This is a genomic window from Sphingobium sp. ba1, assembly GCF_000743655.1.
Taxonomy (GTDB): domain Bacteria; phylum Pseudomonadota; class Alphaproteobacteria; order Sphingomonadales; family Sphingomonadaceae; genus Sphingobium.
In genome coordinates this window covers 744609-789001 of sequence record NZ_JPPQ01000069.1, presented here as the reverse complement: position 1 = coordinate 789001, position 44393 = coordinate 744609, and the positions used below count along the sequence as shown (strand labels likewise).

Annotated in this window: 42 protein-coding genes and 1 pseudogene; 27 read left to right on the top strand and 16 right to left on the bottom strand. The window is 63.4% G+C overall.

What is annotated here, in order from left to right; all coding sequences use genetic code 11:
• Nucleotides 1-762: pseudogene (locus tag IL54_RS06775) on the top strand (chromosome partitioning protein ParB); the annotation flags it as partial.
• A gap of 107 nt (nt 763-869) precedes the next feature.
• Nucleotides 870-1235, top strand: coding sequence for a hypothetical protein (locus IL54_RS06770; protein ID WP_237748805.1), 366 nt, complete (start codon nt 870-872; stop codon nt 1233-1235).
• Between the two features lie 31 nt (nt 1236-1266).
• Here the strand turns inward: IL54_RS06770 and IL54_RS24595 are convergent, their stop codons facing one another.
• Nucleotides 1267-1554 (bottom strand): hypothetical protein, encoded by a 288-nt coding sequence (locus IL54_RS24595; RefSeq protein WP_162182197.1) that lies wholly within the window; start codon nt 1552-1554, stop codon nt 1267-1269.
• 712 nt (nt 1555-2266) lie between these two features.
• Here IL54_RS24595 and IL54_RS06760 point away from each other — a divergent pair.
• The 6 genes from IL54_RS06760 to rlxS all read left to right on the top strand — a co-directional run bounded on the left by IL54_RS06760 (nt 2267) and on the right by rlxS (nt 7205).
• The gene (locus tag IL54_RS06760; RefSeq protein ID WP_037474232.1) at nt 2267-2587 is read left to right on the top strand and encodes a DUF736 domain-containing protein; all 321 of its coding nucleotides are present in this window, start codon (nt 2267-2269) and stop codon (nt 2585-2587) included.
• Nucleotides 2588-2767: 180 nt separating this feature from the next.
• Nucleotides 2768-2992, top strand: a complete 225-nt coding sequence (locus IL54_RS06755) for a helix-turn-helix transcriptional regulator (protein WP_037474231.1) — start codon at nt 2768-2770, stop codon at nt 2990-2992.
• Nucleotides 2985-3569, top strand: coding sequence for a S26 family signal peptidase (locus IL54_RS06750; protein WP_037474230.1), 585 nt, complete (start codon nt 2985-2987; stop codon nt 3567-3569). Before IL54_RS06755 ends, IL54_RS06750 begins: the two co-directional genes overlap by 8 nt.
• A complete protein-coding gene (locus tag IL54_RS06745; RefSeq protein WP_037474229.1) occupies nt 3557-4171 on the top strand; it encodes a lytic transglycosylase domain-containing protein in 615 nt (204 codons plus the stop codon). Before IL54_RS06750 ends, IL54_RS06745 begins: the two co-directional genes overlap by 13 nt.
• A 320-nt stretch (nt 4172-4491) precedes the next feature.
• Nucleotides 4492-4851, top strand: a complete 360-nt coding sequence (locus IL54_RS06740) for a hypothetical protein (protein WP_037474228.1) — start codon at nt 4492-4494, stop codon at nt 4849-4851.
• Nucleotides 4852-5192: 341 nt separating this feature from the next.
• Nucleotides 5193-7205 (top strand): relaxase/mobilization nuclease RlxS, encoded by a 2013-nt coding sequence (gene rlxS, locus IL54_RS06735; protein WP_037474226.1) that lies wholly within the window; start codon nt 5193-5195, stop codon nt 7203-7205.
• A 291-nt stretch (nt 7206-7496) separates the two neighbouring features.
• Here rlxS and IL54_RS06730 read toward each other — a convergent pair whose 3' ends face one another.
• The 4 genes from IL54_RS06730 to IL54_RS24015 form a co-directional block, all read right to left on the bottom strand.
• Nucleotides 7497-8834, bottom strand: a complete 1338-nt coding sequence (locus IL54_RS06730) for a hypothetical protein (RefSeq protein WP_037474225.1) — start codon at nt 8832-8834, stop codon at nt 7497-7499.
• Nucleotides 8835-9011: 177 nt separating this feature from the next.
• On the bottom strand, nt 9012-10469 hold the full coding sequence (locus IL54_RS06725) for an argonaute/piwi family protein (protein WP_037474223.1): 1458 nt from the start codon (nt 10467-10469) through the stop codon (nt 9012-9014).
• Entirely contained in the window at nt 10459-11790 is a 1332-nt protein-coding gene (locus IL54_RS06720; RefSeq protein WP_037477996.1) for a DUF4365 domain-containing protein, read from the bottom strand. Before IL54_RS06720 ends, IL54_RS06725 begins: the two co-directional genes overlap by 11 nt.
• A 437-nt stretch (nt 11791-12227) precedes the next feature.
• Entirely contained in the window at nt 12228-12671 is a 444-nt protein-coding gene (locus IL54_RS24015; RefSeq protein ID WP_156106151.1) for a hypothetical protein, read from the bottom strand.
• Between the two features lie 108 nt (nt 12672-12779).
• On the opposite strand from IL54_RS24015, the gene IL54_RS06715 reads away from it, so the two are divergent.
• Nucleotides 12780-14132: an IS1380 family transposase gene (locus IL54_RS06715; protein ID WP_037472266.1), complete on the top strand. Its 1353-nt coding sequence runs from the start codon at nt 12780-12782 to the stop codon at nt 14130-14132.
• Nucleotides 14133-14298: 166 nt separating this feature from the next.
• On the opposite strand, the gene IL54_RS23645 is transcribed toward IL54_RS06715, so the two are convergent.
• A protein-coding gene (locus IL54_RS23645; protein ID WP_197716492.1) for an IS3 family transposase occupies nt 14299-15530 on the bottom strand; the annotation gives its coding sequence in 2 pieces (ribosomal slippage) (nt 14299-15194 and nt 15194-15530; 1233 coding nt in all).
• Nucleotides 15531-16140: 610 nt separating this feature from the next.
• On the opposite strand from IL54_RS23645, the gene IL54_RS06700 reads away from it, so the two are divergent.
• The 5 genes from IL54_RS06700 to IL54_RS06680 are packed head-to-tail and all read left to right on the top strand — an operon-like array spanning nt 16141 to nt 22442.
• Nucleotides 16141-19515 (top strand): response regulator, encoded by a 3375-nt coding sequence (locus tag IL54_RS06700; RefSeq protein WP_037474222.1) that lies wholly within the window; start codon nt 16141-16143, stop codon nt 19513-19515.
• Complete coding sequence (locus tag IL54_RS06695; RefSeq protein WP_037474220.1) at nt 19500-20339, top strand: CheR family methyltransferase; 840 nt, start codon at nt 19500-19502, stop codon at nt 20337-20339. Before IL54_RS06700 ends, IL54_RS06695 begins: the two co-directional genes overlap by 16 nt.
• The gene (locus IL54_RS06690) at nt 20336-20896 is read left to right on the top strand and encodes a chemotaxis protein CheB (protein WP_037474218.1); all 561 of its coding nucleotides are present in this window, start codon (nt 20336-20338) and stop codon (nt 20894-20896) included. Before IL54_RS06695 ends, IL54_RS06690 begins: the two co-directional genes overlap by 4 nt.
• Nucleotides 20896-22035, top strand: coding sequence for a hybrid sensor histidine kinase/response regulator (locus IL54_RS06685; protein WP_037474216.1), 1140 nt, complete (start codon nt 20896-20898; stop codon nt 22033-22035). The genes IL54_RS06690 and IL54_RS06685 overlap by 1 nt, the downstream gene beginning before the upstream one ends.
• Nucleotides 22032-22442, top strand: a complete 411-nt coding sequence (locus tag IL54_RS06680) for a hypothetical protein (RefSeq protein ID WP_037474214.1) — start codon at nt 22032-22034, stop codon at nt 22440-22442. The genes IL54_RS06685 and IL54_RS06680 overlap by 4 nt, the downstream gene beginning before the upstream one ends.
• Before the next feature lie 220 nt (nt 22443-22662).
• On the opposite strand, the gene IL54_RS25310 is transcribed toward IL54_RS06680, so the two are convergent.
• Together IL54_RS25310 and IL54_RS24005 are read right to left on the bottom strand one after the other, a co-directional pair.
• Nucleotides 22663-23208, bottom strand: coding sequence for a hypothetical protein (locus IL54_RS25310; protein WP_237748804.1), 546 nt, complete (start codon nt 23206-23208; stop codon nt 22663-22665).
• Complete coding sequence (locus IL54_RS24005; RefSeq protein WP_156106149.1) at nt 23208-23399, bottom strand: hypothetical protein; 192 nt, start codon at nt 23397-23399, stop codon at nt 23208-23210. Before IL54_RS24005 ends, IL54_RS25310 begins: the two co-directional genes overlap by 1 nt.
• Before the next feature lie 157 nt (nt 23400-23556).
• Between IL54_RS24005 and IL54_RS06670 the strand changes: the two genes are divergently transcribed.
• The 6 genes from IL54_RS06670 (at nt 23557) to IL54_RS22180 (ending at nt 28737) form a co-directional block, all read left to right on the top strand.
• A complete protein-coding gene (locus IL54_RS06670; RefSeq protein WP_081912813.1) occupies nt 23557-24615 on the top strand; it encodes a sensor histidine kinase in 1059 nt (352 codons plus the stop codon).
• Nucleotides 24608-25312 carry a LytR/AlgR family response regulator transcription factor gene (locus tag IL54_RS06665; RefSeq protein ID WP_037474206.1) on the top strand — a complete coding sequence of 235 codons (705 nt, stop codon included), beginning with the start codon at nt 24608-24610 and terminating at the stop codon, nt 25310-25312. Before IL54_RS06670 ends, IL54_RS06665 begins: the two co-directional genes overlap by 8 nt.
• A 93-nt stretch (nt 25313-25405) precedes the next feature.
• On the top strand, nt 25406-26695 hold the full coding sequence (locus IL54_RS06660; protein WP_156106147.1) for an amidohydrolase family protein: 1290 nt from the start codon (nt 25406-25408) through the stop codon (nt 26693-26695).
• 167 nt (nt 26696-26862) lie between these two features.
• Nucleotides 26863-27231: a PadR family transcriptional regulator gene (locus IL54_RS06655; RefSeq protein WP_037474200.1), complete on the top strand. Its 369-nt coding sequence runs from the start codon at nt 26863-26865 to the stop codon at nt 27229-27231.
• Entirely contained in the window at nt 27228-27824 is a 597-nt protein-coding gene (locus IL54_RS06650) for a hypothetical protein (RefSeq protein WP_037474197.1), read from the top strand. Before IL54_RS06655 ends, IL54_RS06650 begins: the two co-directional genes overlap by 4 nt.
• A 43-nt stretch (nt 27825-27867) precedes the next feature.
• Nucleotides 27868-28737, top strand: a complete 870-nt coding sequence (locus tag IL54_RS22180; RefSeq protein WP_162182208.1) for a CPBP family intramembrane glutamic endopeptidase — start codon at nt 27868-27870, stop codon at nt 28735-28737.
• A 330-nt stretch (nt 28738-29067) separates the two neighbouring features.
• On the opposite strand, the gene IL54_RS06640 is transcribed toward IL54_RS22180, so the two are convergent.
• Nucleotides 29068-29424, bottom strand: a complete 357-nt coding sequence (locus tag IL54_RS06640; RefSeq protein WP_037474194.1) for a hypothetical protein — start codon at nt 29422-29424, stop codon at nt 29068-29070.
• 126 nt (nt 29425-29550) lie between these two features.
• On the opposite strand from IL54_RS06640, the gene IL54_RS06635 reads away from it, so the two are divergent.
• The 4 genes from IL54_RS06635 (at nt 29551) to IL54_RS06620 (ending at nt 35912) form a co-directional block, all read left to right on the top strand.
• Nucleotides 29551-30102 (top strand): RNA polymerase sigma factor, encoded by a 552-nt coding sequence (locus IL54_RS06635; protein WP_237748803.1) that lies wholly within the window; start codon nt 29551-29553, stop codon nt 30100-30102.
• Nucleotides 30095-31108 carry a FecR family protein gene (locus IL54_RS06630; protein ID WP_037474189.1) on the top strand — a complete coding sequence of 338 codons (1014 nt, stop codon included), beginning with the start codon at nt 30095-30097 and terminating at the stop codon, nt 31106-31108. The genes IL54_RS06635 and IL54_RS06630 overlap by 8 nt, the downstream gene beginning before the upstream one ends.
• Nucleotides 31109-31182: 74 nt before the next feature.
• Nucleotides 31183-33744, top strand: a complete 2562-nt coding sequence (locus tag IL54_RS06625) for a TonB-dependent receptor (RefSeq protein ID WP_037474187.1) — start codon at nt 31183-31185, stop codon at nt 33742-33744.
• 41 nt (nt 33745-33785) lie between these two features.
• Complete coding sequence (locus IL54_RS06620) at nt 33786-35912, top strand: Atxe2 family lasso peptide isopeptidase (protein ID WP_237748801.1); 2127 nt, start codon at nt 33786-33788, stop codon at nt 35910-35912.
• On the opposite strand, the gene IL54_RS06615 is transcribed toward IL54_RS06620, so the two are convergent.
• The 7 genes from IL54_RS06615 to IL54_RS06590 form a co-directional block, all read right to left on the bottom strand.
• Nucleotides 35858-37603, bottom strand: coding sequence for an asparagine synthase-related protein (locus IL54_RS06615; RefSeq protein WP_037474181.1), 1746 nt, complete (start codon nt 37601-37603; stop codon nt 35858-35860). The genes IL54_RS06620 and IL54_RS06615 overlap by 55 nt on opposite strands.
• Nucleotides 37603-38265, bottom strand: a complete 663-nt coding sequence (locus IL54_RS22175) for a lasso peptide biosynthesis B2 protein (protein ID WP_052027583.1) — start codon at nt 38263-38265, stop codon at nt 37603-37605. Before IL54_RS22175 ends, IL54_RS06615 begins: the two co-directional genes overlap by 1 nt.
• 49 nt (nt 38266-38314) lie before the next feature.
• The gene (locus IL54_RS24000; RefSeq protein ID WP_017181796.1) at nt 38315-38434 is read right to left on the bottom strand and encodes a benenodin family lasso peptide; all 120 of its coding nucleotides are present in this window, start codon (nt 38432-38434) and stop codon (nt 38315-38317) included.
• 122 nt (nt 38435-38556) lie between these two features.
• On the bottom strand, nt 38557-39165 hold the full coding sequence (locus IL54_RS06605; RefSeq protein ID WP_037474179.1) for a GntR family transcriptional regulator: 609 nt from the start codon (nt 39163-39165) through the stop codon (nt 38557-38559).
• Entirely contained in the window at nt 39162-40043 is an 882-nt protein-coding gene (locus IL54_RS06600; protein WP_037474177.1) for a phytanoyl-CoA dioxygenase family protein, read from the bottom strand. Before IL54_RS06600 ends, IL54_RS06605 begins: the two co-directional genes overlap by 4 nt.
• A 13-nt stretch (nt 40044-40056) precedes the next feature.
• Complete coding sequence (locus tag IL54_RS06595) at nt 40057-40671, bottom strand: acyl-homoserine-lactone synthase (protein ID WP_037474175.1); 615 nt, start codon at nt 40669-40671, stop codon at nt 40057-40059.
• Nucleotides 40672-40727: 56 nt separating this feature from the next.
• Nucleotides 40728-41489, bottom strand: coding sequence for a LuxR family transcriptional regulator (locus IL54_RS06590; protein WP_052027582.1), 762 nt, complete (start codon nt 41487-41489; stop codon nt 40728-40730).
• A gap of 272 nt (nt 41490-41761) precedes the next feature.
• On the opposite strand from IL54_RS06590, the gene IL54_RS24590 reads away from it, so the two are divergent.
• The 3 genes from IL54_RS24590 to IL54_RS06575 all read left to right on the top strand — a co-directional run bounded on the left by IL54_RS24590 (nt 41762) and on the right by IL54_RS06575 (nt 44192).
• The gene (locus IL54_RS24590; protein WP_162182207.1) at nt 41762-42055 is read left to right on the top strand and encodes a transcriptional regulator domain-containing protein; all 294 of its coding nucleotides are present in this window, start codon (nt 41762-41764) and stop codon (nt 42053-42055) included.
• Nucleotides 42030-42551, top strand: coding sequence for a DNA -binding domain-containing protein (locus tag IL54_RS22170; RefSeq protein WP_052027581.1), 522 nt, complete (start codon nt 42030-42032; stop codon nt 42549-42551). The genes IL54_RS24590 and IL54_RS22170 overlap by 26 nt, the downstream gene beginning before the upstream one ends.
• Nucleotides 42552-43229: 678 nt before the next feature.
• Complete coding sequence (locus IL54_RS06575; RefSeq protein ID WP_237748800.1) at nt 43230-44192, top strand: AAA family ATPase; 963 nt, start codon at nt 43230-43232, stop codon at nt 44190-44192.
• The last annotated feature ends 201 nt before the right edge of the window (nt 44193-44393 follow it).

Genomic DNA, 44393 nt, shown 5'->3' with positions numbered 1-44393 from the left:
TGGCGCGTCACGCCCGAGCCGCAATTCACCCGCAACGACGAGGTGCGCGACAGCCTCGACAACAGCCAAGCCGAGGCGGATTTCGACGAGCGCCGCCGCGCCGTGCTGGCGGTTCTCGGCTTCTCGCCTGAGGAACCGACTGTGACCGGCGGCAGCATAGAAACAGGGGGCGACGCTGCTTGGGAGGCGCGCGACTCCCAGCAGGGTGTCGTCGGCATCCTCCAGCGGCTGCTCGACCTTCCCGATGCGGTCGTCATGGAGGTGATCGCCATTGTCATGGGCGAAACGCTGGCGTCCGGCAGTGCCGCCGTCGAGGCGGTGGGCATGGAGATCGGCGTCGATATGGCCCGCTGTTGGCAGGCCGACGACGCCTTTTTCTCGCTTGTCCGCGACCGGGAAGTGCTGACCCGGATCGTCGCCGAAGTGGCGGGCGAAACCGTAGCCAGCGCCAACCGGCAAGAAAAGACCAAGACCCTGAAACGCATCGTCCGCGATCATCTGGACGGCACCAATGGGCGCGACCGGCGCGAAAGCTGGGTGCCGCGCTGGATGGCGTTCCCGCCCGCCGCCTATACGGCGCGTGGCGGCGTCGGCACCGTTGCGGCCCATGCCAAAGCGCAAGCCGCGCGCGAGATCAAGCGGCGGTTGCCGGGCGACGACGAGCCTGATCCGGCCGCGCCCGGTGCGATAATGGCCGTGCCGGTCGAAGGGAGTCCCGTGCCTCCCTTCAACGAAGGCGAGGCCGACCGCCTCGCCGCCTGATCCCCTGCGGGCGGCGGGAAACCGCCGCCCGCATCCTTTTCATTCACGAAAATTTGGCCGCGCGCCCTCGCCCTGATGGGCTCGGGCGCGCGGGAAAGGAGACCATCATGGCCGACCGCACATCCGCGAGCATCACCATCGGCGGCACCCTGCCGCGATCCCTGCTGCCCGACCTTGCCACTCTCGTTCAAGCAGAGGGACTGTCCGCCGAATGGGACGGCGAACCCTTCACGCTCTCGATGTTTCGCGAGGGCGTGCCGCTTGAACTCACGGCGCATGAAGTGGCCTGGGGCCGGTTCGAGTACCTCGAAAGCTGGTGTGTCGAGCATGGCCTGCCATTCACACGCTGGTCGGGCGTTGAAGGGAGGCGCGCGACTCCCTTCAATCCGGTCAATGGGGCGCCGAGCGCGTCGTGTTCACCGGCGCGGGCGAGGTACAGTCCTATGCTGCCGACGAGGATGATTATATACTGATCGGCCGTTGCACCGTCGAGCGTCTCGGCAGCTACGAGGCGATCCTCGCCCACTTCGCGGCGGGGGATTTCGCGGTTCCGCCGCTGCGGCTGATGCCCTGAATATCGGCCGCGCCCCGGCCTGCTAGCGCTGGCCGGGGCGCGGCTATTCCCTTGTCCTCATCAGCGTGCGCGCGCCAGTCAGGCTTATGCTGCCAGCGCGCGACGCCGGTCACCACCCGTTCGGACCCGACATCGCGACCGGCCAGCGTCATCCGCGCAACCGTGCGGTTGTAGCAGCGCCCGACTCGCATGATGACAGTCCGGCCGTCGAACAGCATCCTGGCGCGCGCCTTCGCGGATCGTGCGAGAGCGATTTCAGACCTGCATCTGGTCTGTCCCGCGTGGGTTTTCGGCGGCGTCGATCCCGGTGATGCGAGCGCCAGGCCGCTCTCCCGCCGGAGGGTATCGCCATCTTGTGCCTGGCCGACGCGCCTCTGGCCCGGCGGCGCGGCGGCAATCCGTAGCAGCGTGGCGCGGCCTGTCGGAAGGCGGGGGATGGTCATCGACATGTCGCTCGCTTCTATCGCCTTTTACCCCGGAGCCGAAGCTCTGACCGGCTGTCATCGGCCACACCAACGGTGATGGCGGGAGCGTCGCCGTGCGTGCGTTTGGACGGTCGAACCGATAGCGCGGTGGTGCGTCCGTGCAGTCCAAGACCGATCCATCGCGAGGGATGAACCGGCGGCATTGTCGTCGTTACCACTGCCGTGTCCCGCACCGTTTCCGGCTCCTCGGGCGCATGACCTGGGACGGCCGCAGTCCCGCGAAACCATCGCCGCGCGGCTTATTTCCCCGCCCGCGCCCACCCCACGCGGCATGCCGCGTGGGGTGGGCGCGGGCTCCTTGCGGTCGCTGCGCTCTCAAATAAGCCTTCTGCTCCGGTCCTCCGCTGCCGCTCCGGCCTGCCGGTTCGCGGGCCTGCTGTGACCGTCCCTCCGGTCCGCCCATCGCCCGAAAACGGTTCGGGGCGACTTTTCAAGGAGACGAACAATGCCAGCCATCGGTTATGTCACCCGCGATGGAAACGGCTTCAAGGGCCAGCTCAAGACGCTCTCGATCCGCACCGACATCGAGATCATTCCCAACACCCGCAAGTCCGGCGACACCCAGCCCGACTATCGCGTGTCGGCAGCAGGCGTCGAGGTTGGAGCGGGATGGATCCGGCGCGGCGAAATGAGCGGCAAGGACTATGTGTCGCTGTCGCTCGCCGCCCCCGAATTCGGTCCGCGCCGACTCTACGCCAATCTCGGCCGCGCTGCGGGCCAAGACGATGACGACGCCTTCGCGATCATCTGGAACCCGGCCGACTGAGCGAACCGCCCCGCGCCCGAAATGGGCGCGGGGCATCGCCGCCAGCCCGAAACCCCGGTCCCAAAACAGGGAGGTCGCAATCGCATGGGTCGATTTGCGACCCTGCCGAAGGCGGCCGGATCGATCCAGTCTGCACCTCTCAGCCGACGCAGGGTGCATCGGCGCAGATGGACCTTCATCATGGACGATACCGCGACACGTGCGCAGGCCGCGCGCGAAACCTGCCCCTTCCTCACCGCCAAGCAGGCGGCCTTTCATCTTGGCCTTGCCTACTCGACGCTCAAGCGCCTGCGCCAGACAGGCAAGGGGCCGACATGCCGCCTGCACGGGCGCACCTGGCGCTATCATATCGACGATATCGAGACGTGGTCGGCAGCCCGCGCGCGCGGAGGCGACCATGGTTGAGCGCCGGATTCGTGATCGCCCGCTGCCACTGTTCGCATGGTTGGAGGTCCGGCGCGCCGCCCATGTCCGCCGCCTGCGGCTGCGCCGCCGCGCTGCGCTGATCGGTGTCGGCATCGCCTCTCTCGGCCTCACGATCGCGCTGCCGCCGCTGCCCCGGCTCGTCTGGAACGCCAGCGCCAGCGCGCCCGTCGGACTCTATGCCGTGTCGCCCGGTGCAGCGCTCCAGCGTGGTGACATGGTGATTGCCTGGCTGCCGACCCAAGCGCGGCAATTGGCTGCACGCCGCCGCTATCTGCCATCCAACGTGCCGCTGGTGAAGCGCGTCGTCGGCATGGCCGGGGATAGAATCTGCGCGGTGGATCGCGTTGTGACGCTGAACGGAAGGCCGGTAGCCATCCGCCGCGCCGCCGATGCGGAAGGCCGCGATTTGGCCGCGTGGCAGGGGTGCATCCGGCTGCGGCCGGGAATGGTCTTCCTGCTCATGACCGGGACCCCGAACTCGTTCGACGGGCGTTATTTCGGGGCAACGCTGGCGCAGGATATCATTGGCAAGGCGACCCCGCTGTGGTTGCGCTGAGGACACTCGCGCTCGCAGTCGCGCTGTTCGTCGCGACCCCTGCCGCTGCCGATCCACTCGATCGCTGGCGAGTAGAGATCGCCGAGGCGTCCGCGCGGTTCGGCGTGCCGGTCGCGTGGATCGAACGGGTGATGCGCGCCGAAAGCGGTGGCCAGACCATGCTTGGCGGGCGACCGATCACTTCCCACGCGGGCGCGATGGGTCTTATGCAGCTGATGCCAGCGACGTGGACGGCGATGCGCGCGGCGCACGGCCTGGGGGGCAATCCCCATGATCCACGCGACAATATTCTCGCAGGCACGGCCTATCTGCGCGCGATGCATGACCGCTTCGGCTATCCTGGATTGTTTGCCGCCTACAATGCCGGTCCCGGCCGCTATGCCGCGCATCTTGCATCAGGCCGTGCGTTGCCGACCGAGACGCGCGCCTATCTCGCACAAGTGTCGGGTACGCCATCGGGTCCATCGCAATCCCGCTCGCAGCAACCGCCACCAGCATTGTTCATCGCCCTTCGCGCCAGCCACGAACCCATCACTCCATCACCAGCACGCGCGCCAGACAAGCCGTCCGATACGCTGTTCGCGATCCGCGCACCCCGTTGAGCCAGCATAGGCCGCAGCGTCGAAGGGTGTGGGCTGCGAGGGCATCGCGCGATCTCGGACGTTGGAGGGGTTCGTCTCGGCAAGGCCCAGCATGACGGGCGGCGAAGCGGCTGTGCAAGGCCGGCGGCCCCTCCAATTTTGCCGCGAGCCGGAGGCTGCTGCGCAGCCGAGTCTGTTTGTTCCTGTGCAACAAAATCGGTTCCTCCGCCGCCGCTGCGCGGCGCTTTCGGCTGCGCCTCCAGCGGCCCTGACAGCCGCTCCGCCACCCGTCTTCGGAGGTCTGTCCTCGATGAGGAGGATTTCAAGCGAAGGAGGCGATCATGACCATGTTTCAACCCATTGGTGCGGCGTCGGACCGCGTGGTGGCGACGCTCGTGGCAGGACTCGAAATCGAGTTCGGACGGGGCGCAGGTGAGGCGCTGGCACAGCGGTTCCTAGAGGCCGAGGAGAGCGATTTCCTGTGGGATGCGAGGTTGTCGGAGCGCTGGCTCGGTGCGTATCAAGCACAGGATGAGGAGGGTTTCGAACTCGATCGGGTGGCGATTATCGGGCGGTTGGATGGCCGCTGGTTCGTCGCGGTGAGCATCGTCGATGGCGATGGCAACGCGCAGGGATTGATGGGGCGGCGCAGCTTCGGGAGCGAACTCCGGGCACGCGAAGCATTCGCTGCCACGCATTGATCAGGGCATCGGAAACGCCGGGACAGGGTGCTGGACAGGCATCGTGTCCCGGCTCTTTTTTGCCTCGGCTCGGGCGACATGGGCGGGCAGCGGGATAGCGGAAATAGGCGACAGGAGCGGTTCAAGCGGAAGGGCGGCGTAAGGCAAGATAAAGCTATGGCACTTGTGCGCCATAAGCCCTTGTCTGCACATCATTTTTTGGAGCCGGCACCGACACTGTACTCTCGGCACCAGTGCCGTTCCACGCCGGAAGGTCGGCATTCCGCCATGTTCGTCGGCACCGGTTTTCATAACATCGGTTGCGCGGCATGCTCGCCGTTCCACACCCCGGAATCAGGACAATGGCCGACGACGACAGCTTTGAGCCGCGCCTTGGGCGCCAGCGCCAGCAAGGTGGCAAGCGCGCCCGGCGCTATCTCGGCCGCGTCCTCGCCGCCGCCAATCTCGCGCGCAGCGGTAGCGCTGCGCCAGGCCTCGCACGAGGGTCGTTCTTAGGCACCCGGATAGGGCGCGGCGCGGGTGTCGGGCGGATGCTTGCCAGCCGCGGTGGCCCTGCGGCCTCGAACGGTCGTCGGGTCATCGTCAAGGCGAGCATCGTCAAGCTCGCCGGCAAGGGCGTATCGGTCGCCGCCGCGCACCTGCGCTATCTCCAGCGCGACGGCACCACGCGCGAGGGCGAACGCGGCGCGCTATACGGGCGCGATGCCGACGCCATCGACGGCAAGGCGTTCGGCGAGCGGGGCTCAGGCGATCGCCACCAGTTCCGCTTCATCGTCTCGCCCGAGAACGGCGACCAATATGAGGATCTCAAACCCCTGACCCGCCGGCTGATGAACCGGATGGAAGAGGATCTCGGGACGAAGCTCGACTGGGTTGCTGTCGACCATTTCAACACCGGCCATCCGCACACCCATATCGTGGTGCGCGGTAGGGATGATTGCGGAGCCGATCTCGTCATCGCCCGCGACTATATGACGACGGGCATCCGCGAGCGCGCCGCCGAGCTGGTCGATCTCGATCTTGGCCCGCGCACGGACCGTGAGATCGCGCAGGCGCTGCGTGGCGAAGTCGAGCAGGAGCGCCTGACCTCGATCGACCGGGCCTTGCTCAAGGGAGCGGACGCTACGCGGGTTGTGGCAACCAACGGTCGCGATGCGTTCGACCAGACACTGCGCGTCGGCCGACTGGCGAAGCTGTCGCGCCTGGGCCTGGCCGAGCCCCTCGGTGCCGGGCGCTTCCGGCTCGCGCCCGACCTTGCCGACACGCTGCGCGCATTGGGCGAACGGGGCGACATCATCCGCACGATGCAGCGCGAATTTTCGCGCGCCGCGATTGCCCGAGCACCGGCCGATCAGGCGATCTACGATCCGACCGCGCCCGATGCCCGCCCGCTGGTCGGCCGCGTGCTGGCGCGCGGGCTCGCCGATGAGCACGCCGATCGCCATTATCTGATCGTCGACGGCGTGGATGGGCGCAGCCATTATGTGGCAATCGGCAAGCCTGTTCTGAGCTTCGCTGAAGGGGGCACGGAAACCGACGTCAGCTTGCCGCCTGATGCGATCGTGCGGATCGATCCGGTCAGCCCGACATTGCGGGAGGCGGATAGGACCATCGCCGCGGTCGCCGCCGCCAATGATGGACGATACGATGTGGATGCCCATCTTCGCCATGATCCGACCGCCACCCAAGCCTTCGCTGAAACCCATGTCCGGCGGCTCGAGGCGATGCGACGGCTATCGGGCATCGTCGAGCGCGAGCCGTCCGGGCGCTGGATCATCGCACCCGACCATCTCGATCGTGTAGCCGTGTATGAGACGGATCGTCTGCGGGACCGTCCGGTTACAATCACCATGTTGTCGGCGCAGCCGCTCGACCGACTGGTCGATGCCGATGCTGCGACCTGGATCGACCGGGAGCTTGTTTCGGGCGCACCCGTATCCATCCGCGATGCCGGGTTCGGCCACGATCTGCGCGATGCCCAGGCGCGTCGTCGGCAGTGGCTGGTGGCGCAGGGATTCGCGGAAGAAACTGCGGGCAGCCCGACGTTCTCGAGCGGTATGATCGCGGCGCTCCAGCGGCGCGAACTGCTGCGGGTGGCAGGCCAGTTCGCCGCCGAGGTGAATATGCAATTCCGGGAGGCTGCCGAGGGCGCCCGGATTGAGGGCGTCTATCGCCGTTCGGTCGATCTCGTCAGCGGGCGGTTCGCCGTCATCGAGCGCGCCCGGGATTTCACGCTGGTGCCGTGGCGTCCCGCGCTGGAACGGCAGGTCGGAAAAACCGTGTCCGGTCTGGTACGGGGTGATGGAATCACCTGGTCGATCGGGCGCGGTCGGAGTGGGCCAAGCATTTCGTAATTGATCGGCATCAGACAGGATCGACCCCTTGTTGCCGTTCAGCTGCCGAATTCCGCTCCCCAGGTGCAGACCTTTCGCTTTCCCGGCAGGTCGAGACCAACTCAAGCCCTTCACCCGCCGGCTAGGGAACTGCAGGTTGTGCCGTAACCTGCCGTCCGTCCAACAGCGGCCCGCCAGGCTGCAACATGGTTCTGTCGCGGTCGCTCATCGATCGATACGGTAGTACAAGAGACGGCCATTCGCTCACGCATCAAGCGGACTTGCGCCTCGTTGATGCTGGCATGCGCCTCCTCAGCGAGGAAAATGATGCCCCGGCGTTCCCTCGTCATCGAGAAACAGCATGTGGTTCGGAAGGGGCTGAGGGTTCTGATGACCTTTGATTGGGTAAATCGCGGTGGTTTCGGTCAAGGCTGCGGATTCCATTCTGGCCGTGACATGCTCGGGCAGCATGTAGTTGCCATAGACCCATTCGAGCGTGCTTCCGCGCGGCTCGAACGTCTCCATCTGCTCCAAATTGAACTGGTGGCGAAGACCTTCGACGGCATTGCCGCCGGTTGTCTCGTAGCCGACATGAAGAACGCCCGGCCGGTCGTTAAGTTGGCCCGATTTGTCAGCCACCAGCGCTCGAAAGTGCGTTGCCTTGCGCCGTGCGGCTTCCTCAGATGCGCTTACCCAGCCCACCACGCTCGCGCGCGCCACGGCGGTGGCGTGGAAGGGGCGTCCGGGCGCCGGGGTCCATGCCCCTGCCATCCGGTAATCGACCGCATGTATGTATTGGCCCATCAGCAATTCGATCATCCGGCTAGCGCCAAATATGATGTCGTCGTGACGAAGGACGGCGCGTAAAGACCGCAAGTCCGCGCGCTTGATCCAGCCATATCCCGATTCATCACGCCATTCCCCAGTGCCACCCTCCAGAAAGGTTGCGACACGGTCGGCCAGATATCTCTCAGGCAAGTTTGCCAGCTCAGCTTCGAAGATCACCTCGACCGAGATCGAAGTCACCCTACATTCAGTTTCCTCCAGCGCTAGCTGCGCTAGCCGATCGCCGGCCGCGCGCTCCTGCGCCATATAGTCGGACCGCCCTGTGCGCGTGCATTCGACTGCCCACTCAATCCCCTCATGGCTCACATGCAGGTCTGGCGTTCGCCGAGTTGAATCCTCGGGAACGAACTTGACGCTGCTCCAGCCGCGCGAGGCATAGGCGCCTGCGACCAGCAACTCGTACAGCGCGTCATCGGGCACTGTCCGGTTATCGATCATCATCCGCCTGACGCGATTCTCGACGCCGATCACGAGCTTCAGGGAAGGAAGCAGCTGGCCGAGCCGTCGAAAGACCGGGGCGATGCGATACGCTTCTTGCTCTACCAGATTGGCGCGATCTGACGCGTAGGCATTGGCTTGGAAGACATACCAAGCGATGAGGTCACCGGGATCGTAGAGCGGCGGCCTGGCACCGGACGGCCACTGGTCGCGGGCTGGCGCAAACATGGCTCGGACGCGGCCCATTCGGGCTTCCCAGTCGGCAGCCGACACCATGGAGGTTAGCCAGTCAATGGCGGCGAGCACGTCCTCGTCGAGCCAGTCCTGACCTTCTCTGGTCGCGATCCACATAGGGCTTTGGGACATTCCACTTCCTCTTGTTTTGAACCCGTTCGGGAACAGACCCTAGCGGATGGCCGTGATCCATCGCTTCAATGCGGTTTCACCCTTGGCTGAGTTCGCTTATGTCTCCGCCCAGCCATGATCGATCCTAGGACCTGTTGATAAACCACTGTGACTCTGTCCTAAATCGACCCGTGACCGTTAGATGTATCGCCGATAATCGGGGCTAACCACTTGGCCTTCGGCCATGTACTTCAGCACCTCACCGACCTTTCGGGCGGCCCGGATGGGGACCGGCAGTCGCTGGTTCATCTGCGTCGAATTCCAGTTGATCTTCGTCAGCGAGAAGACCTCCTCTGCGATCTGCGCCACCGTGCTGTCGCTGCTGGGGTGCGGGCAAAGCAGCAGTGGCCGGGGCACATACAACCCTGGATAAGTGCCATAATAGGGAATGCTGCCGTTGGTGTAGAGCAGACCCTTGCCATCTAGCTCGACAAACGTGCCTCGCAGGACCGGGTAATCGCCATCTCGCAGGATCTTGGCGTCATAGGACTCTTGGACCCACACCAGATCGCGGTACTCGGTCTCCGCCTCATTCAGCGAACGCAGGATGCCATCGGCCTCTTCGCCGCGGAACCGCGATGTCTTAAGAATGATGACCCGGGCTGGCGGATGTTTGTGGTGGTCCCGATAGGCCTTCAACGCCCCCTTCACGAGTTCATAGGCATCTGCCTCGGTCATGTAAGGATGACGGCCGCGCGTCTCTGTCTGGGCGCGCTTGCCTTTCAGAATGAACCCTCGGCCGCGTTCGTCGAACATCTGGGCTGCGCTGGTCCAAAGCTGCTGGCCGCTGACATCACGGTAGAAGCTAACGCCAATGTAGCAGGCGCGAAACTCGCCTTCCTTCGGCAGGCGGCGCCACGGAATGCGCCCCGAACCCTTGTAGTAGAGGGTGGTCAATAAGTTCCAGGTTCGCCCAGCCTGATCCTGAATCTTCCGATCACTGGAGACCTTCACCTTCCGCGGAATCTTCGCCTTCTCGTCGATGACGTCTTCCCAAATGATCTGGATCGGGAAATTGAGAGGCATCGCCCTGGCTTTGAGCAATCCCCGGAAATTAGGAGCATCCGAGCCGCCGGCATCCTCCTGCTCAGTGGTGCCGTCGGCATCGGTCTTCGCGTTCCAAACCCGCTCAATGAGCGCGACTGGCAGAGCAACCACCGCGACATCGGGGCGGTTTCCACTGTCGTCGATCGTCTGAAGAATATCCATGATGGCATCAACCGCCATCTCGACCGCCTTTGCGTGATTGGGTTCCTTTATGATTCGATCGATCTGAGCCTTGGTGAGGGCGCCGCAGGCGTCGTCATCGACCTCGAAGCCGCAGCGGAACGGATTGTTATTGTGCAAGCCCGGAAAGTTCGGGTTCATGTTCGGATGGCTTTCCGCCTTAGATGCGAACCCGCCTGCGGCCGCCAGAAAGAACTCCTTCGAGCCCTGAACCGTCTTTGCGTCTCCCACCACGCCCAAACGTATCTTGTCGCCCAGCGGCGCCTGCAGCGGACCAGCATCGGTCAGCCCGAGACGAGGGTCCTGGTGGCTATGCTGATCGCCAAATTCGAGCAGCGGTTCATCAAATATCCGGCACTCAAACTTCATTGAACAACGACCCCGAGGTGTTACCTTCATCCTGCTCTGTGGCGGTTCGCTTGCCCCAGACATCATCCGGCACAGTGGTTGGCAGTTCGATTTCCGGCGGAGGATCGAAGCGCAAGGTTACGGTCGGTGCGACAGGTTCGGCAAACAGATCGGTGGCACCGCCCTCATTTTGGGTAAGGAAGCGATGCCACATGATCACCTGGCCGCGAATCGCAGCGTTGTTCTCCAGACGCTTCTTCCCTGAGAGTAACGCGTCCGGAAAAGGGTGACGCGTGTAGCCGTTCGTCGTGAAATGGTAGGTAGGGCTGACCATGAGAAACCACTGATCCATCATGCACTCGAACTTAGGCGCGAAGGCATGATGCCTGACGAAGCCAACCTTGCCGGGCACCTTTGTACTCATGGTGACGTTCACGACATCGGCCTTCGTTTTCACCTTGGCCGACTGATAATGGAACGTTCGCGGTTGGCTGTCCTCATACGCCTTCACGTAGAAGACCCGATTGCCTTTGTCCCAAGCCAGATCGTCTTGCATCTGGTGCTGAAGTGTCTGACGTAATAAGAACGCAAAATTGTTCTGTTCGTCGATGTCCTCATGATACCCGATCATACGGGTTTCTATAGCGTCTACCTGATCGAGATCGACGAAGGAGCCCGTCACCGCATCGCGTGGGTCGTGGAAGGACCAGAACGTGCCGTCCTTGATCACCCAGTCGTATCGTGCCGTTTCCCCCGTATCGTACATTTCCTTGAGCGCGCTCTTGCGATCGAAGGGCGTGCTCGCGACGAATATCTCGGTGGGCAGATTGATCGGCAACAGATTAACCAGCGCGGTCTCACCGCCGCCCAATGGCGGAACGTAATAGCCGTAGCCATTGATGGGGACCGTCAGCGCGGCGAGACGGTCCAGTGAGGACTTGTCCAGGACATCCAAGGTCTTGTCAAATGTGAGCCGGCGCTGCTCCACCCCCGGTTGGGTCTGAACCTGCGCCCAGTAGTGGCTATCGTCACTCTCCCGGTACATCACGACGATGACCGGGAGATTGGACGTATTCCAGTAGGCCAAGTCCTTTACGTCCAATAGGTATGTGAAGCTGGTGTCGGTTTCGGACGTGTATTTCGCTCCCCGCGTCGACTTAATCTGCACGGCAATCATGCGGGCGGTCGGCTCGCCATCAATCATGACTTCCGCCAAGCCGTCAATGCCCGCCTCCAGCCGACTACGAGAGTCAAACTGGAAACCCATAGACAAGAAACGCTTGCGTACTGCCGCCTCGCCCAACTCGCCGATCAGTTGATTGTCGGTAATCTTTTTCGCCATGGTCCGATGATAGAACATCGTGGCAACTGCGCCATCGCGAATTTTGAAAATCGCAGGCGTTCTCCAAGATTTCCGCGGTCTTAATCGGAGTTTTGCCTCGCGCATTCCCTGATCCGGGAAAATCTCGGACCCGCGTCATCACAATTATAGTGCCTCAAGGCAGCATGGCCTGGGGGCAACAGCGGAGCGGCAAATGTCCCCTGGTCGAAATTCGAAAGCGCTTTGCAGCACCCATCGCAAGATGGTGTACGACTCATCTCATTTCTACCGAAGGGCGCCCGCCCCCTGTTTTCTGGGTCGCCAGCCGAGTACTCCTGGAGCTCTTTGAGTGGCCACTGGCGCCGATCGCTTCCGTGCCCATTCTGTGGATCATGAGCATCGGCATGTCCTAATCGGCAGTCCGGAATGCGATTTGATCAAGATGCTTCGGGTAGATTTCACCGCATCCCTTCCCTTGGGAGTGTAGGATCACCAGCATCGGACCGACGCCAATACTCCTTGCCCGCAGCAATCCCGGCAGACGTGAGAACGTATCGGTTGCCGTGATCGGAGCGCGCCGCAAGCAAGCCCAGGCGAATTAATGGCGCGACACTGCCGTCGCCAACCGATCGATTGCTGCGCTTATCGCCGCGAATTATGGCCCACCGCTTGCGATCATCCTCACTGAATGTTTCAATCTCGTCTGGACTTCTGTCCTGAGCCGCCGCCGCTTCGCCTGGTGAGGCTGACCAGCGCTGCGAAAAACAGATCGTCATGAAACTTAGCGTCCCACGAGCACGAGGCGGAATTTCCAACCAGTCGAATGGCGCATCGGATGAACGTAACGACATACGATCGTCCAGCAGGGCTTCTTGTCCGTAGACATAACCCGTCTTATTCACCGGCGGCATGGGATGGGGTTGGCGGACGTGGCGTAAGTTACTGATCTGGAGTAGAGAAAGAGTGCTTAAATCATCCCTCTACGCCGGACAGAAAGTGCCACGACCGCCATGGCAGATGATAGCCTCCTCGGTTTCTCATTCCCAGCGATTTGCCGCAAGAAAATGACCGCCGCCTTCGACGGCGGTCGGCTGACATCCGATGGTGGCGTATTGCTGCTGGCGCAGGCCGAGCGACAGCTTGGCATTGCGGAACGGCTTGCCGCCTGCATTTGCGACCCTCGCGACCAGAGCCGCGTCGTCCACGATCTCGACGACATCCTGCGCGCTCGCATGCTGGCGATCGCCTGCGGCTATGAGGATGCCGATGATCTCGACAGTTTGCGTCACGATCCTGGGTTCAAGCTGGCGCTCGGCAAACTGCCCGGCGGCGTGATCGGCCTGGCAAGCCAGCCAACGATGAGCCGCTGGGAGAATGCGCCGACGACGCGCGAACTGGTGCGTCTGACAGGCGCGCTCGTTGATCTCTACTGCGCGAGCTATCCCGTGCCGCCGGTCGCGGTGACGCTTGATATCGATGAGACGGTTGATGTCGTCCATGGCGGCCAGCAGCTCTCCTTCTGGAACGGCCATTATGGCGAGCGCTGCTTCCTGCCGATCCATGTTTATGACACCGCGACTGGACGTCCGGTGGCGATGCTGCTGCGCACCGGCAAGAGCCCATCGGGGGTCGAGACGGCAGGCCATGTGCGTCGGCTGATCCGGCGCATCCGCCGCCACTGGCCCAATACCCGCATCACGCTACGCGGTGATGGCCATTACGGCCGCCCCGAGATCATGGCGTGGTGCGAGGCGAACGGCATCGACTATGTGTTCGGCCTGCCCGGCAACAAGGCGCTCCATGCCGATCCCGTCATCGTCAATCGCGGCGATGCCTGTGCCACCGACCGGGCGCTGCAGGGATTGGGCGTGCTGCGCCGTTATGCCGAGACTTGCTACGCCGCCAAATCCTGGGGGCCGACCAAACGCAGGGTCGTCGCGCGGATCGAAGCCAGCACTATGGGCCTCGATATCCGCTTCGTCGTCACCTCGATCGAGCTTGGTAGCGCCGAGCACATCTACGACACGCTCTATTGTGCTCGTGGCCAGGCCGAAAACCTCATCAAACTCCACAAGACCCAGTTGAAGAGCGATCGCACCTCGTGCCGATCGGCCAATGCCAACCAGATGCGCCTCATCCTCCACACCGCCGCATATTGGCTGATGTGGAAGCTGCGGCAGGCCGTGCCCGCCACCGCAGCGCTGAGGAACGCCGAGTTCGCCACCATCCGCATCCGCCTCATCAAGGTCGCCGCCCGCGTCGTCGAAACCGCCAGTCGCATCCGCATCGCCTTCGCCAGCGCTTGCCCCGACGCCGACATCTTCCAGCATATCGCCCGCGCCCTCAAACCCGCGCCGACCTGAACGGCGCGGCGCGGCCGCAGATCGATCCACCCTGTCCAGAAACCCCGCAAACCTCTCGGCCAAACGCGATGAAATAGTCGCCACAGGGCAACTCGCGCTGGCCGCCTCAGCCTGCCACCCCGTCCCGGATTAAGCCATCACGCAGCAGCCCGGTGAATAAGAGAGGCTAAAGGCCGGACAGTTCCTCACGGGTTGAACGTTCGATAAACTCTCTTGGCGATCTGTAGCCGAGAGCGCGATGCGGATGCACGCGATTATAGTGGTCGAGCCATTTTGGCAGCTGGTCGATGACGGCCTGTGCGTTGGGTCGCGGGCTGACGCGGGCGTAGTCTCGTTTGAGGGTCCGGACGAAAGCCTCGGCCATTCCGTTGCTCTGCGGACTTTCGACCGGCGTGGTGCGTGGTGCCAGGCCGATGTCGCGCGCGAAGCGCCTTGTATCTTGGGCAGTGTAGCAGCTGCCGTTATCAGTCAGCCATTCGATGGTGTGGGGCAGCTTGTTCACCTGGCCGAAGCGATGCTCGACGGTGGCAACCATGAGGTCGCGCACGTCCTCGGCGGTGATGCCGCCGGTAGTGGCTACATATCCCATCGCCTCCCGGTCGCAGCAGTCGAGGGCGAAGGCGACGCGGACCTTCTCGCCATTGTCGCAGCCGATCTCGAGGCCGTCCGAACACCAGCGTGTATTGCGGGTGACGACGGCGATCTTGCCGTCATGCCGGCGTTCCTCGCGGCGTCCGGCGTGGCGCTGGAGCAGTAAGCCATGCAGCTTCATGACGCGGTAGACGCGCTTTGGATTGGGCGCTGCGCGTCCGTTTTTTTCCGCCTCGCGGCGCAGCAGGGCATGCACGCGCCGATAGCCATAGGTTGGCAGGTCGGCGATCAGCCTGCGGATATCGGCGGCGAGTTCGGCGTCGGGCAAGGGCGGACGCCCGCGACGCCGTCGTTCTGCTGGTCGTTGCATTGCGGAGAGATGCGGTCGTGACATGCCGACGGCATTTGCAACCGCGCTCACCGTCCACCCTCGGGCCACGAGGTCGAGCGCAACAGCTGTTTTTTTGGGCCTGCGGCCCGGGAGACAGCCTCGCGCAGCAGTTCGTTCTCCATCGTCTTCTTGCCGAGCAGGCGCTGCAGTTCGCGGACTTGCGCCTCAAGCGCGCGGTAGTCGGATGCGGCCACAACTTCCTCGCCGGCCGCAGCGGCTGTGAGTGCGCCCTGAGTCATCAGCCGTCGCCAGGTGAATAGCTGGTTGCCCGCGATGCCATGGCGGCGGGCGACCAGCGACACCGAGTTCCCCGGCAAATAGGTCTCCTCAACGATGCGAATCTTCTCCTCGGGCGTCCAGCGCCGACGGCGCTGCACCGAGGTAATGACCTCTACGCGGTCATATGTTCCAGTCATACGGTCAGGCATATGCATCACACTTCCATAAGTGTGAGGGCCTGTCAGGCGATTTTGGGGGCTACTTCATGCACAGCACTTCATCCATCATCGACAGTCCAACTCGGCTTTGCGGTTGTCAGTGCCGATGCAGGTACCGCGGGTGCCACCATCCTTGTTCGCAGTGAATTGCTGGAAAGCCGCCGCCCGATCTGCGGTGCACCGAGCACTTTGGTCCATAGCCATTATTTTCGTCGCATCGCAGGCCTACCCCCGCCCGGCCCCGAGGTGAAACGGGCGGCCACTGGCCGCCGCTTTCCATGCAGAGCCGGTGAATGTGACCAAACTTAAGTACAAGTCATCAAACTCAAGCTCGTCAAACGTCAGATGCATGGCCGCGGAAAGATCGACATCCTCCATGCAAGGATGATCGGGGCACCATGACCGCTCGCGTCATCAAATATGCGTCGGGGCCCGTTTGCACGCCGATCCAGACATCAGGAGTTGCGGTCTTGTGCATCATCGCCACTCTTGGCAAAGCAGGGTGGCCCCAAGGTTTGCAAGAAGAGACAGAGTGAAAAAAGCGAGCGTTACGTCGCATGCACATAGCGTTGCCAGCAGATGGGCGGTCGTGGGGCTGGTTGTCGGGATCGCCTTTTTTGTGATTAGTGCAGCCGTGGCCTATCTGAACATCGAGAATGTGCGCGCCAGCGAGCGTGAAATCCGGCGCACGCACGGCGTTCTCACCACGCTCGACGATGTGCTGTCTGCCATGCTCGATGCCGAGACCGGGCAGCGCGGATATCTGCTGACGGGGCGGGACGTCTATCTTGAACCTTATGCCGAGGGGATCGCACGTGCCGATGACGAATTGCGCAAGCTCGATGGCCTGACACACGCCAATCCCGTTCAGAAGGAAACCTTCGCCGCGCTGGAAAACAGGGTCATGGCCAGAATGCGGATCATGACCGATGTTATCAAGTTGCGTCGGGTCGGCGGTGTCGAGGCTGCAATAGCCGCGTTGAACACTGATCGCGGCAAGAATGTCATGGACGATATTCGCGAACAGATCGCGCGCATGACGCGTGAGGAGCAGCGGATTCGCCAAACCCGGCTCGTCGAGATGGCAGCCGCCTCGCAGGCGGCGATTGTCAGTTCCGTCATCGCCAGCCTTAGCGGCATCGGGCTGACGATCGCCATTTTCATCCTGTTCATGCGCAACACGCGCAGCCGCGAGCGCCAGCAGTGGCTTCAGGCCGCGCAGGCTGATCTGGGCAAAGCAATGATGGGCGACAAGACCATTTCGGAGCTTGCCGCTTCCATCCTGTCCTTCCTGCACGAGCGGACCGGCTGTCCAGCGGGCGCGCTGTTCAAGGGGGAAGGCGGCAGTTTCCGGCGCGCCGGCATGCTAGGCGTGCCCGGTGATGCGGAAATCCCTGACCATTTTGCGCTCAACGAGGGGCTGATGGGGCAGGTTGCGGTCGATGGCCGCATCATGGTCCTGAACGATGTCCCTCCGGGCTACCTTACGGTCGGCTCGTCGCTGGGGCGCTCCGCACCGCAGCATCTGGTCATCGCGCCGGCCAAGTCCGACGATACGGTCAATGCAGTGATCGAGCTCGGCTTTTTCGAGACCGTTGATCCCTTGGTGCTCGAACTGCTCGATGAGGCGTCCGGCGCCATCGGCATTGCGCTGCGCTCAGCCCGGTTTCGCGAACGCCTGCAGGATGCGCTCGAGGAAACCCAGCATCAGGCCAGCGAGCTGCAGGCGCAGTCCGAAGAACTTCGGGTTTCGAACGAGGAGCTCGAAGAGCAGGGGGCCGCACTGCGCGAATCGCAGGCGCGGTTGGAGTTGCAGCAGGTCGAACTCGAGCAGACCAACAGCCAACTGGAAGAACAGGCACAGGCGCTGGAAACCCAGCGCGACGAGCTAGAGCGGGCCAGCGCCACCTTGCAGCTCAAGGCGCGCGAACTGGAACAGGCGAGTCAGTACAAGACCGACTTCCTAGCGAATATGAGCCACGAGCTGCGCACCCCACTCAACTCGCTGCTGATCCTGTCGAAGCTGCTCGGCGACAATGTCGATGGCAATCTGTCGCCCGAGCAGGTGCGTTTTGCACAAACGATCCAGTCTTCGGGCAACGACCTGCTCAACCTGATTAACGACATTCTCGACCTTTCCAAGATCGAGGCGGGGCATATCGAAATCCAGCCGACGGAGGTGCCGGTGGACCGGCTGCTGAACGATCTGCAGAAGGTCTTCCAGCCCATCGCCGACGAGCGGGCGCTGACATTGGCGTTGGAACTCTCCGACGATTGCCCGCGCACACTCCTCACCGATCGCATGCGCCTGGAACAGATTCTCAAGAACCTGATGTCAAATGCACTCAAGTTCACCGAGCGTGGCAGCGTGTGCCTGACGGTAGCGTCGGCGGCCGACAACACCGTGACGCTGACGGTCGCGGATACGGGCATCGGCATTACCCAAGAGCAGAAGGACAGCATTTTTGACGCGTTCCAACAGGCCGACGGCTCGATCAGTCGGCGCTATGGCGGGACGGGTTTGGGCCTGTCGATTTCGCGCGAACTTGCCCGGCTACTTGGCGGCGCGATCACGGTGGAAAGCAAGGTCGGCGCGGGCAGCCGGTTCATGTTGACCATTCCTGCGACGTACGATCCGACCAAGGTTCCCGTGCGCGAACAGGCGCGGGCCGCGTCGCAGGCAGCGGTCGCCAGCCCGCAACCGGCCAAGCGCCGTGCCGCGGCCAATCCTCGCCCTTCCGGGGTTGAGGATGATCGCAACGCACTTGATACCGCCAAGCGGCTGCTGCTGGTGATCGAGGACGATCCCACCTTTGCTTCGATCGTGTGCGATCTGTCGCACGAGCTGGGTTTCCAGTGCATCGTCGCCGGGACTGCGCATGAAGCCATCGATATCGCGCGCGATTACAAGCCCAACGCGATCGTGCTTGATATCGGTCTGCCCGATCAGTCGGGGCTGACCGTGCTTGACCATCTCAAGCATCAGGACGAGACCCGGCACATCCCGATTCATGTGATATCCGGCGCCGACCAGAGCCAGACCGCACTGGCGCTGGGGGCGATCGGCTATCTGGAAAAGCCGGTCCAGCGCGAACGGCTGGCCGAGGTATTGGCCGGGCTGCAGCAGAAGCTCGCATCCTCGATGCGGCGGGTGCTGATCGTCGAGGACAACGAAGTCCAGCGTGATGCCGTATCCGAACTGCTCAAGTCGCAGGATGTTGAAACCGTGGGGGTGGGCACGGTGGCCAGCTGCCTCGAACTGCTGCGGAGCGAGCCGTTCGACTGTATGGTGCTCGATCTGGCGCTGCCCGATGCGTCGGGTTTTTCCCTGCTGGAAGAACTGAGCCAGGACAGAGAACGCGCCTATCCGCCGGTCATCATCTATACCGGGCGCGATTTGACGGGCGAGGAGGAGCAGCGTCTGCGCCGCTATTCTAGCTCGATCATCATCAAGGGTGCAAAGTCGCCCGAACGGTTGCTCGACGAAGTATCGCTCTTCCTTCATCAGGTCGTTGCCGACATGCCGCTCGAGCAGCGTCGGATGCTTGAAAAGGCGCGGCATCGCGATGCCGCGCTGGAGGGTCGACACGTGCTGATCGTCGAAGATGACGTGCGGAACGTATATTCGCTCACCAGTGTTCTGGAACCGCGCGGCGTGATTGCCAAGATCGCGCGCAACGGCCAAGAGGCGCTGGATATGCTGGAGGTAGGCGCCGGCGGGACCGAAAAACCCATCGACCTTGTGCTTATGGATGTGATGATGCCCGTAATGGACGGGCTGACTGCGGTGCGCGCGATACGCAGAAACCCGAAATGGGCCAAGCTGCCGGTCATCATGCTCACTGCCAAGGCGATGCCGGATGACCAGCAGAACTGCCTCGATGCAGGTGCCAACGACTATATGGCCAAGCCCATCGACGTGGATAAGCTGCTGTCGCTGGTGCGGGTATGGATGCCGCGCTAGTGGCCGGCTCGATCGAGGACATCGAGATCCAGCTGCTGCTGGAAGCGCTGTACCAGCATTATCATTATGACTTCAGGCACTATGCCCGCGCGTCAATCAAGCGTCGGCTGATGCAGGCGCGTGTGCAGCTGGGATATGACAGCATCTCCGAAATCCAGGCTGCGGTGCTGCGCGACGCAAATTTGCTGCCTCGCTTGCTCGATTTTCTGACGGTGCAGGTCAGCGAGATGTTCCGCGATCCGTCCTATTTCCGGGCATTGCGCGAGAAGGTCATCCCGCATCTGCGGACCTATCCCTCGCTCAAGGTGTGGGTGGCAGGGTGCAGCAATGGCGAGGAACTCTACTCGCTTGCCATCCTGCTCCATGAGGAAGGGCTAGCCAGGAAGACGCTATTCTATGCCACCGACATCAATCCGTCCGCGCTCAAAACGGCGCAGGCTGGAGTGTATTCGCTCGACCGGATTCGGCTCTTCACTGAAAACCACCAGCAGTCGGGTGGGCGCTCCTCGCTATCGGACTATTACACCGCCAATTACGGGCGCGCAGTGTTCGACAAATCGCTGTGCAGCCAGGTCGTGTTTTCCGATCACAGCCTGGTCACAGATGCGGCGTTTGGCGAGATGCACCTGATCTCCTGTCGCAACGTGCTGATCTATTTCGACCGCGAACTGCAGGACCGCGCGGTCGGGCTGTTTCGCGATTCGCTCGCGCGTCGAGGCTTTCTTGGGCTCGGGTCGAAGGAGAGCCTGCGGTTTTCCTCTCACGCTACTGCCTTTGGCGACTTCGTGCGCGAGGAAAAAATCTATCAGCGGACCGGGCCATGACGCGGGCGATCGTCATTGGTGCATCCGCAGGCGGGGTGCAGGCGCTGTCGTTGATCCTGACCGCGCTGCCGCCGCATTTCGCCTCCCCGATCCTGATTGTCCTTCATGTGCCTCAACGCAATGAAAATCCCCTGGTGGATTTGTTGCGGGCAAGGTGCCTCCTTGATGTCAAGGAAGCTGAGGATAAGGAAACGCTACGCCCAGGAATGGTCTATTTTGCGCCACCGGGCTATCATTTGCTGCTAGAGAAAAACATGTCGATTGCCTTGTCTTCCGATGAACCTGTCAATTATTCGCGCCCTGCGATCGATGTGCTTTTCGAAACGGCCGCCGATGCTCTGGGACAGGATGTGACCGCCATCATCCTCACCGGTGCCAACCATGACGGCGCCCAGGGTCTTCGTGCGATCGGTGCGGCGGGCGGAACGGTGATCGTCCAGGACCCGGCGACCGCTGAAATGCCGACGATGCCGCTGGCCGCGCTGGAGGCCTGCCCGACGGCTCGCTCGCTAAGCATCGACGAGATTGTGCACTATCTTCGGCAAGAGGCGGCGTGATGACGATGACTGATGAAACGGTCCGCATCCTGCTGGTCGATGATCTCGAGGAAAACCTGATCGCGCTCAATGCGCTCCTGCGCCGCGAGGGGCTGAGCTGCGACACCGCGCGCAGCGGCGAGGAGGCGCTCGAGCTGTTGCTGGTCAAGGACTATGCGCTGGCGTTCCTCGACGTCCAGATGCCCGACATGGATGGCTTCGAACTGGCGGAGTTCATGCGCAACAGCGAACGCTCACGGCACATCCCGATCATCTTCGTCACCGCAGGCGCGGGCGACGGCACGCGGCGCTTCAAGGGCTATGAGGCCGGAGCGGTCGACTTCATCCAAAAGCCGATCGAGGCCGATATCCTGCGGTCCAAGGCGCGGGTGTTTCTCGAGCTCTACACCCAGCGCCGGCAGCTGGCAGCACAGCGCGATGAACTCGCCGCATTGACCGAATCGCTCAAACAGGCCGACATCCAGAAGAACCGGTTTCTCGCCGTTCTAGGGCATGAGCTGCGCAACCCTATCATGGCGCTGAACGCCGGGCTGATCATGCTTGAACGAAAGAAAGGGCAACCAGTCGAGGGCGAAATCCGTACCTCTATGAGTCGCTATCTGACGCACATGACACGGCTGGTGGAGGATTTGCTCGATATCGCGCGGATCGAGCAAGGCAAGATATCGCTGCAGCGCGAGCGGGTGGACCTGAACGACATACTGGCGTTTGCGGTCGAAACATCCCGGCCGGCGATCGACGAAGCGGGCCACGCTCTGCACGTCGAGCTTTCGCCCCTGCCCGTGTGGGTGGACGCCGACCATGCCCGCATGGCGCAGATCATCGGCAATCTGGTCAGCAATGCCGCCAAATATACGCCGGCAGCGGGCGAGATCCGGGTGATTGCGCGGGTCGAGGACGGGACAGCCTGGATCGAGGTCAGCGACAATGGCATCGGCATCGCGCCCGATCAGCAGGGCCGGATTTTCGGGATTTTCGAACAGGCCGATGTCAACGGCAAGGTCAAGCAGGATGGCCTCGGGATCGGGCTCGCGCTGGTGAAGCAGCTGGTCGAGCTGCACGGCGGCACCATCCGCCTGAAGCATAGTGCGCCCGGGGAAGGCAGCACGTTCGAGGTGTGCCTTCCCACGGTCGAATGACGCCCGTTTCGGCAGGTATCGTGCCCTGCGGGCGAGCCTGCATCCTGGTTTTCGGGGATCGCGATCGGGGTGGCCGCGCAACTGGTACGCAGCACCTGTTTGAACCCTTCCTCGATCATCGGGTGATGAAAGGGCATTTCGAGCAGCTGCGTTGCGGTCATCTTTTGCTCGATCGCCCAAGCCAGAAGGTGGCCCAGATGCTCGCCCGCCGGGGCAACCAAGTCCGCGCCGATCAGCACATGGTCGAAGACCGCTTTGCCCTTGCTCTTGCCGCTTCAGCGCATGCGTACATCCTGCTCGCAGGGTTCGGGCATGGCATCGACACCCAGGTGCAGATCGATATCGCGTTCGATGATTGCCTTGGCGCCTTGTGGACGCGCGGGCAGCGCAGCTTGGCCATGGTTTAGGATTGGTCGAAGAACGCGACCCTCACACCCAGCCGGGCAAGTGCCTGCGCCAATTCTAGCCCGATTGCGCCCGTTCCACGGTGAGACGCGCGGGCAGCGTCCTCATTTCGAACACGCTCCCGTTGATCATCGCGCTGGCCCAGTGCGGTAAACGCTTGGGGCAATACAGGACGCGCCGAGGTCGCGATGACGATCGCTCCGGGTCGGCGATCCTGGTCTGCTACCGCATCTGCTTTAAAAATCGGAACATGTCGCTGTCGTCCGGTAGTCCTGTCGGGCTGGGCGTATGGGGATCGGGATTCCGTTCGTGATAATATTCGACGATGTGGAAACCGCAGACGTTGACGTAGAAATGGATGTTCCGCTTCTCGAAATACGGCGTAACGGTTTCCCAGCTGCGAGTGTCTGGAAACATCGCCTCGATCGCCGACCATGCTGCCCTGCCGAGCCCCTGTCCGTGGTTCCCGACCGCGATGAACAGAAGGTCGAGGGAATTGGCCTGCGTATTGCGGTTGATCGTCACGACCGCGCCACCGACCCCGCGGGCGTCGTTCAGGATGTGCAGGACGACGGCATTCGGTGCAGCCAGCGCGCGATCCAGATCAGCATCGGACGGGATCGGTCCGTCCGGTAGTTCGCCCATCTCCTCGACCGCTGCGACCGCGAAGGCGGCCTGCAGGTCGCGTTTGAAGGCCGGGAAATCAGTTGGCTCCGTAGGGCGGAGGGTCACATGGTTTCGAGCCATTTTTGTCTCTTGTCCTTTCATCACGATGCGCCGCCGAGTGCCCGATAGAGGAAGGTTGCGCTGGCGAGTTCGGCATGACGCAGCCCAAGCATCCCCTGTCGCAAGGCATAGACGGTGCGCTGGTCGTCGAGAAGTTCGCGCGTCCCGTCACGCCCGCCAGATAGGACAGGTCGGCAAGTGCCAGCCGCCGTTCGGCCTGCTGCACGGCGCAAACCTGTTCGTTGTCTTGCTCATACAGGCTCCACCTTCTCAGGAGTTGGAGCCTCCGGCAAACCCGGCGCGGTTACCATTTTCTCGTCACCTTTCGTTCGTCCGCTTACTTAACGTGCCCTATTGCCGCTCAAGCTTCGTCCCGAGTATCGGCATCATATGAAAATACTGACGAAAGCCGAACGTCGTGTGCCATACATTTGGATCGCCTTTGCTTGGTCATGCGTTGCGCTAGCGTGGGGCCCCGCCGCTGCGCTTGCCGCTGGCGCCAGCCCCAGTCTCCGTGAACTTGCCGTCGCGACCGCGTTTTGCTTCGCCAGCTTCCTGCCTTGGGCTCTGGCAACCCGGAGGTTGTTCCGGCTATGCCATCGGCATCCGTTGGGAGAAGGGCGCGACGCATCGTCGGTCATTGCGTTGTTGCTGACAGGAGTTGCCGTCATCCCTTTACTGACTTTGGTGGTGCCCGCAATCCAAGCTGCCATCGCGTTGATTTCATCGTCGCTGTTTGGGCCGCCGCAGCCGCTGGCCGCGCTAGCGCGGCGGATCATCGTCACGTCCCTATTCGCAGTGCCGACCTATGTTGCGGTGATCGCGGTCGGCCAGACTTTTGTCTGGGCCGGACGGGCGCGCGATCAGGAGGCGCGCTCCGCGCGTGCCGAACTGCGCGCTCTACGAGCCGAGTTGAGCCCGCATTTTTTGATGAATGCGCTGGGATCAATCGCCCAGATGGCGCACCTATCCGCCGATCGCGCGGAGGCAGCTCTGTCCGCGCTGGCCAATGTCCTGCGCAGTGGTCTGACGGCTGAAAACGAGATGTGCATGCTGGCCGACGAACTGGGCGCGGTCGACGAGCATTTGCTGCTCTACCGCCAACTAAACGGAAGGCTCGATTATCGGCGCGCGGTGGGCGACAGTATGTGGCAAAGGCTATTGCCATCACGTATTCTGATCCCACTCGTGGAAAATGCACTGACGCATGGCGAAACGCTGCCGGATGGCACGCGGCAGGTTGACCTGAAAGTTACGGCTGCGCCACACGCGACGCGGATCGAGATCGGAAACCCTGCGCCTGCCGTTGCGCGTGCCTCAAACGGGCTCAACTCAGGACTCGATCATGTGCGGCAGCGGCTGGCGATCCTTTATCAGGACCGGTTTCGAATGACGGTAGCGCGAAACGGTACTTGGTTCAGCGTCGTGCTCGAGTTGCCAGATGCCTGACCTGTCAGTGTTGGTTGTCGAGGACAATGCGCTGGCGCGTGCCGCACTGCTGCGTTTGCTCACGGCGCATTCGGATATCGGTGCGGTCATCGAAGCCGCTAGCCTGGCCGAGGCGCGACAGCAGATTGCCTCGAAAGGGTTAGACCTCGTGTTCCTGGATGTTTGCCTGCCCGACGGGAAGGGAACGCAGTTCGGGAGCGAATTGGCCGAGCGTGCGAAGGCACCAGCGCTGGTATATCTGACCGCAGACCCGGGGGCGGCCGTCGAAGCATTCCGGCAGGGGGCGTTCGACTATCTACTCAAGCCCATCACAGCGCCCGATCTCGCTCGCGCCTTGGGACGCGTGCGTCAGTCACGGCATGGCGGGCCGCCTGCGCCGATTGAGATCCGCGATGGGGCCTCGACGCGTTTTATTGCAACCGAACTGATCGCGGCGGTGGAAAGTGCAGGCCATTATCAGTGCATTCATGCAGGAGGTGAGGTGCATCTGGTGCGTCAGCCCATCGCTTCGTTGCTCGCGCGCCTCGGACCTGGGTTCGTCCGTGTCCACCGCTCGGTCGTCGTGCGCGCCAGCCTGGTCACCGCAATGGAGACAAAGCGTAACGGCGATGGTGAGCTGGAGCTGGCTGGCGGCAAACGGGTTCGGTTCAGCCGATCTTACCGTGGCGACCTCGATGCGGCGCTAGGCGCGCGGTGACCGGTTCACGACGGCTGCGCCCCAGCTCACGTCATAACCGCGGGTAAGGCACGACAGACGGGCTAGCGGTGGCGAACCGTTTGAGGAGCTATCATGATCCGCTTTGCCGTCCCTTGCCTTGCCCTTTTGTTTGCATCCACGCCCTTGACTGCCGGTTCAAGCGAAATCACAGGAGCGCCGCGCGTAGCCGTTGCTTCACCAAAAACGGTTCTTGCACTTGAGGGCGGACGTTGGTTCGACGGCGATGGTTTTGTAGAGGACACTTGGTATAGCGTTGACGGGCTGATGACCCGCAAACGTCCAACACAAATTGATGTGCGGATCGATCTCAAGGGGCGTTATGTGCTTCCGCCTCTGGCCGATGCACATAATCACAATCTCCAGAACGCATGGTCCGCAGCCACTTTCGCCGACGATTATTTGCGACGCGGCATCTTCTATTCGGCGCAATTGGCTGCGAACGCCGATGAGATTTCCGGACATCGAGGTTTGCTCGGTGGCCCGGGACGCGTGGATGTCCTATGGGCGGAGGCGACGCTGTCGAGTTCGGACGGGCACCCTCTGGGCCTCGCGCTGGCGGGTGCCAGGCAGGCCGGAATGCCGGAGAAGCCCGAGGATTTCATCGACAAGGCATTCTGGGCGATCGACACCCACACCGACCTTGCGACGAAATGGCCGAAGATCGCAGAAAGCCAGCCCAAGCTGATCAAAGTTATAGTCGTTGACGATGCGCATGCAGCAGCGCAGCGCAAAGACCCGTCAAGCTATGGCCAGCGTGGCATGAGCGCAGCTTTGCTTCCAGAGGTTGTCAAACGGGCGCACGCGATCGGCGCGCGCGTCGCGGCGCACGTCGACAGTGCCGACGACATCGCCCGCGTCGTCGCTGCGGGCGTCGATATCGTCGCACATCTCAATACCCGTATCCCCAGCGGCCTAAGCGCAGCCGACCTCAGGCTGTCCAACGAAACGATCGCCGATATGAAGCGGCGCGGGACCGTGGTGATCCCGACCGTCGCAGTGACGCGCTACTACCTCAAGGCTCATCCCGAAGATCGCGTCGCGCTTATGGCTGTCATCGGTGACAATCTTGCCCGCCTGAAAGCGGCGGGCGTTCCGATGCTGACTGGTAGCGATCTGTTCGACGGATCAGTGGTCGATGAGATCGAAGCGATGAACGCGACGAAGGTATTTGGTACTGGCGAATTACTGCGACTCGCTACCAAGATCACGCCACAGGCAATGTTTCCCGAGCGGCGCATCGGTATATTCGCAGAAGGTGCCGAAACCAGCCTTGTCGCTTACGATGCCGATCCGACACATGATCTAGCCGTGCTTCGGGCACCAAGACTAGCTATCAAACAGGGAGAAATTCTCGCCCGCTGAAATACGGCAGGCTCGCAGAGGGAGGCGCGCATGGGGCGAGCGCTGTCAAAGGAATGGGGATCGAGCCGCCGGCTAATCGTGCGAACGGCTCGCCTTAAACTGCGACGCGCGATCGGCTGAAAACAGTAACCCTTGCAATGCAAGTATCATGGTTATACAAGGTATCCATGACACAGACATCGACTTGGCTGGATGATTCGGTGGCGCGCTGGGAAACCCAGTTGCGCAAGGGCGTGCTCGAACTCGTCATCCTGTTGTCGCTGCGCGAGAGAGAGAAATATGGTTTCGAACTGATTTCCGGGATCGCCAATCGATCCTCGCTCGAGTTATCGGAAGGCACGATCTACCCGCTTCTTCTGCGGCTCGCGAAAGAGGATTTGATCCAGTCGCGCCTGGCGCAGGGGGATGGCGGTGCGCCGCGGAAATATTACTCGGTTACGCCGCATGGCCGCCAGATGCTTGCCGCAATGACCGCCGGCTGGGCTAAACTGGTCGCCTCGGTAGAGGCGCTGGCCACATCGGAGACCAATCAATGATGCCTGCGTTCGCCCCTGTCTTTACCCATAACGAGACTCTCGTGCTCTGGAACGCCTATTTCGCTGAGGTCGATCGGCTGGTCGGGCTGATCGGGCCCGGCGCGGCGGAGCTGGCGGACGATCTTCGCGCGCATTTGGCGGACAGCTTCGCCAGCGAGGAAGGCCCGGGCGGCGAGGCTGAGCGTTTGCAGCGCGCAATAGACCGGCTCGGTCGGCCGGCGGACTTCCTCCGCCCGATGCTCGCCGACGAGCTAATCGACCGCGGCACGGCCAGCGGTTCCATACCATTGATTTCGCGCGGGCTCTATCACGCAATCCGGTCCGGCTCGGGCCGTGCGCTGCGCGCCGCACTTTTTGCGTTCGGCTATGTGCTGCTAGGCATCTTCGCCGTCATGACTGTACTCAAGCCGTTTTTTGGCAACCACATAGGGCTGATCCGTGGGGCAGACGGCTCGCTCACTTTCGGCATGGTGTCGCAAGATGGGGGTCAGGAATTGCTCGGCTTATGGTCGGTGCCGCTGACGCTCGCGCTCTGTGCGCTGCTTTATGCAATCCTCACGCGGATGCTGCGCCGTACGGTTCGCACGGTGTAAAAATTTACTTCAATACCTTGTAATACAAGAAAGGGCGAATAAGATGAACCTCGATTCCGGGGCTGCTTCCTTGCGCGCAAATCCAGCCGCGCGTTCCTCCAATGTTGCAGCCTTTCTCGCACTTGCCTTCGGGTTTAGCTGGATAGTCTGGCTGGGTGTGTGGTGGTCCGCTGGACGTCCAACGTCGCTCACCGCTACGCCGATGGTAATTGCGGTCTATGCCGGGTCTTTCGGTCCAGGCTTGGCCGGCGCGGTTTTGAGCGCTCGCGAAGGGCGGCTGCGCGAATGGGTGGCTGGCTTCCTGCGCTGGCGCATGGGCTGGGCAGGAGCAGCGGCAATCGCTCTGCCGCTACCTCTCGCGGTACTCGGCCTAACCGTGGCACTCGGCTATGCGCCGGTCCCGATGGAAGGCGTGCCGCCTGCTCTGTCTTATCTCACGCTGTTCCCGGCGGTGGTGTTCAACGGTGTGGTCACTGCCGTGCTTGGCGCCGGTCCGCTGGGCGAGGAAGGCGGGTGGCGTGGCTATCTTCTGCCTCGCCTACTCGACCGGCTGGGAGAGGTACCAGCTTCGCTGATGCTCGGCGTGATCTGGTCCGCCTGGCACCTGCCGATCATGGCGATACTGCCCGACTGGCGCGACGGTCACAGTTTCGCCTTTTACCTGCCCGCGTATACGGTAACGCTTATGGGCCTGTCGTTGTTGATGACGCAGATCTGGTTGTTGACGCGGCGCAGCACGCTGGCGGCGGTATGGATGCACGGCGTGATTAACGCGATCGGTGGGATCGCCTTCAGCGCCCAGTTGTGGAATGGGGGCTGGTCGAGCAAGGCTAATCTGCTTCACTTCACCCTGGCGATCTGGATTGCGGCGCTGGCTCTCCACTTGCTGCGCGGCCATCATGGGCGTGGCTGAAATAGCCGCAATGAAAGGTGGCCCGCAATTTCTGGATTTCGCCCCGACCGGCTACAGGTCACTTGCCGCAGTTGTGCTATGCCAGTCAGCGTAAGACCGAGTGTTGGGTTTGAAGCGGAACCTGCCGCTTTGAAGTTCTAGCGGGAACGGCGGGATTGTCCCAAGACCCGGCGTTCCTGGTAATTCGCGATTGGAAAAGTCAGTTTGCGTGAATGGCGGCAAATTTTTCTCAAATCCGGATTGAAAATATGAGTATCGCGGAATGATCCCCTGAAACACTGCAATTCCAACTGATTTTGTCAGCATCCCGATCCGTTCGTGCGATTTCCCTCAAATCTTCTCTCGCGCCTGAACGAAATCCCGCAAAAAGCGAGGCACGAAACGCTCGCGCATAATGATCCTGTTGTTCGACATGACGCAGTCGAGTGCTCGCTGGGAAGCCAGGAAACGATTACAGGCGGGATCGTGGTCGATCTCCCGCTCGCCATATACGCGCACTTTGCAAATCGTCCCATCGGTATTGCTTCTCCGAATCAGGATGTTAGTCTTGTTCCGCGTCGCGAAGGCGACGCCGAGGCTTGAGAACCTCGCTTGGGAAGAAACGAACCCGCCATCGACGCGGCCGGGTGGCCGACGCGCATGTCCAAGCCGCTTGCGGCCAAAGGCGTCGGCGCATGTCTCAAGCATGTTCTCTACACCCGGCTCTTGTCGGCATCGCCTCGCTCATTGCACGGAGGCCATGCCGATGAAGAATGCAGCGCATAGTGGCGCAGGTTGTGGGCCGAGATGTCGACCGCAATAGGCGCCGCGCGCTTGCCTTTGGACGAACGCGACCCGCTGCCGCCTGATCATGATCGGGTTGCGACGCCGAGAGATTTGCTCGGCGCGCTGTATCGGGCCGAGCGTCCGGCCTTGCTGCGATTTCTGGCGCGCCGGACAGCGGAGGATCGGGCCGAGGACATCGTCCAGCAGGTCTTTGCGCGCATGGCGGGGAAGACCGACGATCAATCCGCTGCGATCGCGTCGCCGGGCGCCTATCTCCGCCAGGCCGCCCGCAACCTTGTCCGTGACGATGCGCGGGCCGCCGAGCGGACCAGCCTGCACCTTCACATGGCGATCGAGGATGCGCCGGTGGCGGATGCCGATCCGATCGCGGCGCTCGAAGCCCGCGATCGGCTGGCGCGGATCGAGACGGCGGTGCTACGGCTCAAGCCGCTGACCCGGCAGATTTTTCTCGCATGCCGTCTCGACGGCTATAGTTATGCTGAAATTGCCGAGCAGACCGGGCTGAGCATAAGGGGCGTCGAGAAGCAGATGAGTCGCGCGATCAAGCAACTGGGCAGGCACCTGCGCGATCATGACTGACGCTGAGCGGTCCTCGATCCCGCGCAGCGTGCACGATGCGGCTGGGGCGTGGTTGGCTCGTCGACAAGCGGGTGCCGATCCGAATGGCGAACGGGCCTTCCTCGCTTGGCTGGACGCCGATCCCCGGCATCGGGCAGCTTATGATGAGGCGGCGCGCGCCTGGCGCGACAGCGAGCTGCTGGCCGATAGCAAGGTGGGGCGAAGCCGCAAGCTCGTTCGCGCGCCGTTTCTGATGCGCCACAGTACGCATGTGGGGGCCGTGAGTCTGGGTGTTGCCGCGATCCTGGGCGTGGGGACGCTAGCCACGGTCCGGCATGCCGGCCCCTTCGACCTCGTCTCAGCGGCCGACGCGGCTACCTATCGGACCGCGGTCGGCGAGATTCGCACCGTTCGGTTGGCGGACGGCTCTACTTTGACGCTCGATACATCGACCTTGGTCAGGGTCCGGTTCACGCCGGATCGCCGTCGGCTCGAACTGGCGGAGGGCCGAGCCCGTTTCAGCGTGGCGCAAGATCGCCGGTCGTTCACCGTCGCCGTTTCGGGCGGCGAGATCGTGGCGCACCAGACTGTGTTCGATGTCAGCGTGATTGGGTCGGAGCCGACCGTGGCGGCGATCGAGGGCGACATCGCATTGCAGAAGGAGGGCAGGGACGGCGGCGTTGCGACGCAATCGTTGGTAGCCGGCGAAGCCAGCAGCATGGGCGCGGACGCCGTGCCGCGAGCGCGCTCCTTGGCCGAAGCCCGCTGGGTGTCGGGCATGGTCGCGCTCGACAAGACGCCACTCGGAACCGCAGTGGCTGCCATCAACCGCTATAATCACAGGCAGGTGCAACTGGGCGATCCGGCTCTTGCCATTCTCTCCGTGACTGGTGCCTTCCGCGCGCGGGATCCCCAGCAGTTCGCCCAGGCCATCGCGACCATGTTCGGCCTTGCCGTCGATGCCTCGCATCCCGATCGTCTCATTCTGCATCCCTCGCCCAAAAAATCACCTGCCACCCGAAAATAACTGTCGGGTGCATTTGGCTGCGGTCGTCTCTCGCACAACCCGCCCTTTAGCGGCCTGGGGGGAGACAGACGACAATGACGCACTTTGGGGACATACGATTTTTTTCAGCGATCATTACGGTCGCCGTGATGACCGGCACGGCGACGGCGGCTCAGCCGGCCGAACAGATGGCAATCGACCTGCCTGCCCAACCGCTGGGCAGTTCACTGAAGGCGCTGGCGCTGCAGTCTCGCAGCACCATTCTCGCCGACGCGGACGTGATTGGGGATCATCCCGCGCCAGCGATCCAGGGCCGTTTCACGGTCGAGGACACGCTGCGCCGGCTGATCCAGGGGGTTGGGCTGACCTTCGACCGGGTCGATGGCGGCTATGTCGTTCGCCCGGAGCAGGCGCGTGGCGACAGGCGAGCGGCAAGCGATGGTCCGGGGATCATCGTCACGGGCAGTCGGATTCGCGGGGCGGCGGGCGCTTCGCCCGTCACAATCCTGAGCGAAAAGACGATCCGGGACAGCGGCCTGGCGGACCTGGGCGAGGTGGCACGCAGCCTGCCGCAGAGCTTTGGCGGCGGACAAAATCCGGGCGTCGGTTTCAATGTCCCCTCCAGCACGGGCGGCAATGTCGGTGGTGGATCGACCGTCAATCTGCGGGGCCTGGGTAGCGATGCGACGCTTACCATCTTGAATGGTCGGCGCGTGCCCTATGATTCGGCGCGACAGGGCGTCGATATTTCCGCCATCCCGCTGGCGGCGGTCGATCGGATCGAGATCGTCGCCGACGGAGCCTCGGCCATCTATGGATCCGACGCAGTCGGTGGCGTCGTCAACGTCATGCTCAAGCGCGATTATGATGGCGTCGAAACCCGGGCGCGGCTTGCTGGCGCGACCGACGGCGGCGATGTCGAGCAGCGCTACTCCATTCTTGCCGGCGGGCGTTGGCAGGGCGGCGGCGGGTTCGTGGCCTATGAATATAATCGCAACACGGCGCTCCTGACGAACCAACGCGATTATGCGCAGGTGCGGCCCAACGTGACCATCCTACCGGCCAGCCAGCGGCACGCGATCGTCGCCAGCGTCCACCAGGATATCACGGACACGCTGACGATCGAGGCGGATGCGCTCTATAATGATCGTGAGGGGGCGTTCACCTATCCGCTCAACGCGGCCGGGGACCTGGCCGTCAGTCGCACGCGGCAGACCTTCGACTCCAATATGCTCGCGCTCGCCAGCGCCGCGCGCCTGGCGCTTGGCCCCTGGCAGCTCAGCCTGTCGGGGACGTTCGGCAAGGGACGCACCTATTTTCAGGGCGACACCTTCCGCAACGACCAGTTCGCCAGCACCGCCTCCGGCCGCTACAACAACCAGACCGTCACGGGTGAAGTCGCTGCCGATGGCCCCTTGTTCGCGCTGCCGGGGGGCCCTGCGAAACTCGCGGTCGGGGCGGGCATCCGCGCCAATGATTTCGAGATTTTCCGGGGCGTGGGCAATATCAACAATGCCCGACCGTCGCAGGACAGTCGCTACGCCTTTGGCGAACTCAATCTGCCGCTCGTCGGTCCGGACATGGGCCAGCTGCTGGTGCACCGGCTGAACCTGAGCGCGGCGCTGCGCTATGAGCGCTACCGCCAGATCGGCGATATCGTCACGCCCAAGCTGGGCGTCATCTATGCGCCCAATGATGTCCTCGATCTCAAGGCCAGCTGGGGGAAGTCGTTCCGCGCGCCGAGCTTCATCCAGCTCTATTCTATCCAGCAGGCGCTGCTCTATCCCGTCACCACCTTTGGCGGGACCGGCTATCCGGCGGGATCGACGGCGCTCTATCTCACCGGCGGCAACAGCGACCTCAAGCCGGAGCGGGCGCGCAGCTGGTCCGGCACGCTGGCGCTGCATCCGCCCGCATGGCCCGGCGCGTCGCTCGAAGTCAGCTATTTTTCGACGCGCTATGTCAACCGGATCGTGACGCCGATCCCCATCGCCTCGCAAGCGCTCAGCAATCCGTCCAATAGCGGACAGGTCTCGCTGTCGCCGACCGCCGCGCAGCTGGCCGCTCTGGTCGCGGGCGCCGACCAGTTTCTCAATGCCACGTCGTCGGCCTATGATCCTTCAAGGGTCGTGGCGATCATCGACAATAGCAACGTCAATGCCGGCCGCCAGAGTATCAGCGGGATCGACGTGCAGGCGCGCTATCAGACAGCGCTCGCAGATGGGCGATTAAACCTGTCGGCCAGCGCGACCTATCTGGACAGCGAGCAGCAGATATCGGCGGGCCAGCCGGTCCAGCAACTGGCCGGCACCCTGTTCAATCCGCCGCACTGGCGCGGGCGCGGGACGGCCAGCTGGGACAAGGGCGGCCTGGGCCTGGCGGTCACGCTCAGCCATATTGGCGGGGTCGATGATCAGCGCACGGCCTCTGCCGGGCGGGTCCGCGGGATGACCATAGCCGATGTCAGCGCACGCTACCGGATCGAAGGCGGCCATGGGCCGCTGGGCGGCGTCGAAGTGGGTCTCTCGATCCAGAATCTGTTCAACGTCGCGCCTGCGGTGATCGCGACCAGCCTCTATTATGACACACCCTATGACTCGACCAACTATTCCCCGGTGGGGCGCTTCGTGGCGTTCGAGCTCGTCAAGAGATGGTAAGGGTGGCGCTTGGGAAGACGGGCCTTTTCGGCGCGTGCGTGATGATGCTCGCGCTTTCGTCACCGGGGTGGGCGCGCTGCGCCGACCTGTTGCCGGGTGCGGCACAGCCGACGGGGCCGAAGCGATCGATCACGTCTCTCGATCTTGCGCGCCTGCGCGACATCGGTCGACCCGACGGCGCGCTGCTCGGCGGACCCAGCCCGCTAGCCGTCGCCCCCGACCAGACCCGTATCGCCTTCAACATCAGCCGGCCCGATCCGGCCTCGAACAGCATCTGCGTCGGGCTCGCAGTGATGGACCTCGTCGTCGGCGCCCGACCGCGCCTTATCGACCAGGGCGGCGAAATGATCCTGGCGTCTGGCAATGTGCGGGGACTGATCACGCCCATCGGCTATCCTGCGGTGATAACGCCGTCCTGGTCCCCCGATGGCCGCTCAATCGCCTATCTGCGGCGGGACCAGGGCGTGACGCAGCTCTGGGTCGCCCGTGCGGAGGGCGGCATGGCGCATCCGCTCACCCAGTCTCCCGTCGATATCGAGCAGTTCGTCTGGCGGGCCGACGTCAAAACGCTCCTGTACGCGGCCCGGACCGGACAGCTAGCCGAGCGGGCCGCAGATGCCAATGCGGCGCTGACGGGCTATCCCTATGATGACCGCTTCGTGCCGGCCATGAGCCCGGTCCCGTTGCCGGTCGCCACGACGCCCCTGTCCCACTATGCGGTCGATATCGCCAGCCTGGCCGTGCGCCCGGTCCGTGGCGATGACTCTGTGGAGCTGCCGCCCGACCGGCTGAACACGCCCGCGCCGCTGCCTGCCGCCGAGGCAGGCGATGGCCGCCGCGCCTGGACAGCGCATAGTAGCGAGAATATCCTCAGCCCCCTTCGGCTACAGGCAAGCCTGGCGTCGGGTGATCCTGTCGCCTGCACCGTCGCGGCCTGCCGCGGCAAATTGACCGGCCTGTGGTGGATGCCGCAAGGCGGTCCGCTCTTGTTCCTGCGGCGCGAAGGCAGGGACCTGGGCGATCTTGTCCTGTATCGCTGGCAGCCCGGGGCGGGCCAGCCGCGTGCGATCCTGCGCACGAGCGGGGTGCTTGATGGCTGCGTCCTGGCGCAGGCGCAACTCGTCTGCCTGGCGGAGAGCGCGACCGTGCCACGCCACATCGTGCGGATCGATCCACGGACGGGCAAGTCCGAGACGCTCTATGTGCCCAATCCGGATTTTGGCGCGATCCGTTTCGGCAAGGTCCAGCGGCTCCGCTGGCGGAACGATCGCGGGCTCGCGGTGCGCGGCGACCTGGTCCTGCCGCCTGGCCACAGGCCGGGTATGCGCCATCCGCTCATCGTCACGACCTATTGGAGCAGTGGCTTCCTGCGCGGGGCGACGGGCAATGAATATCCGATCCATGTCTTTGCCGCGCGTGGCTTTGCCGTGCTTAGCCTGCATCGTCCGCCTTTCGTCGCCGAGGCCGATGCGAACGCCACCGACCCGGACCGGCTGAACGCCGCCAATACAGCGAATTGGGCCGAGCGGCGCAGCCTGCACTCGGCCGTGATGGTCGGGGTGCAGCGCGTCATCGACCTCGGCGTCGCCGATCCGGCGCGCATCGGCATTACCGGATTGAGCGACGGGTCCAGTACGGTCGGCTTCGCGCTGATCAACAGCCGTCGCTTCGCTGCGGCAGCTGTCAGCACCTGCTGCCTTGAGCCCTGGATGGTCAATGCGACATTCGGCCCTGCCTTTGCCCGGAGCATGCGCGGGCAGGGGTGGCCTGCGGCGACCGCCGACGACCGTCGCTTCTGGGCGCCCGGGTCGCTGATCCAGAATGCGGCGTCGATCGACACGCCCCTGCTCATGCAACTGGCGGACCGGGAATATCTCACCGCGATCGACGTCTATGCCGCGCTGCGCGAACAGGGCAAGCCGGTCGACCTCTATGTGTTTCCGGACGAATATCATAATAAATGGCAGCCCGCCCATCGGCTCGCCATCTATGAACGCAATCTCGACTGGTTCGACTATTGGCTACGCGACACGGTCGATCCGGACCCGCACAAGGCGGCGCAATATGCGCGGTGGCAAAGGCTCCGCCAAGAGCAGGGGAGGGCCAGCCGCAGTCAGGACCGGCCCGCGATCCAGGCCTCGACATCGGCAAGGCGCATGAGCCGGTGATAAGCGGTGCCCCGCAGCGGGCCGCTTTCGCCGAGCGCGCGTTCGAGCGCGGGCACGTCGAGCATGCCCGCCGCGCGCAATCGGCCGTCGAGCAGCATCGCGCGGATGGTGGTTCGATTGGCGGTGTACAGGGCGGCGATATAGCCGTCGGGGGAGCCTTTCGATCGGCGTTCGATGATCTCCGCCGGCAAGCGGGCGGCATAGGCCTTGCGGGCGATCACGCGATTGCGCCCGTTCTCGAACCACCACCAGCTCGGGACGCGCAGGCACGCCTCCACGACCGGTTGCGTGGCCAGTGGCGAGGCATGGCGCACCGGACTGTGCAGGTCGCTGGCTTCGGCCCATGTCTGGGCGGCGACGATCAGCGCGATGTGCGCGGCCGTCCCGGTCTCAGCCCCCTTTGGCGCCTGCAACCAGGGATGCCCGGCGATGATCGCCTGGTCGCTGACCATCGCCGACGCCAGATATTGGGTTTCGCCATGCCAGCGATAGGCGGGCGAGCATCGGAAGGCCCGTTTGATCGCTTGTGTAAAAACCGTCGCCGCACCGACCTGCGCGAGCGAGGCGATCGAGAGCGCTACCGTCCAGGCCTCGTGCAGCCGCCCGCCGCGCACTAGCGCATCGGTTACCGGGGCGACCGACTGCAATGCACAGAAGACGTTGTCGCCCGCGCCGCCATCGATCGACAGATCGGCGCCGGATGTCGCAATCGCTTGCGCCAGGAGCGCATTGGTGCCCTGCATGAAGCTGCGGCCCACGGGGTTGGGCAATCCCACCGCATGGGAGCGGCTGAAATCGACCAGCCCGACGTCCCATTCCGCTTCGAGGATCGAGGCGCCGAGATGGCTCGCCACCGCGCGGGCATAGGATCGTTCGTCGCCGACCCCGCCCTGACTGGACAGGTTGAAGCATGCGAAGGCGCCGCCCTGGCTGGCGAGCGTCGCGGCCAGTATCGAAGAATCGAGACCGCCCGAAAGCATGAGGAGCGCGCGCTCGGCATCGCCACGGCTCGCGCGGACGGCCGCCGTGACCGCCCGGCGCAGGGCATCGGCCGCCTCGTCGCGATCATCGGTCCAATGGCGGCGGCCACCATGGTCCCACGGCGTCCAGGCCTGTGTCACCGTGAGGGCGCCATCGCCGATCCGCAGGCAGGCGCCGCCCCGCAGGTCCGTCACGCCCGACAGGCAGGTCGTCGGCGAGGCGATATTCTGGAACGCCAGCCGATGGGCGATCGCGCTCCAGTCGAGGCCGGTCGGAATCCACCCCGCCAAGGTGAGAAGCGCGAGGTCGGACGCGATCAGGATCAGGCCATCGCGTTGCGTGTAGAGGCAGGGCAGGCGGCCGAATGGCGCGCGCGCGATCTCCAGGGTGGCGGGACCGTCGCGCAGGATTGCGACATAATGGCCCCAATAGCGCCGCATGAGTTCCTGCGGGCGCATGGACGCCGATGTCGTCGTGCCGCTTTTGAAATGCGCGCGGTCGCTGGTCCCCCGCTGGAAGATATCCCCCAGCACCCATTCGCCCTCGCACGCCATTTTGGCCGGCGTGAGGCCCGGCGTCGTCGCGACCAGCAGCCCGGCTTCGTCGATCACGATTTCAAGGTCTGGCCGGTCGGCGATCGCCGACCTGATCCAGGCCGGGATCGATGCCGGGTCCGCCATGCTGCTGGCAAGGATGAGATAGGCTTCCATCACACCCGCCTGATCGGGGTGAAGGGCCGCACATGGTCGGGCGCGTCGTTGAGGACGGTGCCTGCCAATTCGACCCAGCAATGCGCCTGAAACGGATCGAGCTTGACGCCCAGCACCAGGGTGGGGTTGGCGCCTCGCGCGGTCAGGGTGGCCATCAGCGCCATGGATGTGGGGAGACACTGGTCGCGCGCGGACAGGATCAGCCCTGCGCGGCGGTGCGCCTCCGCCAGCCGTGCGATCGCCGCCGATGTCGGTCGCGGCCTCAAGGCAGGGGCGTCCTTGCGCCGGGCCAGCCGGTCGATGTTGGCGGCGAGTGGGCAATAGCGTACGCGCAAGGTCCAATGCACCCGAGCGACCAGCGCCATGGCTATGGCCAGTAGCGAGGGGCGGGCGGGGGGCTCTGATGGCGGTGGCAGGATTGGCCCTGGGGATGTGGTAGGGCACGGGACCGGAAGCCCGCCTTCTGGACAGGGTATGATCAGGCCCCTCTCGACCAGTGTCGCCAGCGCGGGATCGGCAGCGCCCGTGTCGAGCAGCGCCTGGAACGCTGTGTCGAGCGGCCCGCCCAGGCCGAAATAGCGGTCCGCCGGGAGGTCGAGAAACAGCGTTCGATTGTCGATCCGGCAGAAGCTCAAGCCGGTGCGGAGCCTATAGCCAGCCATGGGAGATGCCCGACACAATGGCGCGCGGCCGAAGCCGCGCGCCACCGCATCAATCGTCCGACAGGCCGGTGAGTTCCTGGTTCAGGCCGACATCGCCGGCGATGCCGCCCGGTCCCTTGGTCTCGATGCTTGCGGTTCCGAGGTCGATCAAAGTGTCTTCGCGTTCCATGATGGACTCCTTCTGTCATGCTGCGACATGCAGCCATGGCAGTGTAGGAAGCCCGTTTCGCTATCCGAATTTTATACCGATTCTATATCGATATTGTTTGGCTGGCAGGTTGGACGACGGGGTCATTCGGCCCGATAGACCGCCCGGACGATGGCGGCGGCGGCCCGACGCCGACGGCCATGATAGACCAAGATCAGGCGTCGCAGCCGGTCGCGCTCGCCAAGGCCGGTGGCGGACACAATCGCCGCGAGTTCCGCCTCGATATCCTCGAGTATGTGCATCTCGACCGAGCGGACAGCATGGAGGCGCGCATTGAGCCGGTCGATGGCGCGACCATGCTCGCCATTGGCCGACCGGCTGGCGATCGCCAGGAAGATCGCGCCGGTGCGATCGGCGATCGATGGCAACTCTTCCATGGCGGTCGGCATGATCGCAGTCCTCACGCCCGGCCATGCGCGGATCGCAAGCACCAGCAATTGAGCCGACCAGTCGTAGCGATCTTTCAGGGCCGGTTCGTCCAGGGCGGGAATATAAAAGCCGCCGCTCGTGCGCGTTTCGACCAAGCCTTCCCCGGTCAGCAGATGGAGCGCGTCGCGGACCGGCGTCACGCTCGACGACAGCGGCGCGGCGAGGACGGCCGGGTCCAGGCGGTCGCCGGGCCGATAGTCGCGGCGCATGATGCGCTGGCGCAGCGCGTCATGGACCCGTTCGACGGTCGGGCCCGCATTCATGATGCCGCCTGTTGGTCATGCGCATGGGCATCAACCACCGCCTGCTGGTCGGGCCGCAGCGCATCGATCGCGCCCAGCGGCGCGCCGCTTTGGTCGCCCAGCAGGATAGAGGGGCATTGGCCCTCATAATTGCCGAGATTGGGCCGGTGCTGGCGATAGCCGACCAGCCCTGCCAATGCGGGCGGAAAGGTCCGGGCGATCGCGGGGGGATAGGCCAGCCAGGGATTTTCATATGGCTTGAGCCAGCCGAGCGCATAGCCCACGACAACGCCGCGCCGGACCGTGTTGGTGATGTTGGCACCCGCGCCGTGCAGGGTCGAGCCCAGCAGGAGGAGCGCCGCGCCCGGCGCCATTTCGGCAGGCAACGGTGCCTCGGGTGGTTCGGCGTCCAGCGCGTTGGCGCCATGAGTGCGCGGCCATATCAGGGTCGCACCATTTTCCGGCGTGAACGGCGTCAGCGGCCACATCACATTGACAAGATATTCGATATCGCCGACCGGACCCCGCCACATATCTTGATCCCGGTGGGGCAACTGAGCCGGGGCACCGGGATGGATGGCGATCGCCTGGGTCGTGTTCAGCTGGATGCAGTCGCACCAGGGCGACAGGATCGTTTCGACAATGCCGACTATCAGTGCATGCTGGACCAGCGCCCTGGCATGGTCTGACCGGATCAGGAGCCGACCGAAGCGCTTCGTGGTTTCGCCATAGAAATGGCCCTGGCCAAAAGGCGTGCGGGCGAAATCGTCGGCCAGATCCGCGTCGAGCGCCGCTATGGCCGCGGCCGGCAGGGCATCCGGGACGAGGCAATAGCCTTGCGTCTTAAGTTCGGTCGCGTGGCGCGCGATCGCTTGGGAGAGAGTGATGGAGACGGTCATGGCGGCGTCTCCCTCAGGCTGCGACGCGCTGGTGGATACGCAACGGCGACGCAACAATACCGCGCTCGGCCAGCAGCGCCTTCTTATCGGGTGCAATGTCGATGCGCAGCGCGCCGAGCATGGTCCCGTCGATCATGCGCGGCAGGCCGAGCGGCGTGCAGCGCCAGCCAAAGGCAAGGATCTGCTGCAACCAGCCCATCTCCGCAATGGCGCTATAGGCGGTGATGCCGTGCGCGAGGGCATGGTCGACCAGGGCGGTCACCAGCGTATCGCGGACCTGCCGCCGCTCCGCCGCCCGCAGGCGGCGATCCAGGCAAAAGCGGGTGATCTCCTGGATGTCCGGTGCCTGCGGTGGTGCCTGCTCGCACAGGTCGGGATAGAAATCACCCAATATATGGGGGCGTGTCGTGGGCAGGAGTCTCGCCGATCCCAGATGGGTCCCGTCGGGGTCGGCCAGGATCAGATAGGTCGCATGGGCGTCGTCATATTGGTCGATCTCATAGCGGTCTGCGAGCACCGGCACATCCCATTTGAGCAGATCGACGAAGACGGATTTGCGGGCGGCGAACATCGAACGCAGGACGGCGTCCGAGGCCGGTCGCGCGGCGGATTGACGGATATGCAGCATGATAGGGGCTCCCTGGCCGTGATTGGTCCAGGGTCGCCTCGCGACGGGTCAGGCCGCTATTCCGGAAAAGGGTAATATCGGCGGCGGAAAATATCCGAGAAGGTCAGTGTTCCGTCGAAGAGCGTCAGGATCACCAGATATGTCCGCTTGTTCACGCCATACCGCTCGCACGCCTGCTTGATATGGCGGGCCACCGTCTCTTCGCCCACCTTCAGGATCAGGCTGATTTCCCAGTCGCTCTTGCCGCGCGCAACCCAGAGCACACAGTCCCGCTGCCGGTCGGTGAGCATCGGGTGCGGTGGAGCCTGCCGCAGGCTGCCGATCGACCAGAGCCGCCTGGCACCCTCGAAGGCGAACAGACCCGCGACCTCTGCCAAAGGCAGCATGTCATGCGGCAGCGGCCTGCCAGCTTCATTCGCGAACGAGCAGGAGCCGCGCGCTTCGCCGGGCACGTGGACCGCCGGCACCGTGAAACCATCGCCGATGCCCTGTGCGCGACCCAATGCCAATATGCGGCGATCGCGGCCGGACAGCGGGATCATCTCCGCCATGTGCGACCAGGGAAAGCCGACGCGCGCCACATGGCTCGCGCGGTGGACCGGATCGGTCACGGCCAAAGCATGGCGATGATAATAATCGGCCCATTGCGTCGGATAATTATGCAGGTGGATCGCGCCGCCGCTGGCCCTGGCGAGATCGACATGATGCGTCAGCGCAAAATATTGAAAGCCGAGCTGATCCGTCAGCCCCTTCATGGCCGCGGCGAAATCATCGCCGTTCGCCACGGCATCCACGACGCGTCTGAAGTGCGTCGCCATATTGGACAGTCTCATAAGACGATGTCGCGATCACCGGCAGTGTCTCAAGTCACCGCGTGTCCGGCGTTCGCCCTTTCCCGACATATCGGGCCAGGCGCTGGTGTCTCATGTCAGCACCCGACGACTCCAGTAACAAAATTGTCATATCATAACGGCTTTTATGGAAAAAGACCGGCGCTGGCCTTGGCGTGCGCACAACGCTGCCATGGCGAGTCCATAGTCGGTGCGGCATGGTCTGGGCATCGCTTGCTCGCCGGCGGCAGAGGCTGCCGGTGAATTTGCCGACCAGCGAACGCCCTTCGCTCGATTGGCGGGATGCCGCAGGCTATGCGCGACTGCGCGGGATCGACCGGGCCGGCCTCATGTGGGAATGGCTGCGCCGCGATCCCGATTATATCGCCTGGCATGTGCGGGCCAGTACGGCCACGCGCGGCATCGATCCCGAGCCGCTCCTTTGGGGGCTGCACTTTCGCCGAGCATCCGAGCCGCGCAGCGCCCGAGGCCCGGATCATCTGGCATGCCGATTTCGATCCAGGGACGATGGCCGTCGCCGCAATTTCCGCTGATCCGGCCGATCCCGATAGCCTCAATCTCGACCGCATCGCCCCCTGGCTCGCCGTTGCCATCGGCAGGGAGGGACGCGAACATGCCGTCCTGTCCGACGGTTGGCATCATATCCGTATCGATATCGAGGAAGGGCGGCTGACAGGACAGCAAGCCGTCCTGCTGCATTTCCGCTTGCAGGGCATCCTGTCTTCGCAGCGGCGCCTATTGCCGCTGCGCCGGTTTCTCGACCTGTGTCGCAGGCGGCAATTCTCGCGGTCGCTTTTTCCCCCCGATCCGCAGATCGCGCGGCTGGTCGATATGCTCCGCGTCCATGATGCGCTCGGGCAGGGGGCCAGCCAGCGCGACATCGGTGCCGCCCTGTTCGGGGACGCGCGCGTGGCGCAGGATTGGACGGGATCTTCGGATTCGCTGCGGTCGCGGGTGCGTCGGCTGGTCCGCGAGGCTGGCTGCATGGCGCGTGGCGGCTGGCGGCAATTGATGGGGCGGAGGGGGTGATTTGCCGATTCTTCGCGTGACAGCGGCGATGCCTACCGTGTGACGATAGGGCTGGCGCCTCGCGCCGGTGAAGCGGCGCGACCGCGCTCTACGGCTCGAAGCTAGGCTTCTCGCCGCCGAGCCCCGTTGCCGGGTCTCGGCCTGGCGGTGATGATCGTCTGGCGCGGGTCAGCGATGCTGACCCTTGCGGTCGCCGCTTGCGCGGCGGCGCTGTTGGTGGCCTCTGCCGGTGGCGCGGGAGCGGTATGGTCAAGGCCCAAATGGCTACCTTTGATCAGTGCGGGTTCTGATCGGCTTGTGGGACTTTACAGTCGTTCCCGAGCCCCATGTCGAACGTCTGGTCTCGCCAGGAGCGCACATTGAGCGTTGCACGCACCTCATCGTGGAATGACAAAACTGGGCCGATAGCGGCATGCCAGCTATTAGATGACCAACACGCGATAACCTCCATTCGCCCAGAAACGCGTCAGTTCGCATTGACGTCCGGCAATCTTCGTGGCCTATCTAAATAGGCAAATGGGGGGTGTATCGCGAGCTATTCCGCGATACATAATGGAAATGGCATCAGCGCAGCAGCTCATAGGCCTCGTAAAGAGCCACGCGGAGGGGGATTCCGATCGATTCTTCGATCTTGCTATGCAGCTGTCGGCTGCAGAGGAGCAAAAGGGTCACAAGCGCTTGGCTGAGACGCTTCGGCAGTGGGCCAATGCCGGCCAAACGCCTCCTGCCTCGCGAAAGCCGAACCTCACGCCAATCTCCGCTCCACGTGGTGATCTCGCCGAATTTCTGTTCGCCTCCTATCCCAGCGAGCGGTTGAACAGCGTCATTCTCCCACCGCTAATCGCGGAAGAGCTGGCGCATATAGTGTTCGAGACCCGCATGCGTGAGAAGCTCGAAGAGAAGGGCCTCAAGCCGCGGCGGCGCATTCTGCTGTCTGGGCCTCCGGGCACTGGAAAGACGATGAGTGCGCACAGTCTCGCCGGCGAACTCCAGTTTCCGCTATTTTCGGTAATGCTCCATGGTCTCATCACAAAGTTCATGGGCGAGACCGCCCAGAAACTGAAGCTCGTGTTCGACGCCATCAAATCGACGCGGGGCGTTTATCTCTTCGACGAGATCGATGCTCTCGCCGCAGCGAGGGGCGATGGCAATGATGTGGGTGAAGCGCGCCGGGTGCTCAACTCGTTCCTCCAGTTTCTCGAAGAGGACACCGGCCCTTCGATTGTCATCGCCACGACCAACTTGGCCGAAATCCTGGATCGGGCAGTCCTGCGCCGCTTCGATCTCGTCCTGTCGTACGAATTGCCCGATGCGGCATCGATCCGCCAAGCTCTCGAACGACGCCTTATCGGCTTCTCCCACGCACGCCTGTCCTGGGAAAAGGTTACCGATTGCGCAATCGGGCTGTCGACGGCCGATGTCGTGGCTGCCGCCGAAGACGCGGCGCGGCGAGCGGTTCTTGGTGATCGCAATAGCATAACGACGGTTGATTTGGTGAACTCGTTGGAGCGTCGTCGCTCGCTGCAGGGGTTGGGAAGAAGCGCGAATGCCACGGAATCTACCTCACTTTCTTCTAAAAGACCTCGGAAAGCCGCATCCGTTTCAGGCCAAGGGCGGGGGCAGCGGCAAGAAGCCAAGTGACGTCCTCAATCGCAGCAGCCACGCGCAGGCTCTCCTGCAAGCAATCGACCAACTCCCAGCTATAACGTCGGACGGTCTCCCAGGGGTCTATCTCGAAATCAAAAGCCGACCGGGCGAGCCACTTGCGAAGGATAGCCTGGGATCAAGCGGTATCGAGCTGCTGCGCAGCGCCGCCGAAGTCGTCAACGGCAGCACCATCGA

Bases quoted from the DNA above. Each gene is read 5' to 3' on its own strand.
- IL54_RS06665 (WP_037474206.1), top strand. From the start codon at position 24,608: ATGCCTGACCTGTCAGTGTTGGTTGTCGAGGACAATGCGCTGGCGCGT.
- IL54_RS06655 (WP_037474200.1), top strand. From the start codon at position 26,863: ATGACACAGACATCGACTTGGCTGGATGATTCGGTGGCGCGCTGGGAA.
- IL54_RS06760 (WP_037474232.1), top strand. From the start codon at position 2,267: ATGCCAGCCATCGGTTATGTCACCCGCGATGGAAACGGCTTCAAGGGC.
- IL54_RS22180 (WP_162182208.1), top strand. From the start codon at position 27,868: ATGAACCTCGATTCCGGGGCTGCTTCCTTGCGCGCAAATCCAGCCGCG.
- IL54_RS06680 (WP_037474214.1), top strand. From the start codon at position 22,032: ATGACGCCCGTTTCGGCAGGTATCGTGCCCTGCGGGCGAGCCTGCATC.
- IL54_RS06740 (WP_037474228.1), top strand. From the start codon at position 4,492: ATGACCATGTTTCAACCCATTGGTGCGGCGTCGGACCGCGTGGTGGCG.
- IL54_RS25310 (WP_237748804.1), bottom strand. From the start codon at position 23,208: ATGAAAGGACAAGAGACAAAAATGGCTCGAAACCATGTGACCCTCCGC.
- IL54_RS06715 (WP_037472266.1), top strand. From the start codon at position 12,780: ATGGCAGATGATAGCCTCCTCGGTTTCTCATTCCCAGCGATTTGCCGC.
- rlxS (WP_037474226.1), top strand. From the start codon at position 5,193: ATGGCCGACGACGACAGCTTTGAGCCGCGCCTTGGGCGCCAGCGCCAG.
- IL54_RS06605 (WP_037474179.1), bottom strand. From the start codon at position 39,165: ATGAATGCGGGCCCGACCGTCGAACGGGTCCATGACGCGCTGCGCCAG.
- IL54_RS06695 (WP_037474220.1), top strand. From the start codon at position 19,500: ATGGATGCCGCGCTAGTGGCCGGCTCGATCGAGGACATCGAGATCCAG.
- IL54_RS06600 (WP_037474177.1), bottom strand. From the start codon at position 40,043: ATGACCGTCTCCATCACTCTCTCCCAAGCGATCGCGCGCCACGCGACC.
- IL54_RS24595 (WP_162182197.1), bottom strand. From the start codon at position 1,554: ATGCTGTTCGACGGCCGGACTGTCATCATGCGAGTCGGGCGCTGCTAC.
- IL54_RS22170 (WP_052027581.1), top strand. From the start codon at position 42,030: ATGGCCGTCGCCGCAATTTCCGCTGATCCGGCCGATCCCGATAGCCTC.
- IL54_RS06730 (WP_037474225.1), bottom strand. From the start codon at position 8,834: ATGTCCCAAAGCCCTATGTGGATCGCGACCAGAGAAGGTCAGGACTGG.
- IL54_RS06670 (WP_081912813.1), top strand. From the start codon at position 23,557: ATGAAAATACTGACGAAAGCCGAACGTCGTGTGCCATACATTTGGATC.
- IL54_RS22175 (WP_052027583.1), bottom strand. From the start codon at position 38,265: ATGGCTGGCTATAGGCTCCGCACCGGCTTGAGCTTCTGCCGGATCGAC.
- IL54_RS06750 (WP_037474230.1), top strand. From the start codon at position 2,985: ATGGTTGAGCGCCGGATTCGTGATCGCCCGCTGCCACTGTTCGCATGG.
- IL54_RS06620 (WP_237748801.1), top strand. From the start codon at position 33,786: ATGATGCTCGCGCTTTCGTCACCGGGGTGGGCGCGCTGCGCCGACCTG.
- IL54_RS06685 (WP_037474216.1), top strand. From the start codon at position 20,896: ATGACGATGACTGATGAAACGGTCCGCATCCTGCTGGTCGATGATCTC.
- IL54_RS06630 (WP_037474189.1), top strand. From the start codon at position 30,095: ATGACTGACGCTGAGCGGTCCTCGATCCCGCGCAGCGTGCACGATGCG.
- IL54_RS06595 (WP_037474175.1), bottom strand. From the start codon at position 40,671: ATGCTGCATATCCGTCAATCCGCCGCGCGACCGGCCTCGGACGCCGTC.
- IL54_RS06640 (WP_037474194.1), bottom strand. From the start codon at position 29,424: ATGCTTGAGACATGCGCCGACGCCTTTGGCCGCAAGCGGCTTGGACAT.
- IL54_RS06590 (WP_052027582.1), bottom strand. From the start codon at position 41,489: ATGGCGACGCACTTCAGACGCGTCGTGGATGCCGTGGCGAACGGCGAT.
- IL54_RS06720 (WP_037477996.1), bottom strand. From the start codon at position 11,790: ATGGCGAAAAAGATTACCGACAATCAACTGATCGGCGAGTTGGGCGAG.
- IL54_RS06770 (WP_237748805.1), top strand. From the start codon at position 870: ATGGCCGACCGCACATCCGCGAGCATCACCATCGGCGGCACCCTGCCG.
- IL54_RS06660 (WP_156106147.1), top strand. From the start codon at position 25,406: ATGATCCGCTTTGCCGTCCCTTGCCTTGCCCTTTTGTTTGCATCCACG.
- IL54_RS06755 (WP_037474231.1), top strand. From the start codon at position 2,768: ATGGACGATACCGCGACACGTGCGCAGGCCGCGCGCGAAACCTGCCCC.
- IL54_RS06625 (WP_037474187.1), top strand. From the start codon at position 31,183: ATGACGCACTTTGGGGACATACGATTTTTTTCAGCGATCATTACGGTC.
- IL54_RS24000 (WP_017181796.1), bottom strand. From the start codon at position 38,434: ATGGAACGCGAAGACACTTTGATCGACCTCGGAACCGCAAGCATCGAG.
- IL54_RS06615 (WP_037474181.1), bottom strand. From the start codon at position 37,603: ATGGAAGCCTATCTCATCCTTGCCAGCAGCATGGCGGACCCGGCATCG.
- IL54_RS06650 (WP_037474197.1), top strand. From the start codon at position 27,228: ATGATGCCTGCGTTCGCCCCTGTCTTTACCCATAACGAGACTCTCGTG.
- IL54_RS06725 (WP_037474223.1), bottom strand. From the start codon at position 10,469: ATGAAGTTTGAGTGCCGGATATTTGATGAACCGCTGCTCGAATTTGGC.
- IL54_RS06690 (WP_037474218.1), top strand. From the start codon at position 20,336: ATGACGCGGGCGATCGTCATTGGTGCATCCGCAGGCGGGGTGCAGGCG.